This is a genomic window from Xenorhabdus griffiniae (assembly GCF_001028135.1).
Lineage (GTDB): Bacteria > Pseudomonadota > Gammaproteobacteria > Enterobacterales > Enterobacteriaceae > Xenorhabdus > Xenorhabdus bakwenae.
The window spans coordinates 1-57,671 of record NZ_LDNM01000038.1; the positions used below are offsets into that span (position 1 = coordinate 1).

General features: G+C 41.3%; 51 protein-coding genes, 3 tRNA genes and 1 pseudogene (1 of these 55 running past the window's edge). 28 read left to right on the forward strand and 27 right to left on the reverse strand.

Features of this window, described 5'->3' with window-relative positions; translation table 11 throughout:
- Positions 1-145 precede the first annotated feature (145 nt).
- From AAY47_RS09640 to AAY47_RS09670, 8 genes are all read left to right on the forward strand, one after another.
- Positions 146-574, forward strand: coding sequence for a zinc-finger-containing protein (locus tag AAY47_RS09640; protein WP_047769289.1), 429 nt, complete (start codon positions 146-148; stop codon positions 572-574).
- Positions 571-1,356, forward strand: a complete 786-nt coding sequence (locus tag AAY47_RS09645; RefSeq protein ID WP_047769291.1) for a DNA cytosine methyltransferase — start codon at positions 571-573, stop codon at positions 1,354-1,356. Before AAY47_RS09640 ends, AAY47_RS09645 begins: the two co-directional genes overlap by 4 nt.
- Positions 1,357-1,365: 9 nt before the next feature.
- The gene (locus AAY47_RS21965; RefSeq protein WP_160300184.1) at positions 1,366-1,533 is read left to right on the forward strand and encodes a hypothetical protein; all 168 of its coding nucleotides are present in this window, start codon (positions 1,366-1,368) and stop codon (positions 1,531-1,533) included.
- The gene (locus AAY47_RS09650) at positions 1,523-1,846 is read left to right on the forward strand and encodes a hypothetical protein (protein ID WP_047769292.1); all 324 of its coding nucleotides are present in this window, start codon (positions 1,523-1,525) and stop codon (positions 1,844-1,846) included. Before AAY47_RS21965 ends, AAY47_RS09650 begins: the two co-directional genes overlap by 11 nt.
- 9 nt (positions 1,847-1,855) lie before the next feature.
- A complete protein-coding gene (locus tag AAY47_RS09655; RefSeq protein WP_047769293.1) occupies positions 1,856-2,053 on the forward strand; it encodes a hypothetical protein in 198 nt (65 codons plus the stop codon).
- A complete protein-coding gene (locus AAY47_RS09660; RefSeq protein ID WP_047769294.1) occupies positions 2,046-2,582 on the forward strand; it encodes a phage N-6-adenine-methyltransferase in 537 nt (178 codons plus the stop codon). The genes AAY47_RS09655 and AAY47_RS09660 overlap by 8 nt, the downstream gene beginning before the upstream one ends.
- Positions 2,579-2,755 (forward strand): hypothetical protein, encoded by a 177-nt coding sequence (locus AAY47_RS21970; RefSeq protein WP_160300196.1) that lies wholly within the window; start codon positions 2,579-2,581, stop codon positions 2,753-2,755. Before AAY47_RS09660 ends, AAY47_RS21970 begins: the two co-directional genes overlap by 4 nt.
- Before the next feature lie 209 nt (positions 2,756-2,964).
- Positions 2,965-3,153 carry a helix-turn-helix transcriptional regulator gene (locus AAY47_RS09670; protein WP_047769296.1) on the forward strand — a complete coding sequence of 63 codons (189 nt, stop codon included), beginning with the start codon at positions 2,965-2,967 and terminating at the stop codon, positions 3,151-3,153.
- On the opposite strand, the gene AAY47_RS09675 is transcribed toward AAY47_RS09670, so the two are convergent.
- Entirely contained in the window at positions 3,134-4,312 is a 1,179-nt protein-coding gene (locus AAY47_RS09675; RefSeq protein WP_047769297.1) for a tyrosine-type recombinase/integrase, read from the reverse strand. The genes AAY47_RS09670 and AAY47_RS09675 overlap by 20 nt on opposite strands.
- Before the next feature lie 175 nt (positions 4,313-4,487).
- Between AAY47_RS09675 and sbcB the strand changes: the two genes are divergently transcribed.
- The gene (sbcB, locus tag AAY47_RS09680) at positions 4,488-5,918 is read left to right on the forward strand and encodes an exodeoxyribonuclease I (RefSeq protein ID WP_047769299.1); all 1,431 of its coding nucleotides are present in this window, start codon (positions 4,488-4,490) and stop codon (positions 5,916-5,918) included.
- 196 nt (positions 5,919-6,114) lie between these two features.
- Here the strand turns inward: sbcB and dld are convergent, their stop codons facing one another.
- From dld to yieE, 8 genes are all read right to left on the reverse strand, one after another.
- Positions 6,115-7,860: a D-lactate dehydrogenase gene (dld, locus tag AAY47_RS09685; RefSeq protein WP_047769301.1), complete on the reverse strand. Its 1,746-nt coding sequence runs from the start codon at positions 7,858-7,860 to the stop codon at positions 6,115-6,117.
- 186 nt (positions 7,861-8,046) lie between these two features.
- Positions 8,047-9,432 (reverse strand): APC family permease, encoded by a 1,386-nt coding sequence (locus tag AAY47_RS09690; RefSeq protein WP_047769303.1) that lies wholly within the window; start codon positions 9,430-9,432, stop codon positions 8,047-8,049.
- A 664-nt stretch (positions 9,433-10,096) separates the two neighbouring features.
- Positions 10,097-12,091, reverse strand: coding sequence for a ligand-gated channel protein (locus tag AAY47_RS09695; RefSeq protein WP_047769305.1), 1,995 nt, complete (start codon positions 12,089-12,091; stop codon positions 10,097-10,099).
- 155 nt (positions 12,092-12,246) lie between these two features.
- Positions 12,247-13,035 (reverse strand): ABC transporter ATP-binding protein, encoded by a 789-nt coding sequence (locus tag AAY47_RS09700; RefSeq protein WP_047769307.1) that lies wholly within the window; start codon positions 13,033-13,035, stop codon positions 12,247-12,249.
- Entirely contained in the window at positions 13,032-14,117 is a 1,086-nt protein-coding gene (locus AAY47_RS09705) for a FecCD family ABC transporter permease (RefSeq protein WP_047769309.1), read from the reverse strand. Before AAY47_RS09705 ends, AAY47_RS09700 begins: the two co-directional genes overlap by 4 nt.
- 19 nt (positions 14,118-14,136) lie before the next feature.
- Entirely contained in the window at positions 14,137-15,237 is a 1,101-nt protein-coding gene (locus tag AAY47_RS09710; RefSeq protein WP_369813289.1) for an ABC transporter substrate-binding protein, read from the reverse strand.
- A 260-nt stretch (positions 15,238-15,497) separates the two neighbouring features.
- Complete coding sequence (locus tag AAY47_RS09715; RefSeq protein WP_047769313.1) at positions 15,498-16,985, reverse strand: amino acid permease; 1,488 nt, start codon at positions 16,983-16,985, stop codon at positions 15,498-15,500.
- Between the two features lie 138 nt (positions 16,986-17,123).
- Complete coding sequence (gene yieE / locus AAY47_RS09720; protein WP_047769315.1) at positions 17,124-17,987, reverse strand: DNA-binding transcriptional regulator YeiE; 864 nt, start codon at positions 17,985-17,987, stop codon at positions 17,124-17,126.
- Positions 17,988-18,175: 188 nt separating this feature from the next.
- On the opposite strand from yieE, the pseudogene AAY47_RS09725 reads away from it, so the two are divergent.
- From AAY47_RS09725 to nfo, 3 genes and pseudogenes are all read left to right on the forward strand, one after another.
- Positions 18,176-18,524, forward strand: a pseudogene (locus tag AAY47_RS09725) (putative sulfate exporter family transporter); the annotation flags it as partial.
- Between the two features lie 8 nt (positions 18,525-18,532).
- On the forward strand, positions 18,533-18,676 hold the full coding sequence (locus AAY47_RS23285) for a hypothetical protein (RefSeq protein ID WP_419177439.1): 144 nt from the start codon (positions 18,533-18,535) through the stop codon (positions 18,674-18,676).
- 95 nt (positions 18,677-18,771) lie between these two features.
- On the forward strand, positions 18,772-19,614 hold the full coding sequence (nfo, locus tag AAY47_RS09730; RefSeq protein ID WP_047769319.1) for a deoxyribonuclease IV: 843 nt from the start codon (positions 18,772-18,774) through the stop codon (positions 19,612-19,614).
- Positions 19,615-19,627: 13 nt separating this feature from the next.
- On the opposite strand, the gene fruK is transcribed toward nfo, so the two are convergent.
- Entirely contained in the window at positions 19,628-20,566 is a 939-nt protein-coding gene (fruK, locus tag AAY47_RS09735; RefSeq protein ID WP_047769320.1) for a 1-phosphofructokinase, read from the reverse strand.
- A 327-nt stretch (positions 20,567-20,893) separates the two neighbouring features.
- Between fruK and mtr the strand changes: the two genes are divergently transcribed.
- Together mtr and yeiP are read left to right on the forward strand one after the other, a co-directional pair.
- Positions 20,894-22,138: a tryptophan permease gene (gene mtr, locus AAY47_RS09740; RefSeq protein ID WP_047769322.1), complete on the forward strand. Its 1,245-nt coding sequence runs from the start codon at positions 20,894-20,896 to the stop codon at positions 22,136-22,138.
- 130 nt (positions 22,139-22,268) lie between these two features.
- Complete coding sequence (gene yeiP / locus AAY47_RS09745; protein WP_047769324.1) at positions 22,269-22,841, forward strand: elongation factor P-like protein YeiP; 573 nt, start codon at positions 22,269-22,271, stop codon at positions 22,839-22,841.
- A gap of 77 nt (positions 22,842-22,918) precedes the next feature.
- Here the strand turns inward: yeiP and AAY47_RS09750 are convergent, their stop codons facing one another.
- Both AAY47_RS09750 and AAY47_RS09755 read right to left on the reverse strand, forming a co-directional pair.
- The gene (locus AAY47_RS09750) at positions 22,919-23,230 is read right to left on the reverse strand and encodes a type 1 fimbrial protein (protein ID WP_047769326.1); all 312 of its coding nucleotides are present in this window, start codon (positions 23,228-23,230) and stop codon (positions 22,919-22,921) included.
- A 280-nt stretch (positions 23,231-23,510) separates the two neighbouring features.
- Positions 23,511-23,846, reverse strand: a complete 336-nt coding sequence (locus AAY47_RS09755) for a type 1 fimbrial protein (RefSeq protein WP_235428332.1) — start codon at positions 23,844-23,846, stop codon at positions 23,511-23,513.
- A gap of 464 nt (positions 23,847-24,310) precedes the next feature.
- Here AAY47_RS09755 and AAY47_RS09760 point away from each other — a divergent pair, with 464 nt between their 5' ends.
- Both AAY47_RS09760 and mepS read left to right on the forward strand, forming a co-directional pair.
- Positions 24,311-25,015: a phosphatase PAP2 family protein gene (locus AAY47_RS09760; RefSeq protein ID WP_047769328.1), complete on the forward strand. Its 705-nt coding sequence runs from the start codon at positions 24,311-24,313 to the stop codon at positions 25,013-25,015.
- A gap of 344 nt (positions 25,016-25,359) precedes the next feature.
- Complete coding sequence (mepS, locus tag AAY47_RS09765; RefSeq protein WP_047769330.1) at positions 25,360-25,947, forward strand: bifunctional murein DD-endopeptidase/murein LD-carboxypeptidase; 588 nt, start codon at positions 25,360-25,362, stop codon at positions 25,945-25,947.
- 91 nt (positions 25,948-26,038) lie between these two features.
- On the opposite strand, the gene AAY47_RS09770 is transcribed toward mepS, so the two are convergent.
- The 3 genes from AAY47_RS09770 to rsuA all read right to left on the reverse strand — a co-directional run bounded on the left by AAY47_RS09770 (position 26,039) and on the right by rsuA (position 28,919).
- Complete coding sequence (locus AAY47_RS09770) at positions 26,039-26,383, reverse strand: YejG family protein (protein ID WP_047769331.1); 345 nt, start codon at positions 26,381-26,383, stop codon at positions 26,039-26,041.
- A gap of 604 nt (positions 26,384-26,987) precedes the next feature.
- Positions 26,988-28,178 carry a Bcr/CflA family multidrug efflux MFS transporter gene (locus AAY47_RS09775; protein WP_047769333.1) on the reverse strand — a complete coding sequence of 397 codons (1,191 nt, stop codon included), beginning with the start codon at positions 28,176-28,178 and terminating at the stop codon, positions 26,988-26,990.
- A 33-nt stretch (positions 28,179-28,211) separates the two neighbouring features.
- Positions 28,212-28,919, reverse strand: a complete 708-nt coding sequence (rsuA, locus tag AAY47_RS09780; protein ID WP_047769335.1) for a 16S rRNA pseudouridine(516) synthase RsuA — start codon at positions 28,917-28,919, stop codon at positions 28,212-28,214.
- Between the two features lie 270 nt (positions 28,920-29,189).
- On the opposite strand from rsuA, the gene AAY47_RS09785 reads away from it, so the two are divergent.
- Positions 29,190-30,947, forward strand: coding sequence for a DEAD/DEAH box helicase (locus AAY47_RS09785; protein ID WP_047769453.1), 1,758 nt, complete (start codon positions 29,190-29,192; stop codon positions 30,945-30,947).
- A gap of 178 nt (positions 30,948-31,125) precedes the next feature.
- Complete coding sequence (rplY, locus tag AAY47_RS09790) at positions 31,126-31,407, forward strand: 50S ribosomal protein L25 (RefSeq protein WP_047769337.1); 282 nt, start codon at positions 31,126-31,128, stop codon at positions 31,405-31,407.
- Positions 31,408-31,491: 84 nt separating this feature from the next.
- Here the strand turns inward: rplY and yejK are convergent, their stop codons facing one another.
- A complete protein-coding gene (gene yejK, locus AAY47_RS09795; protein WP_047769339.1) occupies positions 31,492-32,499 on the reverse strand; it encodes a nucleoid-associated protein YejK in 1,008 nt (335 codons plus the stop codon).
- A 276-nt stretch (positions 32,500-32,775) separates the two neighbouring features.
- On the opposite strand from yejK, the gene AAY47_RS09800 reads away from it, so the two are divergent.
- The 3 genes from AAY47_RS09800 (at position 32,776) to AAY47_RS09810 (ending at position 34,925) form a co-directional block, all read left to right on the forward strand.
- A complete protein-coding gene (locus AAY47_RS09800; protein ID WP_047769341.1) occupies positions 32,776-33,003 on the forward strand; it encodes a YejL family protein in 228 nt (75 codons plus the stop codon).
- 30 nt (positions 33,004-33,033) lie between these two features.
- Positions 33,034-34,773, forward strand: coding sequence for an LPS biosynthesis-modulating metalloenzyme YejM (yejM, locus tag AAY47_RS09805; protein ID WP_047769343.1), 1,740 nt, complete (start codon positions 33,034-33,036; stop codon positions 34,771-34,773).
- Between the two features lie 75 nt (positions 34,774-34,848).
- Positions 34,849-34,925 (forward strand) — tRNA-Pro (locus tag AAY47_RS09810).
- Between the two features lie 342 nt (positions 34,926-35,267).
- On the opposite strand, the gene AAY47_RS09820 is transcribed toward AAY47_RS09810, so the two are convergent.
- Positions 35,268-35,747, reverse strand: coding sequence for an AAC(3) family N-acetyltransferase (locus tag AAY47_RS09820; RefSeq protein WP_047769455.1), 480 nt, complete (start codon positions 35,745-35,747; stop codon positions 35,268-35,270).
- A gap of 402 nt (positions 35,748-36,149) precedes the next feature.
- Here AAY47_RS09820 and AAY47_RS09825 point away from each other — a divergent pair, with 402 nt between their 5' ends.
- The gene (locus tag AAY47_RS09825) at positions 36,150-36,743 is read left to right on the forward strand and encodes a lytic polysaccharide monooxygenase (protein ID WP_047769348.1); all 594 of its coding nucleotides are present in this window, start codon (positions 36,150-36,152) and stop codon (positions 36,741-36,743) included.
- A gap of 248 nt (positions 36,744-36,991) precedes the next feature.
- A complete protein-coding gene (locus AAY47_RS09830) occupies positions 36,992-37,387 on the forward strand; it encodes a VOC family protein (RefSeq protein WP_047769350.1) in 396 nt (131 codons plus the stop codon).
- Positions 37,388-37,538: 151 nt separating this feature from the next.
- Here AAY47_RS09830 and AAY47_RS09835 read toward each other — a convergent pair whose 3' ends face one another.
- From AAY47_RS09835 to ubiG, 6 genes are all read right to left on the reverse strand, one after another.
- The gene (locus AAY47_RS09835) at positions 37,539-37,973 is read right to left on the reverse strand and encodes a lysozyme (RefSeq protein ID WP_047769352.1); all 435 of its coding nucleotides are present in this window, start codon (positions 37,971-37,973) and stop codon (positions 37,539-37,541) included.
- 812 nt (positions 37,974-38,785) lie between these two features.
- Positions 38,786-39,559: an N-acetylmuramoyl-L-alanine amidase gene (locus AAY47_RS09840; RefSeq protein WP_047769353.1), complete on the reverse strand. Its 774-nt coding sequence runs from the start codon at positions 39,557-39,559 to the stop codon at positions 38,786-38,788.
- Between the two features lie 218 nt (positions 39,560-39,777).
- A complete protein-coding gene (gene yfaE, locus AAY47_RS09845; protein WP_047769355.1) occupies positions 39,778-40,044 on the reverse strand; it encodes a class I ribonucleotide reductase maintenance protein YfaE in 267 nt (88 codons plus the stop codon).
- Between the two features lies 1 nt (position 40,045).
- Positions 40,046-41,176, reverse strand: a complete 1,131-nt coding sequence (nrdB, locus tag AAY47_RS09850; RefSeq protein ID WP_047769357.1) for a class Ia ribonucleoside-diphosphate reductase subunit beta — start codon at positions 41,174-41,176, stop codon at positions 40,046-40,048.
- Between the two features lie 12 nt (positions 41,177-41,188).
- On the reverse strand, positions 41,189-43,480 hold the full coding sequence (gene nrdA / locus AAY47_RS09855) for a class 1a ribonucleoside-diphosphate reductase subunit alpha (RefSeq protein WP_047769359.1): 2,292 nt from the start codon (positions 43,478-43,480) through the stop codon (positions 41,189-41,191).
- A 429-nt stretch (positions 43,481-43,909) separates the two neighbouring features.
- Positions 43,910-44,644 carry a bifunctional 2-polyprenyl-6-hydroxyphenol methylase/3-demethylubiquinol 3-O-methyltransferase UbiG gene (gene ubiG, locus AAY47_RS09860; protein ID WP_047769362.1) on the reverse strand — a complete coding sequence of 245 codons (735 nt, stop codon included), beginning with the start codon at positions 44,642-44,644 and terminating at the stop codon, positions 43,910-43,912.
- A 209-nt stretch (positions 44,645-44,853) separates the two neighbouring features.
- Between ubiG and gyrA the strand changes: the two genes are divergently transcribed.
- Both gyrA and rcsC read left to right on the forward strand, forming a co-directional pair.
- Positions 44,854-47,478, forward strand: coding sequence for a DNA topoisomerase (ATP-hydrolyzing) subunit A (gene gyrA, locus AAY47_RS09865; RefSeq protein ID WP_047769365.1), 2,625 nt, complete (start codon positions 44,854-44,856; stop codon positions 47,476-47,478).
- Positions 47,479-47,655: 177 nt separating this feature from the next.
- A complete protein-coding gene (rcsC, locus tag AAY47_RS09870) occupies positions 47,656-50,493 on the forward strand; it encodes a two-component system sensor histidine kinase RcsC (RefSeq protein WP_072059771.1) in 2,838 nt (945 codons plus the stop codon).
- Positions 50,494-50,574: 81 nt separating this feature from the next.
- Here the strand turns inward: rcsC and rcsB are convergent, their stop codons facing one another.
- Together rcsB and rcsD are read right to left on the reverse strand one after the other, a co-directional pair.
- Positions 50,575-51,225: a response regulator transcription factor RcsB gene (gene rcsB / locus AAY47_RS09875; protein WP_047769369.1), complete on the reverse strand. Its 651-nt coding sequence runs from the start codon at positions 51,223-51,225 to the stop codon at positions 50,575-50,577.
- A 1-nt stretch (position 51,226) separates the two neighbouring features.
- Positions 51,227-53,971: a phosphotransferase RcsD gene (gene rcsD / locus AAY47_RS09880; RefSeq protein ID WP_047769371.1), complete on the reverse strand. Its 2,745-nt coding sequence runs from the start codon at positions 53,969-53,971 to the stop codon at positions 51,227-51,229.
- Positions 53,972-54,183: 212 nt separating this feature from the next.
- Between rcsD and AAY47_RS09885 the strand changes: the two genes are divergently transcribed.
- From AAY47_RS09885 to tyrP, 3 genes are all read left to right on the forward strand, one after another.
- Positions 54,184-54,271: transfer RNA gene (locus AAY47_RS09885), tRNA-Ser, on the forward strand.
- Positions 54,272-54,277: 6 nt separating this feature from the next.
- A tRNA-Thr gene (locus tag AAY47_RS09890) sits at positions 54,278-54,353 on the forward strand.
- 403 nt (positions 54,354-54,756) lie between these two features.
- Positions 54,757-55,962, forward strand: a complete 1,206-nt coding sequence (gene tyrP / locus AAY47_RS09895) for a tyrosine transporter TyrP (protein WP_047769373.1) — start codon at positions 54,757-54,759, stop codon at positions 55,960-55,962.
- A 66-nt stretch (positions 55,963-56,028) separates the two neighbouring features.
- Here tyrP and AAY47_RS09900 read toward each other — a convergent pair whose 3' ends face one another.
- Positions 56,029-56,571, reverse strand: a complete 543-nt coding sequence (locus AAY47_RS09900; RefSeq protein WP_047769375.1) for a YfaZ family outer membrane protein — start codon at positions 56,569-56,571, stop codon at positions 56,029-56,031.
- A 123-nt stretch (positions 56,572-56,694) separates the two neighbouring features.
- On the reverse strand, positions 56,695-57,671 hold the 3' portion of the coding sequence (gene menE / locus AAY47_RS09905; protein WP_047769377.1) for an o-succinylbenzoate--CoA ligase. 445 nt of this gene lie beyond the right edge of the window; the window shows 977 of its 1,422 coding nt (coding positions 446-1,422); its start codon lies beyond the right edge, outside the window — the gene reads right to left on this strand; its stop codon occupies positions 56,695-56,697.

A 57,671-nucleotide genomic window follows, 5' to 3' on the forward strand; every position in this document is an offset into this window, starting at 1 on the left:
ATGATGACATTCCGTTTTGATTATCGATTTTCAACACCGGGTCTTCGTGCTCGGCAATCCAGACAGAAGTATCTAATTAACCCCAACCCTATCACTACGCTGCTTTGCGGCGGGAGGATTATTGTAACCAAATTCGGGAGGACATATGCAGTTCACCCCATGGAACCCCAATCCCAGAGCGATTGCAAGAGTCAATGACCCCTATCCCATTCCGACACACTGCCGTTATTGTGGCAGACACGTGATGATTGAGCATCACCTGAATGTTTTTAAACGCATCCATGATAACCGCTGGCCGTGGCTATACCACTGCTGGGCATGTGGTGCGCGTGTCAGTATTCATCCGGGAACGGATATTCCGATGGGGTCACTGGCAGATAAAACGACACGCAGAGCCAGAGCATCGGCTCATCGGTATTTCGATGATGTAGTCAGGAGTTGTAATTTGGAGCGCACGGATGCGTACAGATGGTTAGCAAATCAATTAAATATCAGTTTCAACGAATGCCATTTCGGTTGGTTTGACACTGAAATGTGCGAACGGGCAGCGAATGTATGCAGGAATTTAAAATGACGGCCTATTACAACGAGATAGACCCCTATGCCGCACAGTGGCTGAGAAATTTAATTGCAGCCGGTCATATCGCACCAGGCGATGTTGATGAAAGGAGTATTGAGGATGTCAGACCTGATGATTTACGAGGATATAAGCAGTGCCACTTTTTCGCAGGGATCGGAGTCTGGAGTTACGCCCTCCGTAATGCCGGTTGGCCGGATGATAAATCCGTCTGGACAGGCTCCTGCCCGTGCCAGCCTTTCAGCGCGGCAGGCAAAAGATCTGGGTTTACTGACGAGCGGCACTTATGGCCCTACTTCCACTACCTCATCGGACAATGCAGGCCTGGCATTATCTTTGGCGAACAGGTTGCAAGCAAAGACGGCCTTGCCTGGTTCGACCTTGTACAGGCTGACCTGGCGGGAACGGGTTACACCTCAGCAGCGGTTGATTTATGCGCTGCGGGCGTCGGTGCACCGCACATCAGACAACGGCTCTATTGGGTGGGCCACACCAACGACACGATGCCACAAGGATTGCGGCGATATAAGCGGCTCCTTTGTGAGAAAGGACGGCAAGATTCGGAACGACTCTCTGTATCGCCAAATGTGGTTACACACGTTTGGAATGGCTGGAAAGCCAGCCAGGGAGCAGATGAAAAAATTAGAATCATTCCATCCGGTTATGGCGAGACTGCTAATAGGACTGCCGGAAGAGTGGGACGATTGTGCGCCTACGGAAACGCCATCGTCGCGCCGGTTGCGGAAGAATTCATAAAAGCATATATGCAGGGGGTTTAGGTGATAGTAATGAATAATCAAAATGAACAACTACCCACCGTTATAAATAGTGGAACTATTAACATCGACAATATTCAGATAACAGTTCATACATTGGATAACGGTCAGCGTGTAATAGATGAAAATAGTATGCAGATATTTTTAAATTGGCTGGGAGGTGATAATAATGAACAATAATGTAATTGAGTTGGCGCGAGAAATAAAAAAGCGTAGTGAGGCGGTATTATCCGCAGAAAAGGAATATCTATCTTCCAAAGAAAATGAAAGCCGCGATAAGTTTTACAGTAGAATTGGTTATCTCGATTTGGTGATATCACCTCAAAATATAATCAAACTCTGTGAGGCTGTAGAAAAACTCGCTGAATATGAAAATATGAAGCCTGTGGCTATATATAATTTAGCTGATGGCGAGGTTTATAAAAGCATTCATGATATAGGTGATGGAAAAAGCGTATTCGCAGTAAACCTATATCCTCACCGCAACAAATAGAGAACCATCATGGATATTATCGATGCAGCGAATGAATTAAATGAGCTGAGGTTATCTCATGCACTCCAGAACCGGCCACCAGCATTAACCAGTATCAACGGCATGTGCCGATGGTGTGAGACGGAGCCAGCAGCACACGGCGCATTCTGTAGCAAAGAGTGCGGGGAGGATTATGAGCGGGATAGGAGGAAAACGAGGGATGAGTGACTACGGAGGCAGTAATACCCCAAAAGAACTGCGCGACCTCTGGCAAACTCCACTCCCGTTATTTCTGGCACTCGATTTAGAATTCGGATTTTATTTAGATGCCGCCGCCGATGCTCAAAATACCCTGTGCACAAATTATCTCACGGAACGAGATAATGCACTGGTGTGTAATTGGGAGAGTTACGGTGCAATATTCTGTAATCCACCCTATAGCAATATTCCAAAATGGATAGAGAAAGCCGCTATCGAATGTCAGAAACAGTTACAACCTGTCGTGATGTTAGTTCCCTCTGATACATCTGTAGGCTGGTTTAAATTAGCAATGGAAACTGTCGATGAGGTCAGATTAATAACGGGTGGACGGATTTCATTTGTTAACGCAGAAACACAAAAACCAGTGAATGGAAATAACAAAGGTAGTTTATTGCTAATTTGGCGACCATTCACTAACCCACGCAGAATAATAACAACCGTCGATCGAAATTATTTGATTAATGTCGGCAATGAACAATTGAGGAAAATAGCATGAAAGCAAAAATTGATATGACTAAAACGGAAGTGCACGAATATGTTAACAGTGATTATCCCGTCCCTGATTCTGAATATTCAGAGTTAATCCGTGGTGACATCAAAACTATATTAGAGCGAGGGGGATTTCAGGGAATAAAGTTAGAAGACATTACTATCAATACCCATGACTAGCGAATTCGAGAACGCAAGGAGGATGGTGGCAAGGGAATGCCGTAGAGAATTGAAGCAACATCTGAAACGTACCAACCAGCAGACCGCAGAAATACTCAGTAAACACCTACCCGAATTTAAATGTGTCATGTCGCCACATCAAAAGAGCGTATTTCAACCTGTGATGTGGCTGCGATACTACGTAGATATGATTGATAAGGAGATGAAAGATGGATAAAAAATTAATATCAAAAGACGAAGTGATGAAAAAGCTAGGCATTACTTCCCGACAAACACTATGGGATTACGAGAAGCGCAGGAAGTTCCCAAGGCCAGTAAAACTCCGCCCTAAGGCCTACCTACGCAAGGATTTTTATAAGTGGATAGAAGATGGCGGTGTCAGTCAGTTATCTTCCTAAGATGCCACATCAATTTGTCAAAATAAATACCATACGCCTCACGCTGATCATCAATCCAATCGTGCTTGTTATAAATAGCCATTACCCCTCCAATCTCATGCCCCAGCATTTTTTCTATTACATGTGGGGCAACACCTTCCTCAGATAGGCGAGTCGCAAGCGACCTCCTGAAGTCATGTGCTCGCCATTTATCCATATCCAGACCATCCCTAATTCGTATTACATACCTGTTTGCTGCCGCTATAGAAATTGGTTCACGAATATCCTGCCCTGGGAAAAGAATATCTTTGTAAGTGATAAGACTCTTATCAAGAAGCGGGCGAATGCCATCAAATATTGGCCTTCGTATTATTTTTTTAGTCTTACTGTGCTCGGAAGGAACTGTCCATATTTCATTTTCTAAGTCGAATTCTTGAATAGTGGCTAATCTAAGTTCTGACAACCGACATCCCCATAACATCACCATTTGGTGTAATAATTTATTAGATGTTGATGCTCGGCTTCTCTCTATGGCTAGCCAAATTTTAGCAAGCTCCTGATATGATAAAACCCGGTCGCCTATACTAGATCTTTCGCCAATATCTCTTGGGTTGATTTTCATTATTTGGCATGAGTCTATTAGTTGCCGCCTAATGCACCAGTTAATAGCTGATTTTAATTGAATAAATAATTTATGCGCTTTTTTAGGATTCTCTTTCTCGAACCCTGCAAATAAGTCAATCCACTCTCTGGACGTTATTTTCTCAATGTCTGTGTTAGGAAATTTTCCAGATGTGTTTTTTATCACCATAGCATCATAGAGTGCCTGGGTTTTTGGTCTCAATTGTACATATACATATGTATCTGCCCAGTATTTAATGCAATCATCCAACGTTGTTATCTTTCTCTCTGTAGAATCATTTAGTGTTCGAGGATCTACCCCTTGTTCAACGAGAATTTTTATTTCTACAGCTTTTGCCCTAGCGTCCCGCAATGAAATAGCCGGATATCGGCCTATACCAATTCTGTGTTGTTTGCCGCTAAATCTGTAACGGCACTGAAACGTGATCATCCCTTTGGGAGACACTCGGACGCTAAGTCCGTCGATATCTGTTATTTCAGGATTCCCCTGATATGGTTTACCATGTATAAAGCGTAATTTTGTGTCACTAATAGCCATATCGTTTTGTACTCATAGCAATATTAATTTGTACTCATTCTGTACTTAATATTGCATGGACGAAACTAGACAGTAAAGGACACAATCAAACATTTAAAGCAAAATACAGTTAAATTTAGTTTATAAAATCATTAAAATCATAAAGATAAACACCAATAACTTACGGAAAAAAACTTTGTCTACCGATAACAAACAACCATCATTCTACTTTCATGATTATGAAACTTTTGGTAAACATCCGGCCTTAGATCGCCCCGCACAATTTGCAGGAGTTCGCACTGACAGTGATTTCAATATCATTGAAGAACCTTTGGTGGTGTATTGTGCTCCCGCTGATGATTATCTTCCCGATCCTGAAGCTGTCATGATCACAGGAATTACTCCCCAGCTGGCATTGAAAAAAGGCGTCAACGAGGCCGAATTCACCCGACAAATCCATGAAGCATTCAGCAAACCCAATACGTGTATTCTTGGATATAACAACATTCGTTTTGATGACGAAGTCAGCCGAAATATCTTTTATCGTAACTTTTACGATCCTTACGCCTATAGCTGGCAAAAAGGCAACTCGCGCTGGGATTTGCTCGATTTATTACGCGCCTGCTATGCCTTGCGTCCAGAGGGTATTGTCTGGCCAGACAATGAAGATGGATTACCTAGCTTCAAATTGGAACATCTGACAAAAGCCAATGGGATTGAGCATACTCACGCCCATGATGCCATGTCCGATGTTTATGCCACTATCGCTATGGCAAAGCTGGTGAAAAAAGCGCAACCTAAACTGTTTGATTATTTTTTCCAGTTAAGAAATAAACAGAAAATCAGCAATCAAATCGATATCCCGCAAATGAAACCGCTGGTTCATGTATCGGGCATGTTTGGGGTTTTGCGCAGCAATATTAGCCTTATCGCTCCTCTGGCGTGGCATCCGACTAACCGTAATGCGGTTATCATGTACGATTTGGCCGGTGATATCGCTCCGCTTCTGGAACTCAGCGCAGATGAATTACGCGAACGCTTGTATACTCGACGGGATGCGTTACAGCCAGATCAACGCCCTGTCCCCATTAAACTTGTGCACATTAATAAATGCCCAATCATAGCACCAGAAAATACCTTACGGCCAAAAGACGCAGAGCGAGTAGGATTAAACCGCAATCAATGTGAGCAAAATCTGGCTATCTTGCGCAATAATCCGCAAATCAGGGAGAAAGTCGTTGAACTGTTCTCCCATCCCGAAGTATTTCCAGAATCTGATAATGTCGATACCAAACTATATAGTGGTTTTTTCAGTGATGCCGATAAAACTGCCATGGAAATTATCAGAGAAACTGCTCCCCAGAACTTGCCCGCACTGGATTTAACGTTTCAGGATGTGCGCATTAAGCCGCTGCTATTCCGCTATCGTGCGAGAAACTATCCAGCAACATTGGACGATGACGAGCAACAACGTTGGCTGCGTCATCGTCAGAATACATTAACCCAGGAATACATCAGCCGATATCTTGCAACTATTGAAGAGCTTTTTATTGAATATCAGTCTGATGAAGAAAAATGCCGCCAGTTAAAAGCATTAGTTGATTATACAATCCAAATAGCCGAATAAGGCTTTGATGTAAATTCTATACCAAGCCAACTTCAAGATGCGTGTTATATTCCCCCGCTGCGCGGGGAAATATAAAGCTTCGCGTCGCCTTGCGGATTACAACTTGACGTTTATCGAGTATACAATCCAATAGGAAAGAAAAAGACAAACACCGATGTTTTGTCTTTTTCTATTTTCATTCCGTCATAACCGTAAACTAATCATGTTGATGTCGGACAACTGAGCAACCACACTCTCCGCCCCAATTTTTCAGCTTGGAGGTTTTCCCAATTCCCGGATTTAGGGTATTCGTTGGATCAATCGCTTGATAAAAATGCTTAAGCTGTGGTTTAGCTTTATACAAGTGACCAACGTTATGTTCGGCCGGGTATTCAGCGCCGCGCTGATGCAAAATTTCCAGCATTTTTGTTTTCAATGCATGGATATCTGCGCCCTTTCTAACAATATAGTCCTGGTGGAATACATAGCACATAAAGTGCCCGTAATATAGCCGATGGACTAATGCCTTACTGATTTCGGCTGGCAAAATTTCAAACCATTCACGATCATTGCGCCGTAAGGCTATATCCAATGCTAAAATATCTTCCACTTCATCGCTGTGAACAGCCTGGTAACGAATAGCGGCTCCTGCGGCTGCAAAACGGTGTAAGAATGCCTTCGCCCCTTCTTCTGGAGTACAAGCAAAATACGCCCCATCAGCCTGCTTAAAGTAATTTTCCAGCCATTCATTCGCCTCTTTTATACCTTCACCTGACATTTTCAGCATTAAGTGGTGTTCAAAACGATTTCGGTATTCTTTCAGACGAGTGGGTAAATGGGCAGGTAATAAACGACTCAATCCCTGCATAACACGATCAGTTAAATGTGCGGGTAAAAATGGCACTTTACCTGAAAGTGCGTCCATTCGTCCTTTCAAATCAAAAAACATTGGCATTTTATCTGTGCCTAGTTTATCAATCATAACAAAGGTGTCTTTCCCATATATTTCTGCGATATCAAATACATCCCGATGCATGTACTCACCAGCAACGGGTAAATGCTGAAAATTAGATAGAATATGACGCCGCAATTCTGTCAGTACTTCGGGTTGATTAGTGCCGATATAAAAAACCTGTGAAGATGGCTCTGCCGGAAAAGTATCAAGTCGAACAGCAAAAACAACCAATTTACCCGCACAACCAGAGGCTTCAAACAGCCTGCGCTCATCAGCATTAAACCGTGATGGTGTATCTGCATCAACATCCCGAACACGCTGTGAGTATTCATGATCAGAAGCGACCCTGTCGCTATGCTGAATATCTTCGGTTCGATAACGTTGCTCTTCCAGGCAAGTCAAGATATCTTCAGGTTGATCACCCAACGATATTCCCAAATGGTTAATCAGTTCAGCTTCTCCCTTCTCATTAACGCGGCCATATAGAGCCATTTCAGTATAAGCCGGCCCACGCCGAACCAGAGATCCCCCTGAGTTATTGCAAATTCCCCCAATAACGGATGCACCAATACAGGACGAACCAATAACTGAGTGTGGCTCGCGTCCCAATGGTTTCAATACTTTTTCTAAATGCCACAATGTACTACCAGGGAATGCAATAACTTGATTTGTTGATTGAAGAATCTGAATTTTATCCATTCGTAAGGTACTAATAATGACGATATCGCGGTCATAATCATTACCGCTTGGTGTCGAGCCTTCCGTTAATCCGGTATTGGCTGCCTGCATCAAAATAATTTTGTCAGCTTCAATACAGGCTTTGAATACTCTCCATTGCTCCAATAATGACCCCGGAAATACAACTGCAAGGGCATCCCCTTGTCCAGAACGAAAGCCTCTACGATAACGTTCCGTTTTTCGAGGTTCAGTGAGAATATGAGAAGATCCAACAATATTCGTGAGAGTGGCCATTAATTGCTGATTTGGGGGATTTTTGGCATCATTCATAATAGTTCTCTTACCTTACTTGAGCCAGACAGACAGGCTTTTAATGAAAACAGGCATGGAAATTTTCTTATTATATGATGCTTTTTGGTAATATTTGTCTGTTTTACGCTCTCTTTTGTCATTTCAATAAAAAAACAGCACCTGACGATGCTGTTTTTTAGAACAAAATACTGCAATGTTTTCTGATTATGATTCAGTAAACTGCGGCATTGGCTGACGGAAGCGACGAGTCAGGAAAAACATATAAATAAGACCAATGCCTCCCCATATCAAGCCTAACTCCATCGAATTTGATTCTAAATTCATCCATAAAACACCCACAGTCGCAGCACCAAGAAGTGGCAATATCAAGAAATTCAAGGTTTCTTTCAAGGTATTATTACGACGTTCACGAATATAGAATTGAGAAATTACCGATAAATTAACAAACGTAAAGGCAACCAGCGCACCAAAATTGATCAGTGCCGTCGCCGTCACCAAATCCAACCAACATGCTGATAAGGCGATAATACCAACCAATATCACGTTAATAGCTGGAGTACGCCATTTAGGGTGAACATAAGCAAAGACTTTTTCAGGCAATACGCCGTCACGTCCCATAACATAGAGCAAACGAGATACACCCGCATGTGCAGCCATACCCGAAGCCATTACCGTGACAGTGGAGAATATAAGAATCACATACTGGAATAACGCACCAGCAACATAAAGCATAATTTCTGGTTGGGAGGCGTTCGGGTTTTTAAACCGAGAAATATCCGGGAAATAGAGCTGTAAGAAATACGAGACCGTGATAAAGATCATGCCACCAATTAACGCAGTCAGGAAAATCGCTTTGGGGACAACCTTACCTGCATTTGGTGTTTCTTCAGACAAAGAGCTAATACCATCAAACCCAAGAAATGAGAAGCAAAGTATCGTTGCACCAGTGATCATCGGAATTAATTGCGCTTCTTCTGATGTAAATGGCTGAATACTCAGTAACGTTCCTGCACCTTCTCCATTATAAACACCACGAACCATTAGCCCAACAAGTATTACCATAACAACAATCTGGACAATCACGACGATGCTATTAATATTAGCAACGACATTGATGCCACTCAGATTGATAATTGTCATAATTGCAGTCAACACGACCACAAAGATCCACGGTTCAATACCGGGGAACAGCGTTTGCAGATAAATCTTTGCCAATAACACGTTGATCATCGGCATCAACATATAATCCAGCAAAGAAGACCAACCGACCATAAATCCGAGGTGAGGGTTCATTGATTTTTGTACGTAAGTATAAGCAGAACCCGCCGATGGAAAACGCTTGATTAATTTTCCATAACTTAACGCTGTAAATAAAATCGCGATCAATGCAATAGCATAAGATGTTGCAACATGCCCGCTGGTCAGGCCAGAAACAATACCAAATGTATCAAAAATAGTCATTGGCTGCATATAAGCAAGCCCCATCATGACTACTTGAAACAGAGTCAATGTTCTTCTCAGTTGAACACGGTTATCAGCACTGGCTTGGTTAATACCAAGTGCAGTTGGAGTGGTGGTATTATGCGACATGAGCGAAATCCCCCATAACTTCGATCTGAGTACTGATACAACTACTTAATCGATAGTTACTGGGTTGACTTCGCATCTGTCTATAAACAGAAAAGAAAGAAGAATTGGAGGACGGTGAATTGACAGAGGAACATGCCCCGTAGTCATCGTTGCAGCAACGAGCGCCAATTGGCACAAGTGCAAAAGAGAATAGTTGCTCCATATTTGCATTCCTCAGTACAGCAACCTCTGTTTAATTTTGGTTGCTTATGGTCAATATCGATCCGGAACTGTATCCGGCCGCTTGGTGTTGTAAAAAATAACTCAAAGCAAAAAAAATAACTGGTGCATATTTACACACCAGTTATTTTTAGTGCACGCATTTTGCACTTCAAGTCCAGAAATAGCAAGGGCGATAACACTAAAAATTTATTATTTTTTACGACACTACGGAGCCTTATGGCGCTGGCTCCTACTGAGTTCGTGCTGAAACCTGATACCATCATATCCGTTGATTTGACTTTGGTTAGTTTTTAGCACAGAGAGAAGCGGTTTACCATTTAATGGTGATTTTTTGCCAGTAAAAAAATCATCCCACCATGATAAAATTGATGGCAGGATGATTCTATAGGATGTGCAGATGTTAAGTATAATGATTAATATTAATAAGGAAGCGAAATATTAATTAAAAATCATAATTAATGCCGATGTTGTAGCGGCGGCCATCCAGGACGGCATCATGGGTTTCAGAAGTCACGCGCTTATCAAAGATATTATAGATACCGCCTAATACACGTAGGTCTTTCGTTATATTATAAGTCATACCTAGATCTACGAAAGTGTAAGATGGGTTCCCATTATCCATTTTCAGATGGATATCCTCACCCTTTATCTGAGTCCGACGAGACAAGTAATCCGATGATTTACTGCGGAAATTAACACGAGCCCAAGTTTGCATCTCAGGTGATGCCTGCCAATTCAAGGTTGCATTTACCATATGTTTAGGCATTTTATTCAATGGCTTACCCTTATGCTCTCCACTTTTTTGTTCTGTATCGGTATAAGTGTAATTCATTGCTAGTGACCAGTCCTTTACAATATCCCAGTTTATTGTCGCCTCTACACCAAACATTGCTGCTTTAGAAACATTAGTACGACCCCGAACCATCTCGAAATTGCCAGTACCAAGAGGACATTTTGGAGAGTCTTTTAGACAGATGATATTTTCTGATATTTTATCTTTAAAGTCAGTGTGGTATAGAGTAATTCCCGTATTAAAGTTATCTTGATTATTCCAGATAATACCTATTTCTTTAGTGATACTCTTTTCGGGTTTCAGGTCTGGATTGCTCATAATAATCTGGTTCCCTCCAGACCCACCTGTTGCTTGCCACCAATTAGGTGCTATCTGCCGCAGGTTAGGTGAACGATATCCTGTAGAAACACCGCTTTTAATTGTCCACTGCTCATCAACATGCCATACTCCATACAGACGAGGTGTCCAATGAGTACCAAAAATCTCATCCTTATCTAAACGAACTCCGCCTGTTAAGGCTAAGTCATTTGTCATTTGCCACTCATCTTCGGCAAATAATGCCCAACCCCAGCGAGTAAGTTTATTCACGCCTTTTTGAGACATCATTTTATTTTCATTGTCATTGTCGCGCAGGTTTTCATAACGATATTGTCCACCAACGCTCAATGTATGATCGCCTAACGTGAATGTTGTCTGATTATTAAAAAGCGTATCCGCAAATTTCATCTCACGTTCTGGATTATTCGATTCATCCCGTTGAATATAAGAAGTCATGGAACCAAAATCATAAACACCTGTGTGAGTGATTGAATAGTTATTACGCTTATAACGGCTTATATCATTTTTTTTACTACTTTTACCAGCCGTTGTATCACGATCTTGTTCATAACGTCCAATATCAAAATCAAAGCTATTTTGTTCATCAGGTGTCAGAGAGAAAGTGGCTGAACCATTACGTATTTCCTGCTCTCTAAATCCGCCAACAAATTTATCTTCATTACGATGGGATAACAAGCCACTGACCTTCAGTCCCAATAATCCCTCAATTAGTGGCCCTGCAGCATAAGCGCTGGTCTGATAGCTATTACCTGAGTTTTTATTTTCTGTTAACGTAGTATCACCACGCAGGCTAACATGCCATTCTTTTTGTACCTTACGGGTAATGATATTGATTACACCCCCCATAGCGTCTGAACCATAAAGGGAGGACATTGGCCCACGAACAATTTCCACACGTTCAATTGATGCCAATGGAGGTAACCAGCCCTGCTCAATACCAGAGCCATCACTATTTGGCCGAGTGTTGCGTGTATCCACGCGCTTACCGTCAACTAAGATCACCGTATATTGTGACGACATACCACGGATACTAATATCACTGCTACTACCACCGCCAGTAACAACCACTCCCGGCACATCTTTCAATGCATCTGTCACATCACGGTAGGCTTTTGTTTCCAATTGTTCGCGACTAACAACCGAAATAGACGCAGGTGCATCTTCAATTTTTTGTTGGAAACCTGACGCAGTAGTTACGACAATTTTATCTTCTCCATTATTAGTAGCATTAGCAGCAAAAACAGCGCTGGATGAGATAGCAGCAATAATACCTAATACAACTTTTTTCTTTGCAAAGACTGTCATTCCCAATTCTCCAAAAGGTAGAATAGAACTATTTGAATCGATACAGGTAACCGACACATGCCCGCAATACAGGAATAATTTAATTATTCCTGTCAGTGTTATATTTATTAAATTACGCTTTAGCTTTACTAAAGCGACTTATGGTTTTTATTATTCTAACTGGCTAACTCTGTCACTAAACCATCAATTAATACTTGCGGTATTCCCTGAGAACAACGTTCAATCCGGCCTTTAATACCGTAAACCTCCGCCAGACTACTTGGTGTAATAACCTGCTCAGGCATACCTTCGGAAACTAATTTACCTTTTTTTAGCATTAATACATGATGACCATGACGCAATGCAATATTAATATCGTGAACAACAACAATCGTAATAATATTACGACGGTGTGTTTCACGTGCGACTAAATCCATTACATGGTATTGGTAATTTAAATCCAGCGCACTTAATGGTTCATCTAATAATAATAATGTCGGACGGCGGATCAATGATTGCGCCAATCCAACTAACTGTTTTTGACCACCAGATAGTTGATCCAAATAGTTGAGCGCCAAATGCTCAATACCAAGCTGGCGCAACAGTTCCATGACTTCCTGCTCACATTGGTGACTACTCACGCCACCTGATGCTCGTTGGGCAACAATTACCGATTCCAATACATGAAGATGCACACCTGCCGGTAATGACTGGGGCAAATAAACGACATTTTTGGCACGTTGGGCAAAATTCATCTTCATCAGATCCTGCCCATCCAACAGCAGTTCACCACTGGCTTTATTCAATCCCGCCAACGAACGCAAGAGGGTGGATTTACCACAACCATTCGGTCCCAACAATACCGTGATTTGACCACGCGGTAATGCATTGATATCCAGATTTTCAATCACGGAATGCTTCGGATATCCTGCCGTCAGATAATTGATTTTTAACCCCTGACTCATACATTCCCCTTGTGGCGTAAAACTATGCTCAGGAAGAAAGGCACACCAACCAACGATGTCACGATCCCAACCGGAATGATCACGCCCGGAATCAGGTTTTTAGAAGCAATGGACGCCATGGATAAAACTAATGCACCAATCAACGCACTCGCAGGCAAGAAGAAACGGTGATCTTCACCAAATACTATTCTGGCGATATGAGGAGCCACCAATCCAATAAAGGCGATAGGGCCGACAAAGGCAACCGCTAATGCGGTCAGGATACTGATACGCAACAATGTTCCCAAACGCAGGCGGCCAATATTGATGCCAAAACTGATCGCGCGGTCTTCTCCCAGACGCAATGCGGTCAATTTCCAGGAATTACTCAATGAGATAGAGGTAATGACAGAGAAAACTAACATCATAATGCCCAATTTTTCCCATGTCGCCCTGCCAAGGCTGCCCATTGTCCAGAAAACCAGCCCCTGTAAGGTATCTTCCGTAGCGATAAATTGCATCATCGAAACTAACGCCTCGAAGGTAAATACCATCGCAATCCCGAACAATACAACACCTGTGGTTGCAACTCTCGTCCAACGGGTAATGCCATCAAGCATTAAAGCAGCCAATAATGCAAAGAGAAAAGCATTTGCAGAAATAAACCATTGCTCCGGTATTCCCGGAATACCAATGTCAAGCACAATGGCTAATGCCGCACCAAAAGAAGCCGCTTCGGAAACCCCTAACGTAGAGGGGCTGGCGAGTGGGTTATTCAAGACTGTCTGCATTTCAGCACCGGCCAACCCAAGTGATAGGCCGATCACTACCGCCATCAAGGCATAGGGCAATCGAATATCCCAAACAATCACCCGTGTTGCTACGTTAACACTGTCCGGTGAAAACAGGGTTTGCCAGAGGGTTTGCAGCGATAACCCTGATGGTCCTATTGTAAAATCCAGTACAACAGAAATGCCAATCGCCAAGATGATGAATAATATCCATGCAATACGTCGGCGCAGGATATGACGATAATGTGCTTTTATATCGCACTCACTCAATTGTTTTTTCACCATTGGCATAGGCTCGGTAGTGATGCTCATTTTTATTACCTGTTACTGCTTATTTCTCGCTGACCCAATATGTGCCTACCGGCTCAATAGCCAAGAATTTATTGTGAAGTTCTTTCAATGTTTGTTGCGGATCTAAATCAGCGAATTTCTCAGGATAGAACCATTTAGCAAAAACTTGGGCAACAACAACATTATAAGGAGAGTTATAGTAGTGATGCCAAATAGCATAGCTACGCCCTTCCTTAACGGCAGTTAAGTTATTGATACCTTTACGTTCGGTGATTTCTTTTAAGCCAGCACGGGCAGTATCGGCAGAAGTTTGAGCGCCCATTTTGATCCCGCTACCTTTGTCACCCGGATCTTGTGCGCCGCTTGCGATGTAAATAGAAGGATCTTCGGCAATGACTTTTTCCAGATTCACGGTGCCCAATGGAGCAGGCAGTATTTCTTTGGCGATGTTTTTGCCACCTGCCAAATCAATGAAGTTCCCCATATTGCCGTTACCTGCCGTACCACAGCAATCTTCGCTAGAACCTGCTCTTAGTTCAATAAATACGGAAGGCTTCTCAGCATCGGGTATACGATCTGTAATATCAGTAACCAATTTTAGATTTTTTTCATAAAAATCAGCGTAAGCATTAGCCTGATCTTCACGATGCAAGACTTTGCCCAGCATACGGATGCTAGGTAATGTATTTTTCAGGGGATCATTGCGGAAATCGACAAAAACAACAGGGACGCCTGCTTTCTCCAACTGCTTCACTAATTCACTGTTTTTTCCCGGCCCATGTCCAGACAGACCAAAAATGGCAACGTCGGGGTTAAGCGTCAGCACTTTCTCGGCGCTAACACTGTCAGCACTCGTGTTACCAATCAGGGGGATATTATCGATTTCAGGAAATTTAGCTTTATAAATAGCGTAAGTTTGTGGGTCCAGTTTACGGAAATCACCTTGCCAACCAGCGATACGAGCCAGAGGTTTATCCCCTTCCAAGATGGCAATAGAATGGAATAGACGGCCTTCACCCAACAAGATACGATTGACTTTCCCGGGCACCTCAACAGTACGTCCAGCAACATCAGTGACTGTTTCAGCCCAAGATGCAAAACTTGCCATCATGGCAGAACCCGCCATTAGACTGATACTCATACTTTTCACGACTGCTCGAAATACAAACTTCACTTTAGTTAGCCTCTTCATGCAACAATTGTGCTGCTAACAATAAAGCAAATAAGAATACTTATCAATGCGATCGGGATGGTATATCCGAAATTTATCGTTGATATTTATTCCCTAACTCTATGAAAAATAAAAACTGCCAATTCCATCACAGAACCGGCAGTTTTTCGTAAAAAAATCAATAACACTTTAACCAATAAGAATCAGCTTATTAATAACCTATTAACAAATCACTCTTTGTCGGTATACTTGAAGGCGGGAAATGCCATCTCACTGTATTTCACAAAACGCGTTTTCTTTTTCAGCTTGTAACCCAACCAAATAAGCAGGAATAACGGGATGCCAATGTAAGTCGCCGTCACGCCATACCAGTCAACCTTATCTTGCAAAAACGCCTGATAATTTTGGCCCAAAGTGATAACCAAACATAAAATAAAGGCAAAAATCGGCCCAATAGGGAAAAAACCTGAGCGATATGGCAGAGCATTGAGATCCAAACCTTGGGCGACATAACCTTTACGAAAGCGGTAATGGCTGATTGCAATTCCAAGCCATGCGATAAATCCAGTCATACCTGATGTATTCAATAACCACAAATAGACGGTTTGGTTACCAAACATGGAGCTAAAAAAACACAGCCCTGCAACCACGGTTGTCGCATAAAGCGCATTACGCGGAACACCACCTTTAGACAGATGACTAAAAATTTTCGGTGCCTTACCCTCTTTTGCTAGAGTGAATAGCATACGGGTAGATGCATACATCCCTGAGTTTCCCGCTGACAGAACAGCAGTTAATATCACCGTATTCATTATTGCAGCCGCTGATAATAAGCCAGCATTTTCAAATACCAGCGTAAATGGACTAACACTGATATCTTTCACGCCATTGCGTAACAAATTCGGATCAGTATAAGGAATGATCAGGCTGATGATTAAAATCGCAAACACATAGAACAATAAGATACGCCAGAATACTTTGCGCACCGCACGAGGGATATTTTTCGCTGGATCTTTCGACTCCCCCGCAGTAATGCCTATCAGCTCTGTCCCCTGAAAGGAAAAACCAACAATCATTGCCACCCCTATCATGGCTGCAAAACCACCTGCAAAAGGAGCGTCACCCACGGCCCAATTATGCCAACCTGCACTTTCAGCGCCTTGCATGATGCCGGCAATCATTAAAATGCCAACGGCAATGAACACAATAACTGTGGAAACTTTGATCAAGGAGAACCAATATTCTGCCTCACCAAATCCTTTGACGGAAATGACGTTCAACAGGAAAATCAAGCTAAGGAACAACGCACTCCATACCCAACCAGGAACATCATTAAACCAATATCCCATTACCAGTTGCGCAGCGACAAGGTCAACGGCAATCGTCACCGCCCAGTTGTACCAGTAGTTCCATCCCAATGCGAAGCCAAAGCCCTCATCAACATATTTGGAACCATAAGTTGAAAACGATCCTGAAACTGGCATATACGCTGCCAATTCGCCTAAGCTGGCCATCAAGAAATAGACCATCAGGCCAATTAATGCATAGGAAAGTAAAGCTCCACCAGGGCCAGCCTGAGAAATTGTTGTGCCAGAAGCAACAAATAACCCCGTGCCAATTGATCCACCGATGGCAATCATTGCCATATGGCGTGCTTTTAATTCACGGCGCAGGGTTGTCGGAGCCTGATCCCGTGGCATACTTTCTTCGCGAGACATTCTATTCCTATATCATTTAAAATAAATTTAATGCGGAATTGTAACAAATCCTCGTCGCCAGAATAGCAACGATTCGTGGTTATAAGATACCTTCATAATCCACCGCCAATTATTAGCTATACGATTATATTCTCAATATTAGTGACAATAACTCAGTAACTTCCGTAACGCATTGGAGATATGCTTTTGACGATGGTAAATCAGGTACAAGGTGCGATTGAGGCTAAGTCCAGGAATAACAAGTTCAGATAATGTGCCATTTTTTAATTGTTCGTGGACAACTCGTCGTGAAAGGCAACTGATCCCCATTCCATATTGAACAGCATGTTTGATGGCTTCCGAATTACCCAACTCCATCGCAATATTGAATCTCGGCATTTGTGAGAACAAAAGATGATCCAAGATTTCTCTTGTTCCTGAGCCTTTTTCTCTCAATATCCAGGGCGCTTTGATCAAATCTTCCACGTTCAGCTCACATTGCAACAGCGGGCTTTCCGGAGAGGAAAAAACGATCAACTCATCTTTCATCCAGGGTTGTGTGATCAACTCAGGATCGTGACACAATCCTTCAATCAATCCCAAATCAACACGAAATCCAGCAACTGCCTTGATGACATCTCCAGTATTACTGATATTCAATTCCAGTGGTGTCTCAGGGTAATCCTGACGGTATCTGGCCAGCATTTCAGGCAACATATAATTGCCAATCGTGCTGCTGGCCGCTAACCGCAATGCGCCCAGTTCAAGTTTGAAAAGCTGTTCCACTTCACCAGCCTGTTCAAGTAATGCCAATGCCTTAGGATAGAGCAAACGCCCATGTTCATTGGTGACCAGACGTTTTCCGACTCTATCAAACAGTTGTACTCCCAACTGTCCTTCAAGATCTGTCAGTGAAGCACTTACCGCAGATTGTGATAACGCTAATTGCTGAGAAGCCTGTGTCGTTGAACCACTTTTCAGAACTTCTGCAAAAATTTCCAGTTGTCTCAGAGTGATACGCATATGGCCTCGCGGGGAGCAAATAAAAGGGAAAGATAATCTTGATTCTAGACAGTATTACGCAACTTAACAAAAGCCACCCATAATTAACCTATTTTAATGATAATATTTACAAATATTATCAATTTTATTGATTTTAAAATCTTCTATATGCTTATTCCTGCAATACATAAGCTAATAGAGTCTCCATTATGTCTGAAAATCAACCAGGAAAACTGACCAAAGCCTACCCCAATACCACATTAAAATTAATTCCCGGTCTTATATTGGTCGCAGTCCTGACAGCACTCGCTATCTATATCGGAACTATTCCCTGGTTTATAAATATGGGATTAGGTGTTCTGACGCTTGCCATCTTATTGGGGATGGTTATCGGCAATACACTGTACCCTCCCTTAAAATCCACCTGTGATAGCGGTATCCATTTCTCCAAACACTATCTACTACGCGCTGGCATCATCCTTTATGGATTCCGTCTGACTTTCCAGCAAATCACAGATGTTGGTGCAACCGGGATATTAATTGATACCATCATGCTGGCAATGGCGATGATTGCGTTAGGGTTAACCACCCATATCAGTGCTATTCGCCAGGCTGGGGTTAAACCCATTCTGCTGGCACTTATTTTGTTTGTCTGGCTAGTCGCGGGAGGATTAATCGTCAATCAAGGCATCCATCATTTATTGCGCTAATTCAGCATGAAGGAATATTAAATTGACTTTTGCTGCCAAAATTTTATCAATCAAGTGAACAATGCCATAATGACGAAAACACAGGAGAAAATAAGATGAAATTTATTGGAGCCCATGTGAGTGCTGCGGGCGGTGTTGATCAGGCCGTGATCCGTGCCCATGAATTAAATGCAACGGCATTTGCCTTGTTCACGAAAAACCAGCGCCAATGGTATGCCCCGCCGTTATCGACAGAAGTTATTGATCAATTCAAAGCGAACTGTGAACGTTACGGTTATGATAGCCGACAAATTCTCCCTCATGACAGCTACCTAATTAATCTTGGACATCCTGAAACAGACGGTCTGGAAAAATCCCGGGCAGCGTTCCTTGATGAAATGCAGCGCTGTGAACAGTTAGGCATCGACCTGCTGAATTTCCATCCGGGCAGCCATCTCAATAAAATTGACACCGATAAGTGCCTCGCCCGTATTGCGGAATCCATTAATATGACTTTGGATAAAACACAAGGTGTCACTGCCGTTATCGAAAATACCGCCGGACAGGGCACCAACCTTGGTTTTAAATTCGAACAGCTGGCGGCAATTATCGATGGTGTCGAAGACAAAACCCGAGTTGGAGTCTGTATTGACACCTGCCACGCTTTTGCAGCTGGTTACGATTTGCGCACTGAAAAAGATTGCGAGGCGACTTTCAAAGCATTCGATGAAATCGTTGGATTCAAATATCTTAAGGCCATGCATCTAAACGATGCCAAAAGTGAATTTTCCAGCCGTGTTGACCGACATCACAGCCTTGGTGAAGGCAATATCGGTAAAACACCTTTTAGCTATATCATGAAAGATGACCGTTTCAATGGTATTCCTCTGGTTCTTGAAACGATCAATCCGGGCATCTGGGTTGAAGAAATTGCCTGGCTAAAATCCCAGCAAAGTTAATTACCTGACTTAATTACCTGACTGAAATTAACTCGATCTTCGCCATCATTGATGCAAGTTCAGTACGGCTTTTAATCCCGACATTCGGCTGGCTAACCGTAAGCGCAGAAACTGCGGTCGCCAGGCGCAATGTGTGTTCGCTGGATTCTCTCATCAGCAAACCATAGACCAATCCTCCAACCATAGAATCCCCGGCCCCAACTGTGCTGACTACTGCACAATGTGGTGGTTTTGCCAACCATGAACCAGAGGCATTGACCCATAATGCTCCCTGCTCTCCCAGTGAAATAACAACGTGGGCGATCCCCCTATTGCGTAATTCATGAGCTGCATCAATAACGCTATCCAATTCCGGCAATGGCCTACCCGCCCAAATCTCCAATTCATGGTGATTGGGTTTTATCAGCCAAGGTAATGCCTTAAGGCCAGCAACAAACGCTTCACGGCTACTGTCGAAAATAACGCAGGGACAAGACTGTCGTAATTGCATCATCCAATCCGCAAATGATTCTGCTGTAATTCCTTCGGGCAAACTACCGCTGACAACAACCATATCGAACTGCCCCAGCCATGTCAGAGAATCACTGACAAACCGACTCCATTCTTCTTCTGTCACATGAAAACCAGAAAAATTGAAATCTGTCACTTCACCCTGTTTTTCAGTCAACTTGACATTAATCCGCGTTCGCCCAGAAACGAGATGAAAACGATTTACCATCCTGTTTTCGCTAAAAAACTGCTGAAACCCTCCCTGATTCTCTCGTCCCAGAAAACCACTGACAGTCACATCAATACCTAAATCACGCAGTACCTTTGCAACATTGTTTCCTTTACCAGCCGCGTGAAGCCCTGCCGTCTGTACACGGTTAACATGTCCCTTAACAATATCTGGGCATAAGCCAACTAAATCATAAGCTGGATTTAAGGTAATTGTGGCAACTCGACGGCTCATCTTGCCCGGTATCTCCTGAATAAACAGTCATAAGTAATATTAAGTTTTATCTGTTATTTATAACATCAAAATTGAATCGTTTCAGTTAAAATTACTGCCCAATTGATCATTGTGTTAATGCCATCTAAAAGTAAGATATGCAACGGCATAATTTCTTGCGATTCGTGAAATCTATTGCGCAAATTAATACCGGACTCCCTTCTGGCAGGTTTTCTCAGATACCTGTCCTACCTTTGTATATATTTTCTTAATTATTTGTTTACACATATAATTTATTTATGTATCGTTGCGCTAGTACAAGGTAACATCATTCATCAGGGAGTCTATATGTCCATTGAGGTAACGCAAAATTTGAAACGCCCCTCTATATTTGGTGGCGCTATGATCATTGCCGGTACTGCTGTCGGCGCAGGTATGTTTTCCATTCCGATTGTCACATCAGGTGTCTGGTTTACAGGATCAATCATTTTGCTGTTATATACCTGTGCATGTATGTATTTCTCTGGTCTGATGATTCTGGAAGCCAATATGAATTACCCTGCTGGCTCCAGTTTCCATACGGTCACTAAGGATTTGTTAGGCAGAGGCTGGAGTACCCTTAATGATTTATCCATCACCTTCGTTCTGTATATCTTAACTTATGCTTATATTTCAGCAGGTGGTTCAATATTCTCTCACAATATCGAGAACATTATTCCGCTACCTCAATCAATATCTGGATTATGCTTTGCCTTTATCGTTGCCTTTATTGTTTGGGTATCGACTAAAGCAGTCGATCGCTTAAGCACTATCTTGATAGGCGGCATGGTCATTACCTTTATTATGTCTGTCGGTGGTATGTTTACCGAAGTTAAGCCAACCATCTTATTTGATCAAGCTAATACCCATTCAGACTATTTACCCTATGCTTTAATCTCGTTACCTTATTTATTAGCCTCATTTGGTTTTCACGGCAACGTTCCAGGGCTGGTTAAGTATTATAATAAAGACAGTAAAGCCGTCACACACAGCTTGCTATATGGGGCATTGATAACATTAGCGATTTACATTTTATGGCAGTATGTTATTCAGGGGAATATTCCGCGTGAAGCCTTCAAACAAATCATTGCTGATGGCGGTAATATCGGTAACTTATTGCAACAGATAGATAAAACCTCTGATAATACAACAATGGGCCAACTCTTAAATGCCTTTTCATATATGGCTTTGGCGAGTTCTTTCTTAGGTGTATCATTAGGATTATTTGACTATCTGGCAGACTATTTTAAATTTGATGACACTGGCAAAGGTCGTTTTAAAACAGCACTGATTACATTCGTTCCCCCGACTGCATTGTCACTGATTTTTCCAAACGGTTTCCTCTATGCCATCGGTTTTGCTGGCCTGGCAGCAACCATCTGGGCAGTTATTGTTCCGGCTTTAATGGCCCGAGCAAGCCGTAAATGCTTTCCGACATCCAGCTATCAGGCTCCGGGCGGTAATTTTTTGATTGTCTTTGTTATCCTATTCGGTTTGATAAATGCGCTAGCACACATTCTCTCTTTGTTTGATTTGTTGCCAGTTTATCGTTAATGTTTTCCTGCCACCCCAGTATTTTTACTGGGGCATTCATTCACCTCTTGCCTAATAGACCAACTGCGAGTAATTTTGTCGCCACTTCAATATTCATTCCACTATTTCCTTGTTTCTACGGAAGGTATCTATGGCTAAAGCCAATGAAATTAAGCGCGGCGCTGCAATCAGCTACAATGGAAAGCTATTATTAGTTAAAGACATCGATATTCAATCGCCCAGCGCACGTGGTGCCAGCACGCTATATAAGATGCGGTTTACTGATATTCGTACTGGTCAGAAAGTGGAAGAACGTTTCAAAGGTGATGACATTCTTGAAACCATCACATTGACCCGCCGTAGCGTAAGTTTTTCCTATATTGATGGTGATGAATATATCTTTATGGATGACGAAGATTTCACCCCTTATCACTTCAAAAAAGATCAAATCGAAGAAGAACTGCTATTTATTCCCGAAGAAGGTTTACCAGGCATGCAGGTCCTGACAATGGATGAGCAATTGTTAGCGCTTGAATTGCCGCAGACTGTTGATATGGTCATTGAAGAAACATCACCAGGTATTAGGGGGGCATCAGCGAGTGCTCGCACTAAACCGGCGAAAATGAGTACAGGATTGACTATTCAAGTTCCCGAATACTTGAGTTCGGGTGAAAAAATCCGCATTCATATTGCAGAGCGTCGCTATATGGGACGTTGTGACTAATTCTTTATCCTTAAATATGAGTTGCTCTTTTGACGAGAATAACACTTGATGCAAAGAGCAACTCATCGTCTTTGAAGTTAGAAGTAATCCACATTAACAATTGCCACACGTTTCTGATTATCAGTCCACTTCACGCTGGAAACCCCTATGTTGCCAGGAAGCATGACACCGCCTTTCGTTTTGTGAGTTGAAATGATTTGTTTAACAGTGAGATTTTTACCTAATCGATAGCAAGAGATATTGGCTTGAGTGTTTGATATCACAACTTGACATCCTGGATCAACAATCGCACCTGAAAACCGAATGACTCCTCCTTTAGATTCGGCATATCCATAAGAAAGCCATGAAACCAATAAACAACTCATTAACAGCTTAAGATAATTTTTCATGGTTACCTCACTTTCGTTTTTCCATTAACTAAAACTCAGCTACCTTTTATTCCTTCATCCCCATAATAACTATTTCACGTAAGAAAAATACGACATTGAGAACTTTTATTGATAAATATCAAAAGTCATTTTTTAATTAAAAATAAGCACACTGTTTTGTTGATTAATGAATAAAACTGTTATTAACAATAAGTATTTGAACTAAATCACAAATAAATTTATTGGTTTTATTTTATAATATTTAGCTAAAATAAATAACTATTATACTTTTATGTAACATCTAATGATAAGTTATAGTCACAATACCCAATTCCTTATTTTTTCCAACCCATTTTATTTCTTCTGTTCCAATATGTTTTACCATAGATACTGGTGACTTACTATCCTTTTGATATTCTATGTTTTTTTCTTTAATTAACTGTTTGCCATTATACCAGCAGACCATTTCAGTATGCTCTTTATCCCAACTAAATTGGCATGGAGACTCAACGATAGTTCCATGAAAGTAAATAGTTCCAGAACTGGAGGAGGATGAAGAATTCACCATTACAGGATAATAAGATAAAGACATGAACAAAAAAGTTGTCATTTTTCGTAACATTCGCAACATAAGCATTCAACCTCCACAACAAGTATTATTATCTTTTTTCAACTTTAGCCCGCGCCAATTTGAAAACCAGATAATGGTGTAACGCTTTGCTATATAACGATATAACGTCAAATGAAACTTTTTCTTTATACCTTTTATTAATTTTAACCACAATTCGATATAATATTCTAATAAATTAGAATATTATAAAATCAATTGATAGTTATTTAATAATAGTCAGGTGCTGACATTGCATCAAATATATATTATCGGTACTGCCGTGGGGATTTAGCTATTTTTTCGATATCATAAAACTATTTACACATTTGACAACAATAAAGTTTAGCGATGAACTATACAAATATACTGATATAACCACACCTTAACCACAGTATCTGATGGTGATTACGCTTTCTCATAAATTTTGTTATAGTCCTTTCCTCGGTTAATTTGTCTACCAAACTCCACTTTACGTGTTAAATAGGTATCTCATGACTCGCAGTCACCCGTTCGCTATATTTATTCTCAATATCCTTGGTATTGCCCTGTTCCTCTCATGGTACTTGCCTGAGAATCACGGCTTTTGGTTCCATATTGATTCCGCTATCTTTTATTTTTTTAATGAAAAATTATTACCCGATTCGAAATTTTCCCTATTTGTCGCTATCGTGAATATTAGGGCATTCGATGTCATATCACTTTTATGCATGGGCTTACTTTATTACAGTGCATTTCACAAACAGGATCACGCTGGCAAGCGCAGACTTTTCATGATTGGTTTAGTGATGCTTATCTCTGCCGTTATCATTAATCAAATAGGTCATCAAATCCCCGTCAGCCGCCCAAGTCCAACGCTGACATTTGAAAATGTTAATCGCATAAACGAAGTAACCCGTTGGCATACAAAAGATTCCTCCAAAGACAGTTTCCCTGGTGATCACGGTTTAATGCTCTTAATTTTCAGCAGCTTCATTCTGCGTTATATCTCCCGCAGTGCATTCTGCATTGCTCTACTGATTATGGTCGCTTTTGCTCTTCCCCGTATTATGGCAGGTGCTCACTGGTTTACAGATATCGCAGTAGGCTCTTTATCTTTAACATTGATAGGCATGAGCTGGATATTGCTAACCCCATTGAGTGATATTATAGCAACATGGTTAGACAAGAAATTACCGCATATTAGACGCGATAATTAAAATCATAATATTGAGGAGATAGCTGTTATCTCCTCAATATCATCTCATATTTATTAAAACAGTATAAAATAGCAACAAATCATTCTAACCTATTAGTTCCTAATCTGATTTTTTGTAAAGAACTCTTTTTGTCTCTCGCTTTTTACTCATGATTTCAGTAATCTTTCCTGCGTCCTGTTTATTAAAATAACATGTTTTGTAAAGATAATAATAAAATGTGTTGCTTCGCACACTTTATGGACAGAAAATTTGTTAATTCACCCTATTCTGACTAGGCTTTAGAACATTTAGTGTTTTCATGGTGGTGATAAGTCACGTTAAGGACTGCAAGGAAAAATCAATAAATGGTTAAATCTAAACCAACACTGAGATACATCTTGCGGCTGATACCCGCAATTATAGCGGCAGTAACACTGACCGCATGTAGTTCACCAGATTCTAACCTACGCAATAAACACACTGAGACGCATGCAGTAAACACTGGAAAACATTATTTACTGCAAGCATCTCAGGATGAATTTGAAACGCTAGTCAACAAATTAGATATCAAGTCTAAGATACTCAATCAATACGCTGACTGGAAAGGTGTAGCCTATCGGCTTGGTGGAAATACCAAACGGGGTATCGATTGTTCTGCTTTTGTGCAACGTACTTTTCATGATCAATTTGGTATGGAGTTACCACGTTCCACCTCAGAACAACAAAATATAGGACAAACCGTCAGTCGCTCTAAATTGCGGGCGGGTGATCTGGTATTGTTTAAGACAGGGGTTCGCAGGCGTCATGTCGGTATCTACATTGGCAATAATCAATTTGTTCATGCTTCAACCAGTAATGGGGTTATCGTTTCCAAATTGACCGATACTTACTGGAGTAAACGCTACTATGGTGCAAGGCGAGTGTTATCAGATAACATAAAAACCTCGGTTTGACCGACACCTAACGTGTTTTATTACTGAATTTTCCCTTGCAGACATTAAAAAACGCTTCCGTTTAAGAAGCGTTTTTTGTCAATGGGTAAAATCATAGTGGATACAGCGCAGTTATATTTTCTGCAATTGCAGCGCCTAACGTCTTTAAACGACATATCACTGCACTCTCATCTTCCTTAGCAAAAAACAAACAGGGTTCTCCTTCCCATCTAATCACAGCACTCGGTATCTGCATATCAGCAATAGACTGATTTATAACATGCAAAATTTCCCGTGCTGCTTCGCCTTCGTGGCTTAATAATTTCAGCCCCATCAGGCTATTTCCTGAATCTGTTTCTTCTGCTGGTAAAATCTCAACTTTTGTACCAACGAAGCCAGTTGACCACCGATAACTTTGCGGCAGTCTGTGTACTACCGAAAGTTGGATATTATTCACGTATCATTCCTATCAGAAACAACATTAATACATCTAACCACCAGCTGTAGATTATCGATTCGTCAAAACCGAATAACCATTCAACAAAAAAGTAAATAAAAGGTTAAAATAAAAATTGGGTTATCGCACTTACTTCACTTCCTACTTCACGAAAAGTGCGACTCAGCTCGCATTTTATATATATTTATACTGTTTAGGTAAAAAATTCAACTTATTTTTATGCAAAACAGCAACCTTTAATTCAATATTTATTTACATATTTGTTTCTTTCAAACGTTATCGAGTGCCAATAAAACCACAATCGTTTTATTTACAATAGGTTAAATAATGACAATCCTATAACCTTTCATAGTCATAAAGTTATCATGGAAAATTAACAAAAAATCAACACCCCGGCACTAACTGGCTATGATAATATTAAAAATTTCCTATATTTTTTGATGATTACTCGATAATTCCTGTTTATCAGGTTAATCAATAACCCTCTAAAGGTTCAGCGTTCTCTAGGCAAAACAAAAGGCCATCCCATATCGGCAGATGGCCCCTAAAAGTATTTTATGTCTGAGCGTGATTGCTTTCAAAATATGACTATTTATAATGCTGATTATTTATATGACTTACTGCGTGCATAGATAATAAGCATCATTGCTAATGTCACACATAATGCCATTGAGCCTACCAGCGGCCAGGCATTTTTCTCAGGCAATAAAGACAAAATAGCGCCCACCAATGCAGCAATACTAAAACGGATGGTTCCTGCCAGTGAAGAAACGGTTCCAGCCATGTGGGGGTAATCGTCCAACACAACCGCCATAGTATTAGACGTAATCATAGAAATTCCGCTGATATAAATGGCAACCCCCATAACCAGAGAAATAAACCCCAGATCAAACAAGGTACTAAACAGTAACCATAATCCCACGACAAATTGAACACACAGTCCAATATGCAACATTTTTAATGGGCCATATTTGCGTACACACTGGCTATTGATAGTTGCCGTGATGAACAGAAAAATAACATTCAGCCCAAAATAGTAACCAAAATGCTGTGCAGGTACACCGTTCAGTTTGATATACACAAATGCACCAACACTGAGAAAAGAGAACATTCCAGCAAAGGAGAAACCACTCGCTATGATGTAGCATAGTACCTGGCGTTGACGAAACAGCATGATGAACTGTCTTACAGTCGTTTTTAAGTTAAATTTCTGCCTTTTCTCTTTAGGTAATGTCTCTTCTATGAAGAGAGTCACCAGGCCGACAGCTATGACTGCAACCAGAGCAATCGACCAAAAAATAGCATGCCAGTTAAACCATACCATCAACATCCCACCCAACATGGGAGCCAATAAAGGGGCGATGATCATCACCAATGTCACAAAAGACATACTGCGGGAAAATTCCTCTTTTGTGAACCTATCACGCATCAGAGCATTGATAACCACACCAGCAGCCGCCGCAGAAAATCCATGTAAGAAGCGCATGGAAATAAAGGTATCAATATCTTGTGCTAAAGCACAGGCAACAGAAGAGATAGCAAAAACAATGACACCGCCCAAAATGACTGGCTTACGTCCTAAGCTATCTGACATTGGCCCATAAATCATTTGCCCAATAGCAAAGCCCAAAATATAGCTACTCAGCGTCATTTGTACCAGGCCATCACTGACACCAAAACTCTCAGCGATCGTTGGCATACTCGGCAAATACATATCAATGGCCAATGGCATTAACATAGAAAGCAAACCAAGGATCAACACTAATCCCAAATAAGACGAACGCTGTTGTTGCACGCAGTTACTCCTGAATCAATTGAAGGATAAAAATTAGGGGGTTAGAATTTGTATGCTGTTGATCTCATTATCCGCCAGCGCCCGATATTCTCCTGGCTCCAATGCAGGATCGAGATAAATTTCGCCGATTCGCGCCCGATGAAGCGCAACAACATGATTTCCTACTGCGGCAAACATCCGTTTTACTTGGTGATAACGTCCTTCGCTAATAGTCAAACGAACAAGTTCAGGCTCAATAATTTCCAGTTGTGCGGGTTTTGTCAGTGTTTTTTCCCCATTTAACTGCACCCCTGCCAGAAATTTTTGTTCGGTATCCTCAGCGACAGGGTGTTCCAATCTCACAAGATACGTTTTTTCGCAGTGATGTTTGGGAGATGTAATACGGTGTGACCATTGACCATCATCCGTCAATAAAACCAACCCTGTCGTGTCGATATCCAAACGCCCTGCTGAATGTAATTGATGAGAAACAGGCTCATCGATGAAATACAAAATTGTCGGGTTTGACGGATCATCCGTCGAACATACATATCCCTGGGGTTTATTCAACATGAAATAACGTGGACCATTGAGTTGTTGCAATATCGTGCCATCATAGGCAACTTGTTGATCAGACTTTAATTTATAGGCTCTTGTTTTGATGATCTCATCATCGACAGTGACTCGCCCTGCCCGCAACTCGCGCCCCACATCGTTGCGGCTAATACCTAATTGTTGTGATAAAAATTTATCCAATCGCATGAATAGATGTACCTGACAAAAATAAACAAATATGAACATGTCCTTGATATTACGAACAACTTCAAGGCCACTATTGGGATACAAGATTAAACAGATAATTCATAAAAAAATTATCACGGCAGTAACTATAGCAACAATAAGCTACACGTTATAGCCCACCTGATCCTAGAAAAATAATAACGAATTATTTCTCGACGGCAGGCTTCAATGAAAAATGTTATTCTCTACAGCAATTATCTTCTACCTGATATTTGTGACAGTAACATAAAAATGGCTTTTACTTTACGTCCTTATCAACAAGAAGCGGTAGACGCCACTATTCGCTATTTTCGCCAGCACAGAGATCCCGCCGTTATTGTTTTGCCAACAGGGGCGGGCAAAAGCCTTGTCATCGCTGAATTGGCAAAGCTGGCTCATGGCCGTGTTTTGGTACTAGCACATGTCAAAGAACTTGTTGCGCAGAACCACAGCAAATATTGTGCTTATGGATTGGATGCAGACATTTTTTCCGCAGGGCTAAATCAAAAACAAAGTGCAGGAAAAGTCGTTTTTGGCAGCATTCAGTCCATTGCCCGCAACCTGGATTGCTTTGACCACCATTTTTCACTGCTAATCATCGATGAATGCCACCGCATCAGCGATGACGAAAACAGCCAATACCAACAGATCATCCAGCAACTTCGAAAAAACAATCCCCAAATCCGCATATTGGGTTTAACTGCAACACCTTATCGCCTCAACGCTGGCTGGATATATCAATATCATTATCATGGCATGATCCGGGGTGACGAACGCTGTTTTTTTCACGAGTGTATTTATGAACTGCCATTGCGTTATATGATTAAGCATCATTTTCTGGTTTTTCCAGAAAGATTGGACATGCCTGTCATGCAATATGATTTCAGCCAGGTACGAACCAGCCAACAAGGGATATTCAATGAAGCGGAATTAAATCGGGAGCTTAAACGCCAAAAGCGTATCACTCCTCATATCATTAGACAGATCGTTGAATATGCACAAAATCGAAAAGGTGTGATGATTTTTGCCGCAACAGTCGAACATGCCAAAGAGATCTTCCAATTGCTGCCTACAGGACAAGCCGCGCTAGTCAGCGCAGATACTCCACCATCTGAACGGGATCACTTAATTACGGCATTCAAGGAACAGCAACTCCGCTATATGGTCAATGTTGCTGTACTCACAACAGGATTCGATGCTCCTCATGTTGATTTAATCGCCATATTGCGTCCCACAGAATCTGTCAGCCTTTATCAGCAAATCGTCGGGCGCGGTTTACGTTTATTTCCTGACAAAAAAGATTGCCTGATTTTGGACTATGCCGGCAATCCCCACGATCTTTACACGCCTGAAATCGGTAACAGTAAACCCAACTCACAAAGCCAGCCCGTTCAGGTATTTTGCCCTATCTGCCAATTTGCCAATACTTTCTGGGGGATATGCACGACAGATGGAGAGATCGTTGAGCATTTTGGGCGACGCTGCCAAGGTTGGGCAGAAGACGAAAATGGGAAACGTCAACAATGTGATTTTCGTTTCCGTTTTAAATCATGCCCCCATTGTGGGGCAGAAAACGATATCGCGGCACGACGCTGCCATCGTTGTGAAGAAGTCCTCGTCGACCCCGATGATATGCTGAAAGCAGCCTTAAAACTAAAAGACGCACTGGTGCTACGTTGTGGTGGTATGCAACTAACACCAGGTCACGACAATAAAGGAGAATGGCTCAAAATCACCTATTACGACGAAGATGGTGCGGATGTCTCTGAGTTGTTCCGTTTATCGACCCCAGCCCAAAAGAGAGTATTTGAACTGCAATTTCTTCGCCAGCATCAGCGTGCACCAGGAACCGTTTTTCGCTGGAAAACAGCAACAGACGTTGCTAATCAATTGCCTTTATTGCGTCATCCTGATTTTGTTGTCGCGCGTAAAAAAGGGCACTTTTGGCAAATTAGAGAAAAGGTTTTCGACTATCAAGGGCGATTTAGACGGGCTGATGATTTGTCCTAAATATACCAAACAGGCTATCCACTAACCAACCGGAAAGCATATTTATATTTGCTGTCATATCGGTTTTTCGCTAGAATGCCGCCCGCTTAACGTGATAACTCATGTTAAGCCAAGTATCGAACCTGCTGCTGGGTCGCCTGTAGCAGGATTTATTTTCTTCTTTTACAGAGAAAAAATAATGTTAACTATTAATGCAGAAGTACGTAAAGAGCAGGGCAAAGGTGCGAGCCGCCGCCTGCGTAGAGCTAACAAGTTTCCAGCAATCATCTATGGTGGTAACCAAGAACCAGTTTCTATCGAACTGGATCACGATGCAGTTATCAACCAAGAAAGTAAGCCAGAATTTTACGACGTTCTGACCCTGGTTGTTGATGGTAAAGAAACTAAAGTTAAAGTGCAGGCAGTACAGCGTCATCCGTTTAAACCTAAACTGACGCACATCGATTTCCTGCGTGCTTAATTAGAGCCACAGTCGAGCTTTTATCGGGACGCCGAGTAAATAACGCCGCAATTGCGGCGTTATTTATTTTTACAACCTGGTGTATTAGCGATTACCACCACCATGACGTTGCAATTGATCGCGCAAATTCGGTGGCGTTCCCTTAATCGTCAACGTATCTGTTACGGGATCCCAAAAAATTCTTTCTCCCATCAACATGGCATCAAAGTTAATGGTTAATCCTCCACCACTACCTGCAAATTTTGTTAATTGGCGTAACGTTCCGCGATCGGCTGGGAAGCTCTCTTCCAGTTCATAGCCTTTTTCCTGCGAAAATTGCTGAAAATTTTGCTCACCCAACGAAGGTAACTCCCGGGATAGCGCTTGTAACTTAATTTCCTCGCCCGCCTGTAACTGTTCATTACAATAACCATAAACTTGCTGGCGATAAGCCTGGCGTTCATTTTTGTCCAACTGTGCCGACTCACAATAATCATCCAAAGCCTGCAAAAAACCTTTATTTTGGACTTTGGCATTCATGCCTTCACTGGCAGCCAGGAAATCCATAAAAAAGTCTGAAACCTTGCGCCCTACCCGCCCTTTTAAGAACGTCAGGTAACGACTGGATTCAGGATTGGTTTCCCACTCAGTCAGATCGATTCTTGCGATAATATCAGCATGGGGAATATCAAGATATTGCGTCGTATTGACATCGAGTTCATCGTTGACGGACGTGCTGTTACAACTATTAAGAACTGCAATCAGTAAATATTCCACAGCAAGATAACGATATTGACAAAACAGCACCGTTCCCCCTTCTGCGAACGGGTACTTTGACAACTCATCTTTCAAGCGAACAGTTGCAGCCCGGCTAAATCCGAGAAAATCGTCATCTCCTTTACGTAGATGACGAAGTGATCCCGCCAGCTCACTTTCTTCACTGAACAAACCATAAGCTTTACTTTTCGCGCTATATACACGATGCAGCTCTGCCATCATCTCTTCAACCACTTGGTTGGTATCCAGCAAAGCATCACGCAAAATTACTTCCAGCGTCTGTTCATCACGTTTAATCAACCGGTGTAGCGCAATCTGGGTAATTTCCAGACTCATTATTTATACTCCTTTTGCAACTTTGGCCCATCTAGGGCCGTGCGGTTAGCGGCGTATTCAAACATCGTTATCTTTCTGCTGCAACCAAAAACCCAATGGACAAAAATACTCACCATTTAATGGTCAACAGCCTACATATCAAAGAGTAAAATGAGGCAGTATATTCAATATTGCAACCACTCCGGCAGCAGAGAGTTAATTTGTCATAAAAAAAGCAGAAAATCCCCCCTCTATACGGTAAGATATGGGGCTTTGTACATCCAGGATATTTGATTTATGCCACAGTCATCTCGCTATAGCGATGAAAAAGTTGAACATTTATTAACTGAATTAGTAAATGTTTTCGAGAAAGATCATACTCCAACTGACCTGACCTTGATGGTTTTGGGTAATATGGTAACAAATTTGATTAATACGAGTATTGCTCCTGCACAACGCAGACAGATCGCAGACTCGTTTGCACACGCGTTGCAATCTTCAATCAACGAAGATAAAGCGCATTAATCTTTATTAACACGTTGACGTAAAGAAAATATGGTGACTCGCTGTCAGCATTACCGCGAAAAAGTTTCTCAAATGATCAGTTGGGGACACTGGTTCGCACTGTTCAACATAATGTTCAGTCTTGTGCTGGGCAGTCGCTATCTATTTGCATCTGACTGGCCGGGTTCACTGTTTGGTCGCATCTACGCGCTGGTCAGTTGGCTTGGTCATTTCAGTTTCATTGTCTTTGCCATCTATTTACTCATTTTATTTCCGCTAACATTCATTGTTATGTCTCAGCGGCTAATGAGGTTTCTTTCAGCCACGTTGGCAACGGCAGGTTTAACACTACTGATATTCGATTCCTCCATCTATGTTCGCTTTCACCTGCATTTAACGCCATTGGTTTGGGATTTAGTCACCAACCCAGAACAAGGTGAATTAGCAAGAGAATGGCAACTGATGTTCATCTGTATTCCTTTGATTTTTCTAATACAGATGCTTTTTGGCACATGGAGTTGGCAAAAGTTACGTAGCCTGAGCCGTCAACGATTTGGTAAGCCACTGGCAGCAGTATTCATTACTGCTTTTGTCGCTTCACATCTCATGTATATCTGGGCAGATGCCAATTTCTACCGTCCGATTACCATGCAGCGCTCAAACTTACCCATTTCTTATCCAATGACCGCCCGCAAGTTCCTTGAAAAACACGGCCTATTAGATCAGCAAGAATTTCAACGCCGCATTAACCAACAAGGCAATCCCACAGCCTTAGGTGTCAATTATCCGCTGAATAATTTATCTTATCAGGATACTGGACGCGGTTATAACTTACTTCTGCTAGTCGTGGACGGGCTGGATCAACAAGACATCACCCATGATATGCCAACTCTGGAACATTTCGCGAAGAACAATATCCAGTTCACTCAACATTTCAGTACAGGCATTCAAGATGACACTGCATTGTTTGGTTTATTCTATGGCATATCATCAGGCTATCTGGACGGTATTCTTAACGCCAGAAAATCCTCAGCACTTATTGATGCCCTGACACATCAAGGGTATCAATTTGGCCTCTTTTCTTCAGATGGATTCCAGACACCACTTTATCGCCAGGCCATACTGACCGACTATTCATTGCCAGAAGCTAAAAGACAAAACGATAACTTAACCGTGACGCAATGGAGCCAATGGTTAGATCTACGAAATGGTTCCACGCCATGGTTCTCACTTCTGGATATTAATGGTTTTGTACCTTCCTCCGGTAAATTTGATAAGAAAGCGCTGGATACTGAAATCAGCCATGTTTTAGAAGCCCTGAAGACTAAAGGTGCCTTAGATAAAACAATCATTGTGATTACAGCTAAACAGAGTAAAGAAACAGCAGATAACAGAGCAAAATGGTTTACGGGTGACAAATTCAATCGTGAACAGCTCCATGTTCCTCTGATAATTCAGTGGCCTGGCACCCCAGCACAAACTATCGATAAGTTGACCAGCCATCAAGATATCATGACAACCTTGATGCGCCGTTTATTGCACGTGACTAATTCTCCTGATGATTATTCCCAGGGTGAGGATCTCTTTCATGCCCAAAGGGAAAACCCATGGCTTATTACGGGTGATAATGGTTCATTAATTGTTACGATGGCCCAAAATACTGTCTATCTTTCCAAGGATGGACAGTATCATCAGTATGATTTAGAGGGTAATGAAATTCAGGATGCCAAACCAAACCTTGCCCAATTATTACAGATATTAACGGAAGTGAAACGATTTTTAGCAAATTAATCGTTTAAAAATCAAACGGTCACTAAATTAGGGGCTTGCTTTACAAATAAAAAACGGTAATATAGGAGAAGTCATCGGCATGTAGCGCAGCTTGGTAGCGCACCGTCATGGGGTGTCGGGGGTCGTAGGTTCAAATCCTATCATGCCGACCAAATTTCCCTAGAAAAACCAACCACTTGTGGTTGGTTTTTTTATGGGTGAAATTTGTTCTTGGTAAAATGAGGGTAAAATGGGGCCGCCGGAAATTTAAAATTTATTAAAATAATTGTTTATTTATTCCCTCCTTTATTTCTCCATCCAATGTACTGCATAATCCAATATCTCTTTAGCAGGTACAAGCAATGTATTAGCAATGTATTAGCAGATCCGATGGTGCCTTCAATAATAACCTCTGAATGCTCATGACAAAAATGTTCAACAATATCTTTAAAATAACCTTGATGAAACCTTTCACAAACAAGATCTACAGTATCAAATTCCTTTAATATCACCCATTATACTTGGTTATTTTTCAATAGTGGGACCTCCATTTTTCTAATACGCTTATTGGGAATATTTGCCAAATGTTCAGCATTATTTCCAATAGCGACGACAGAAGCACCAGGGTTTTGGCTTCTAATAGCTCCTTTAGTTGTCCTGACACACTCAGCGAATACACCATGATCTTTGCTTGCTCGGGAAAATGATCGATCATATGGCATGATTTCAGATTTTAATTCTGATGGGACATAACCGTTTACATCCAAACTATCTTCATAATTTTGTTCCCAGTTCGTATAACACAATAATACGCCTTCAATTCCCAAAACCGTTAAAATAGCGTGGATAAGAGCATCTGCACCATTCAAACAATTGCCTACAGATCGCATAGCAACATGAGCCATCACAACATCACCTTGTTTTATGCCTATCCTTTGTAGCTGCTGAACAAGCATCGATTGTGTCCAATAATTATCTTCACCCACTTTGACCATATATCTACCCTCACTCTTTGTTTAAGTTTGGTTTATTGCATATTCTTCCATTTGGGGCTACCTTATCTATGTGTACTCAAAATCCTACTTAATTTAGTACACCCTCATTTGCTTCTTATTTCGCTCTTCCCCTCCTTGGATTCAGGGAGGGATTTTTGTCGTGGAAAATTTTATAAAATGAATGTTTCTTACTGTCCGTAATCGCGTCAGAGTAAACGACAATTATATCTTTCTGGCATACCTCTATCATAAATTAAGTATTTATAATTATATAATTTTGTTATAAATATTTCTGTACATTTCCATTATAAGAAATTTAAATTTCATTAATGACTAATATAATAATAAGAAAATAAATTCACTTATTTTACAGTTAAGTAAGGAAAAAATAGGAACTTCATCATGAATATTAAAAAGTCTCTACTTTTAGTAGGATTAACGGCCTTTGGTGCTATCCCATTCTCTAGTATTGCTGAACCAGATTCAAATCATGGATATGTCGATACACCGCCAAGCAGGGCACTTTTATGCCAAAAAGGTATCAATAAAAACTGCGGACCTGTCATGTATGAACCACAATCGGTTGAAGGTCCCAAAGGCTTCCCACAAGGGGGACCACCAGATGGACAAATCGCCAGTGGTGGTGTTGCTCAATTCAAACAACTCAATGAACAAAGTACAGACCGCTGGCATCATGTCACTATCAATAAAGGAATCAACCAATTTAAATGGACAATAACAGCCCGGCATAGCACCACTTCATGGCAATTCTATATTGCCAAACCTGGCTGGGATCCAAATAAACCTTTAACACGTGCACAATTTGATCTAAAACCCTTCTGTGAGTACCTTGATAATGGAAAAAGGCCAGGCCAAACTGTCTCACTGGACTGTGATATTCCCGATCGCTCAGGCTATCATGTTATTCTCGGCGTGTGGACAATTGCTGATACCCCCAATGCTTTCTATCAAGTTATTGATGTTGATATTAAATAATATTTTTAATTACACTGACATTTTATTTATAAATATACCAACCCAACTTCAAGATGCGTGTTATATTTCCCCGCTCAGCAGGGAAATATAAGGCCTCACGGCGTCTTGCGGGTTGCAACTTGACGTTTATCGAGTATATTATATGAGCACAAAAAGTGCTGGTAAATGACCAGCACTTTTTCTAAAAAAATAAAAATGCTTTTCAGATATGATCTATTCACCCAAAACAACTCTACACATAGAAAAATATGAAAAAATCAACAATTCTTAGGATTGCCCGACCAACAGATAATCTTACTAAAATTGCAGAAATGTATTGTCACGGCTTAGATTTTATCATACTAGGAGAATTCAAAGATCACGATGGTTTTGATGGTATTATGCTAGGGCATCCCAACCATTCCTGGCATCTTGAATTTACTCATCACCACAATACACATGTTGGTAAAGCCCCAACTAAAGATAATTTATTAGTATTTTATATAGAAGATGAACTTGAATGGCAAGAGCATGTAAAATCAATGCAAAATGCCGGGTTTATTCTCATTCATTCTTATAATCCTTATTGGGATAAAAGCGGAAAAACTTTCGAAGATAGCGATGGTTATCGTGTTGTATTACAACATGGTACATCAGAGATTTAGTTATTTATTTTACGATTAATTGTTTATTCACAGGATTACGTCCTTACCATATTGGTCATTCATTTATTAGGCTATTAGCAATAATCTGATTAGACTTCTATTTTTTATTTCTGATAGCCTAAAAAACCACCATGATACTTATTTGATCATGTTATGATAAGAATGTTTTTTGCTCAGATTCCCTTCGCATACGCAAAGCTGCTAACGCTCTCCCATCGGCACGATCCCATTTCACAAACTCTTTTGCTGCACCTTGGTAATCACCGGTATTCAATTTTTTCAATAATGTTGAATGAGCAAAATTACCGATCCCTAAATTGAAAATAAATGAGCATAAAGCATCAAATTGCCCTTGTGTTAGAGATACCTTAACTAACTGCTGAATGGCGGCATAAACAGGGATAAGATCTTGATGTAAATATCCCTCAGCCTGTTGCGTAGTTATCACTTGTCCAGGCTCTACTCCTTTTGTATGACCATATCCAATTGTCCACGGTGCTGCTCCAGTGGCAGGATCTGGGTATGCTTTCAATTTCAAGCCTTCATAGCTTTTAAGTTTATTAATACCATTTTCACTGATCTTCATTCATTTTCCCCGCTACCAGATTGAGCACCAAGATTATTTTGGTCTAAAAAACAACCCAGAAATCAAGTTTAGATGAAAAAACAACCAGCAATGCTACAATTATACTCGGTGATAAAATCTCCACCAAAAAACAAATAAAAAAATTAGTTAAATATCAATAAATTATTATTTTATACAAAAATTTTTTAATTTTTAAAAATTACTTTAATGAATATCTTGACTCTTTTGCTTTTGAGCATAAAATCTTTCTCAGAATTTAGATTTTCGTGAAGTAAATCACAATTTATAACCGTCAAAGGAAATCATCATGAAATCTGTAAAATCTTTCCTCTCAAATGTACACTGCGTTGTTATCCGGTTATCAGCAACTCGTTTTATGTAAGAGCTGCTACAATATAAAAATAAGCCAGTCAAAAACTGACTTATTTGTCGTCGTTACAGCCTTAAGGCAAGTGCTTTCTTGTCTATTTCATTATTGACACGCTATTCATTGAAGAACTTCTGTTCCGAAAGATTAGTCTTATAAGACTCATAAATTTCAAGGTGTAATACTGCGGCAAGGCAACATCCCCCAGTAACTTTGATAATAGCTAAGTCACTGAGGATGTTATCAGGTGAGAGAACAGCCAACAAAGCAGCAACCTGTAAAATCAAAATGAAGGTATAGAGTTCATGGAATTTCTATGCTGACTGGCTTGCAATGTTCAACTTCAAGATGCGTGTTATATTTCCCCGCGCCGCAGGGAAATATAAGGCCTCGCGTCGCCTTGCGGATTGCAACCTGAAGTTTATTGAGTATATTTCATCAGAAATCAGAATTTATTATCACAGTATTTTTCAACCAAGGCATATAAAATGGCGATGGTTTCTATATCTGGTACACCATCATAATGTGACGAACGGAAGTGCATTTGAAATGCTTTCAATAAAGATTGAAAATTTTCTTTTTTTTCTGCCCCTGTGATGTCATAACCATAACGCTTAAACTTTTCTAAAATCTTGGTGACATCAGGCAGGCAATGCCCGAATTGTTCAATATATTTTTGCTTAGTTTCTTCGTCATACCATGCTCCAACTCCCGCATCATAGAGTTCTTTCCACGGAAAAGAGGGGCCTGGATCGGTTTTTCTTTGCCATGCAATATCTGAATGCCCTACAACATGAGTCGGTTTAATATCCGGGTAACGTTGTAATATATTGATGGCTAACTCTTTGATTGCTGCAATTTGCTCAGGGTGATAAGGAGGGAAAGTGAAAACGCCACCATCATCACTGGCCTCATTCACAATCTCAATACCTATGGATGTATCATTCAACCCTTCTCGCCCATCCCAATAACTTATTCCTGCATGCCAGGCCCTTTCAAGTTCATCAACCAAATTGAATATGTGAATTTTATCAAATCCAGCCGCTTGGTAAGTTGGATCATCTGGGTTTGGAACCAGGTAGTGAGCACTGACAAGTTCCCCGGTCAGCGCCTGAATAGATTTCTCAAAGTTCAAAGCAGTGTAGTGCATAACTAAGAAGCGGGAACGTCTGTTAAAACTTTTGGTTGAACGATATGAATTATAATCAATTTTATACATTATTGTGCCCCTTTATTTGGTTTTGCTATGTAACACTGTAAGTATTAAATCACCTCCAATCCGTTGTTGCCAACAGCATAAAAGGAACAAACATAGCAATAAAGGTATTTGTTTAGTTATTTTTGGAACATCGTGAAGAGGCAGATGGAAAAATGGTGAGGATATGGACATACCGTCGTGATAATCGATATGCCCACGATCAGGAATATTAAAGGAAATTATGGCTCAATTTCAATATCTGTCAGTGGATAACAGCTACAGGGTAAAATTTCCCCTTCATTAACAAATGCCAGTGGCTTACAAGGATATCCAACCTTGCCCTTCACCAGGCGAACACGACAAGAACCGCAATACCCTTGCCGACATTGGTATTCAAGCTGAACTTTGCCATGTTCCAGTGCTTCCAACAAATTGTCGTGCAAACCTGAAGAGTAATGGATATATAACCCCTGCCGTGACGGCAGGGTGACTTTGTAATCAGCCATATCAGAGTTCGAAACCGCTGAGATCCTCAGTATTGACTTCCGAATCAATCTGACCAACCAGGTAAGAGCTGACTTCGACTTCCTGTGGAGCCACTTGGACATTATCAGAAACCAGCCATGAATTGATCCAGGGGATCGGATTAGAGCGGGTTTCAAACGGTAATTTCAAGCCCACTGCCTGCATACGAATATTGGTGATATATTCAACATACTGGCACAGAATATCTTTGTTCAGGCCGATCATAGATCCATCTTTAAACAAATAATCAGCCCACTCTTTTTCCTGCTCTGCTGCCAGCACAAACAGATCGTAGCACTGTTGTTCACACTCTTTGGCAATTTCCGCCATTTCAGGATCATCCTGACCGGAGCGTAACAGGTTCAACATGTGCTGTGTTCCCGTTAAATGCAATGCTTCATCACGAGCAATCAGTTTGATAATTTTGGCGTTACCTTCCATTAATTCACGTTCAGCAAAAGCAAATGAGCACGCAAAACTGACATAGAAGCGGATGGCCTCCAGAGCATTAACACTCATCAAGCATAAGTAAAGTTGCTTTTTCAATTCACGTAGATTAATGGTAATAGTTTTGCCCGCAACATCATGCGTTCCTTCACCGAACAGATGATAATAGTGAGTCATCTCGATCAGATCATCGTAATACGCGGAAATGTCTTTGGCGCGTTTTAAAATCTCTTCGTTCTCCACAATATCATCAAATACGATGGAAGGATCGTTCACGATATTACGGATAATATGTGTGTAAGAACGCGAGTGGATCGTTTCTGAAAACGACCACGTTTCAACCCAGGTTTCCAATTCAGGAATGGAAATCAATGGCAGAAAAGCCACATTCGGGCTACGGCCCTGAATGGAATCCAATAACGTCTGATATTTTAGGTTGCTAATGAAAATATGTTTTTCATGATCCGGCAATGCGTTATAGTCAATGCGATCACGGGCAACATCCACTTCTTCTGGACGCCAGAAGAAGGAGAGTTGTTTTTCAATCAACTTCTCAAAAATAGGATATTTTTGCTGATCAAAACGCGCCACATTAACAGACTGACCGAAAAACATCGGTTCTTGTAGCTGATCATTTTTTACTTGTGAAAAAGTGGTATAGGACATAGTTTCCTCAAATTAAATCTTACACGCGCCGCCTTCACAATCGGAATCTGCTGACTCAACGACTTCTTCCAGATCACCTTGAACGTCTTCTGCCCCATCACGGGTGTTGTGGTAATACAATGTTTTCACACCATATTTGTAAGCGAGCAGCAAATCTTTCAGCAATTGGTTCATCGGAACCTTGCCATTAGGGAAACGCGCCGGATCATAGTTCGTATTGGCAGAAATCGACTGATCGATAAATTTCTGCATGATCCCTACTAACTGTAGGTAACCATCGTTGCTCGGCATTTGCCACAGCAGCTCGTAAGCACCTTTCAGAAGCTCGTAATCTGGTACAACCTGACGCAAGATACCGTCTTTGGATGCTTTTACACTGATATAACCACGCGGTGGTTCAATGCCATTGGTCGCATTAGAAATCTGCGAAGAAGTCTCTGATGGCATCAATGCAGACAAAGTTGAGTTACGCAAGCCATATTGTTGAATGTCACGGCGCAGAGCTTCCCAATCCATGTGCAAAGGTTCGCTGGTCAGGGTATCCAGTGTCTTTTTATAAGTATCAATCGGCAAAATACCTTGTGCATAAGTGGTTTCACCAAACCACGGACAAGTACCTTTCTCTTTCGCCAATTCGTTTGACGCTTTTAACAGATAATACTGCATCGCTTCAAATGTTTTGTGAGTCAGGTTGTTAGCGCTGCTATCAGAATAACGTACACCGTGTTTCGCCAGATAATAAGCGAAGTTAATTACGCCAATCCCCAGCGTTCGACGCCCCATTGAGCCTTGTTTTGCAGCGACAATCGGATAATCCTGATAATCCAGCAAGGAATCCAGCGCACGAACGGCCAACTCCGATAACGCTTCCAATTCACTCAGATTTTCGATGGCTCCCAAGTTGAAAGCAGACAACGTGCACAGCGCAATTTCACCATTTTCATCGTTAATATTGTCCAGCGGTTTAGTTGGCAGTGCAATTTCCAGGCACAGGTTCGATTGACGCACAGGTGCAATAGCCGGATTAAACGGGCTGTGAGTATTGCAGTGGTCTACGTTTTGGATGTAAATACGGCCTGTTGAGGCGCGCTCCTGCATCATCAAAGAGAACAATTCAACTGCTTTAATGCTCTCTTTACGGATACTGCTGTCATTTTCATACTGCGTGTACAGGCGCTCAAATTCTTCCTGATCTTCAAAGAATGCATCGTACAATCCCGGAACATCAGACGGGCTGAACAGAGAAATGTCTCCGCCTTTAATCAGGCGCTCATACATCAGTTTGTTAACTTGTACACCGTAGTCCATGTGACGAACACGGTTACCCTCAACACCACGGTTGTTCTTCAGTACCAGCAAGCTTTCAACTTCCAGATGCCAAAGCGGATAGAACAGGGTTGCTGCACCGCCACGCACACCACCCTGAGAACACGATTTCACCGCCGTCTGGAAATGTTTGTAGAATGGGATGCAACCTGTGTGGAACGCTTCACCATCACGGATTGGGCTACCCAATGCACGGATGCGCCCCGCATTTATGCCTATGCCGGCACGCTGGGAAACATATTTAACAATCGCGCTGGATGTCGCATTGATAGAATCCAGGCTGTCACCACACTCAATCAGGACACAAGAGCTAAATTGGCGAGTGGGAGTGCGAACTCCCGCCATGATTGGCGTTGGCAGCGAAATTTTAAAGGTAGACACCGCATCATAGAAACGACGGATATAGTCCAACCGCGTTTCTTTTGGATAAGAGGAAAACAGGCATGCAGCAACCAGCATGTAGAGGAACTGGGCACTTTCGTAAATCTCACCAGTTACACGATTTTGTACTAAATACTTCCCTTCCAGCTGCTTGACCGCTGCATAAGAGAAATTCATATCACGCAAATGATCAATAAAACTATCCATTTGCTCAAATTCTTCTTTGGAATAGTCTTCCAGCAAATGTTTGTCGTATTTACCCAGGTTAACCATTTTTACGATATGGTCATACAGCGCAGGTGGCTCAAACTGACCATAAGCTTTTTTACGCAGGTGGAAAATAGCCAAGCGTGCCGCCAGATACTGATAATCAGGAGCATCACCGGAGATCAGGTCAGCCGCAGCTTTAATCATGGTTTCATGGATATCCGATGTCTTGATGCCATCGTAAAATTGAATCTGGGAACGCAGTTCTACTTGTGACACTGAGACATTTTTCAGACCTTCAGCAGCCCAGGCAACAACCCGGTGAATTTTATCAAGATCAATTTGTTCTTTATGTCCATCACGTTTGGTAACTAGCAGACTCTGGTTCATGGGGAAATACACCTTCTCTCTTTTCGTATCCCGCCTATATTGTTCCTTGACCTCTTGACAGCACGATGCCCCCAAGATGGCTGATCGCCAGTTGGGGCTTAACTGCAATTCACTATTGTTTTGCGACTGCTTATTGCGACTTACTACTACATACTGACTACATCACAAGTTGCTACTACAAGATGACAAGAAACACAATATATAGGGGGTAATTAAAACGGTAATAACAAGATAATGTTATTTTCGAGTTTTATCAAGTGTACAAGATCGAGAAGTTTTGTGGATAACTTGAGGATTAATTTTGGCAAAAAGCCGATAACCTGCGTAGTTACTTGATGTTACTTTCATAAGGCTATCGGCGAAACAGGGAAAATAAAATCTTAAAAATAATATTTAGTTGCTGTTTTATTAATCCCTTAACAGTCTTTGTCAGACAGATCGAGTGTGCAGCATATAATTCACGTCTACATTATATCCAAGTCGAAATTTGTCTGTTAACGGATTGTAATGTAATCCAATAATATGTTGCTCTTTCAGAACAGTCTTATCTATCCAACTGATCAGTTCAGAAGGGCGAATAAACTTTTTCGCATCATGTGTTCCTTTTGGCACCATGTTCAATATATATTCAGCGCCAACAACGGCCATCAACCAGGCTTTTCGATTGCGGTTAATCGTTGAAAAGAAAACATGACCACCAGGTTTGACTAATTTAGCACAGGCATGCACTACAGACTCTGGATCGGGTACATGTTCAAGCATTTCCAGGCAAGTCACAACATCATAAGCATGTTGGTGTTGTTCTGCGTGACTTTCTACCGTTTCCTGAACATAAGAAACGGAAACGCCGGATTCCAATGCATGTAAACGGGCAACTTGTAGGGGTTCAAAACCCATATCCAACCCTGTCACTTCCGCACCTTCACGCGCCATGCTTTCCGACAAGATACCGCCGCCACATCCAACATCCAGCACTTTTTTGCCAAACAGGCCATCAGCATGCTGCAAAATGTAGTTCAGACGCAGTGGATTGATACGGTGCAATGGCTTGAATTCACCTTCAAGATCCCACCAACGAGAAGCAACGGCTTCAAATTTTTCGATTTCCTGCTGATCCACATTGGCATGGGATTGAATGTGTGAATCGGGAGTTTTGACGTTCATCAGCAATATCGCTCCTAGAAACTGCTTCACAGCAAACTGGTTCACAGCAAACTGGTTCACAGAAAATGTAACAGTATTATGGGGATGTGTGATAGGAAACTATTATACATGCCTTAATCTTGAAATACCCGTGTCAGATTTTTATAAAACTGTCATTTTGTGGTATAATTCTAAGCCTTTGAATTCGGAGTATGAGGGACAGTGGCTCCATGAGCGACATTGCCAGAGAAATCACACCGGTCAATATCGAAGAAGAGCTGAAAAGCTCGTATCTGGATTATGCGATGTCCGTTATTGTTGGACGCGCACTGCCAGATGTTCGTGACGGACTGAAGCCAGTACACCGCCGCGTACTTTTCGCTATGAATGTATTGGGAAATGATTGGAATAAACCTTATAAAAAATCTGCCCGCGTAGTTGGGGATGTTATCGGTAAATACCACCCACATGGTGACAGCGCTGTTTATGACACGATTGTTCGTCTGGCACAACCATTCTCCATGCGCTATATGCTGGTTGACGGTCAGGGGAACTTTGGATCAGTAGATGGCGATTCTGCGGCAGCGATGCGTTATACCGAAGTGCGCATGGCAAAAATTGCCCATGAATTGCTGGCAGACCTGGAAAAAGAAACTGTCGACTTTGTGCCCAACTATGATGGCACAGAACAAATTCCCGAGGTAATGCCAACTCGTATCCCCAATTTACTGGTGAACGGTTCATCAGGGATTGCTGTCGGTATGGCAACCAACATTCCACCTCATAACTTATCTGAGGTGATCGATGGCTGCCTGGCCTACATTGATGATGAAAACATCAGCATCGAAGGCTTGATGGAGTATATCCCGGGTCCTGACTTTCCGACGGCTGCTATTATCAACGGACGCCGTGGCATTCAAGAAGCCTACCGTACAGGCCGTGGTAAAATTTATATCCGCGCCCGTGCAGAAATTGAAACTAATGAGAAAAATGGCCGCGAAACCATTATCGTCAATGAAATCCCTTATCAGGTCAACAAAGCCCGCCTGATCGAAAAGATAGCCGAACTGGTCAAAGATAAGCGCATTGAGGGGATCAGTGCACTGCGTGATGAATCCGATAAAGATGGAATGCGCATCGTTATCGAAGTAAAACGGGATGCTGTTGGTGAAGTTGTCCTGAATAACCTGTATTCACTGACTCAATTACAGGTTTCATTTGGTATCAATATGGTTGCCCTGCATCAGGGACAGCCTAAGTTACTTAACCTGAAAGATATTCTTTCTGCTTTTGTTTGCCACCGCCGTGAAGTCGTGACACGCCGGACGATTTTTGAACTGCGCAAAGCTCGCGAACGCGCCCATATCCTTGAGGCATTGGCTGTTGCCCTGGTGAATATCGATCCTGTTATCGAATTGATCCGCAGAGCCTCCACGCCTGCTGAAGCGAAAGCCAGCCTGATTTCCCAGGCGTGGGAATTGGGTAATGTTGCCTCTATGCTGGAACAAGCAGGTGACGATGTTGCCCGCCCTGAATGGCTGGAACCCGAATACGGTATCCGTGGCGGTAAATATTACCTGACCGAACAGCAAGCACAGGCCATTTTGGATCTGCGTCTGCAAAAACTGACAGGTCTTGAGCATGAAAAACTGCTTGATGAGTATCGTGATCTACTGAAAGCTATCGCAGAACTGCTGTTTATTTTGGAAAACCCAGAACGCTTGATGGAAGTCATTCGTGAAGAATTGCTGGTTATCAAAGGGCAATATAACGATGCCCGCCGGACTGAGCTGACTGAGAATTCAGCCGATATTAACATCGAAGACCTGATTACTCAGGAAGATGTTGTCGTGACACTGTCTCATCAAGGATATGTCAAATATCAGCCACTGTCCGATTACGAAGCCCAGCGTCGCGGTGGCAAAGGCAAATCAGCCGCACGTACCAAAGAAGAAGATTTCATTGAGCGTTTGCTGGTAGCCAATACCCACGATACCATCCTTTGCTTCTCAAATAAGGGCAAGCTGTATTGGATGAAAGTCTATCAATTGCCGGAAGCGAGCCGTGGAGCACGCGGTCGTCCAATTGTCAACCTGCTGCCATTGGATCAGAATGAGCGTATTACCGCTATTTTACCCGTTCGTGAATATGAAGATGGGCTGAATATCTTCATGGCAACAGCCAGTGGTATTGTTAAAAAAACCAGACTCAGCGAATTCAGCCGTCCACGCAGTGCCGGCATCATTGCCGTAAATCTGAATGAAGGGGATGAGCTAATCGGCGTTGACCTGACAGACGGCAGCAATGAGGTTATGCTGTTCTCTGCACAGGGCAAAGTTGTCCGTTTCCTTGAAGAAGAGGAAGAAACGCTGGAAGACGGTACGGTTCGCGTAAAAGGTGTACGTGCAATGGGGCGCACCGCAACTGGGGTTCGTGGTATCAAACTCAGTAAAGGTGATAAAGTTGTTTCCCTGATCATTCCTCGTGGGCAAGGAGAAATCCTGACCGTCACTGAAAATGGTTATGGCAAGCGTACTGCCGAAAGCGAATACCCGACGAAATCGAGGGCGACCCAAGGGGTCATTTCCATCAAAGTCAGCGAACGTAATGGCAATGTGATCGGCGCAATTCAGGTAGAACCGACTGATCAGATCATGATGATTACTAATGGAGGAACATTAGTACGAACCCGTGTTTCTGAGGTCAGTGTTGTTGGCCGCAATACGCAAGGGGTCACTCTGATCCGCACAGCCGAAAACGAACAAGTCGTTGGCTTGCAACGCGTAGCTGAACCAGATGACGATGATGAAAATGACAATGTCGCGGAGCCTTCTGATGAAGGGAATAGCGAATAAAAAGACCGAGAGTTAGGCTCTGAGTTAAAAGAGAAGCAGGCATTTAAGTGCCTGCTTTTTTTTGTTCAATTTTTTGACGAAGAATCAGCAAGATTCAAATGCTGCTTTGTATTCCCTGCTACACTAGTATATGCTGTGAACAGTTATTATTAATCATATATTTCATCAGGCGATCTCTTGAGATATCTATCTTCTTTTCGGACGTCATTAAAGATATCACGTTATCTTTTTCGGGTGCTTGGATTTATGCTATGGGCGCTCGGAGCCTTATTAACCAGCTTTTATTTGACAAATCTTTTTAATGCACTCAAATCAGATATTCGTCAAGAATATAATGCCAACTATGATATAGCCTTTTCCCACATACGACATATCGCCAATATTTTGCGAGATATTCAATTTATGGCGGAAAATCGCTTATCACAGAATAATGATAAAAATCAAACAATCGTATCGCATAATAACGATATTCTCTCGTACATTCCTTTGAATGAGAATTCCGATTGTGAACTATTACGTAAAACCACACATAATAATTTATATTCATTAGATCAGTTGATTGCATTTTGGCGAGATAATGTTGCCGCTATACGCAGTGTAAATCAGACTTTTTTCATTGGAGTAAAAAGCAAATGCATGGTGAACTTTTTTCCTCATAACAATATCACAGAGCCTGATGCACTAAAAAAAATGATCGCCGAGAATACCCGCAGGTTGATCAACATGAGAGAACAAAACAACGAAAGAACTCTCTTTTGGATCCAACCTAATCCCAAAGGGGATGGCGGTAATCTTTATGTTTTTACGCCTATTTATATTAATGGCCACATGACAGGGATCATAGGTATCGAAAAATCTATCAGATTAGAAACTTTTTTGCAAAAAAGGGAGCGGCCTGTTACAGTCATGATGCTAAATGAATCAAATCAGCCCGAATTGCAATTTTCGATAAAGACAAATAATAAACCCCTCGTTATAAATTCCAACTCACAGCCGATGTATTTTGGTTACGATGAAAATTTTACCAGCTTAGTATTAATGCGGAATCTATCGCCCTCTTCATTACGCATTATTTACTCATTGCCGCTAAAACATATTTACGATGAACTGAAAGACAGTGCAATTAATGGTATCATCCTGAATATTATTTCCGCAATTGCGATTATCTTTTTCATTTGGCTGTTTGAACGTAAAATGTTTTCTCCAGCTGAGGAAAATGCTATTCGCCTTGAAGAACATGAGCAGTTTAACCATAAAATTGTCGCCTCTGCCCCTGTGGGGATAAGTATTTTAAGGATCAGTGATGGCGTTAACATCTTGAGTAATGAGTTAGCACATAATTACACTCGAATGTTGACGTATGAAGATCAAAAACGCATTGTTGATATCATTTGCGATAGAACCAGTAGCTATATTGATGTCGTCACCAGTAACAATAATCACTTGCAAATTAGTTTTGTACACTCACGTTATCGTAATGAAGAAGTCGCAATCTGTGTACTGATAGATGTCAGCACCCGTGTAAAAATGGAAAAATCTTTGCAGGAAATGGCCTCAGCAGCAGAACAAGCTAACCAGGCAAAATCGATGTTCCTTGCCACAGTCAGCCATGAATTAAGAACACCACTATATGGCATTATTGGTAACCTGGAGTTGATGCAATCTCATACATTACCACCAGAATCTACCCGATTGCTGGCAACAATGAATAATTCATCATCATTATTGTTGAAAATCATCAGTGATATTCTCGACTTCTCGAAGATAGAATCCAAGCAATTGAAAATTGCCCCCAAGGATTTCAGTTGCAAAGAGATCCTGTCACATGTGATTTCAAACTACCTTCCCTTGGTTGTCAAAAAAGGCTTAGGCTTGTACTGCTATATTGAACCAGATATCCCTGATATCATCCATAATGACCCGGTAAGATTACAACAAATTATCTCCAATTTGCTGAACAATGCGATCAAATTCACGGCATCTGGCTACGTTGTTATTGAAATCAGCTCAAGGCATGGCTACCTATATATCAGCATTAAAGATACCGGGCTTGGGATCGAGGATAAATTACAATTCCAGTTATTTGAGCCATTCTTCCAAATCAGTGCCAATAAAGAAAGTTATTCACAAGGTACAGGATTGGGGCTGGCTATTTGCGAAAAACTCATTAATTTGATGGATGGGGATATTGAATTCGTCTCACAAAAATATGTTGGCAGTATCTTTTCTATCCGTCTCCCTTTATATGGTGTGAAATACCATGCCAAACAATTATCCAACCAGCGGACTCAAAAACGGATTTTGTTAAATATTCGCAATGATTTTCTAGAAAAATATTTGCAAAATTTTCTTACACAAAATCATTTCCAGGTTTCCCTCTATGACGAAAGCCAAGTAGATGGCACCGAAATACTAATTAGCGATCGAGCTAATAAACCAAAAATTTCTGTATGTTACTTTATAGAAATATCAGAGAAACATATTGGTTCGCCAGAACAAATTAGAGAAAATCATTGGTTATATAACACTTATGAACTGAATGAACTGCCTAATATGTTGGATAATCTCCTGGCAGACCAGGCTTTCTTGCCAGGTATTTCTGTATCAACAATCCCTGTTACAGATAAAACCGTCCAAACTGATATTTGTTTAAATACAGTTAAGGTATTGGTCGTTGATGACCATCCTATTAATCAGAACTTACTGGCCGACCAATTAAACTCAATAGGATTTAGTGCATCAATGGTTAACGATGGCATTGAAGCCATTGAATATCTTAAAAACAACTCACCAGATATTATTCTAACGGATGTTAACATGCCAAATATGGATGGATATGAACTTGCCCAATACTTAAGGGACAAAGGTTATACCAAACCCATTATCGGCATCACTGCCAATGCACTGGCAGAAGAAAAACAGCGTTGTGCTAATGTGGGCATGAATGACTGCCTGTCAAAACCTGTAACACTGGCTATATTAAAAGAAACATTAATTAAATACAGTGATATTTAAACTCATACATATTGAGCTATGAATGATGGAAAATCGGTAACTATTGCTACCGATTTTCCATTAGAAAAGATAACACATTGGTTAGTTACCAATATCTTTATCGATAGTGACGGAAGATAAATAGTTAAGCAATGCGATATCGTTATCTACCCCCAGCTTTATCATGGCGGATTTCTTCTGGCTACTAATTGTCTTAATACTACGATTAAGTTTTTTTGCAATATCAGTAACAAGAAAACCGTCAGCAAATAAACGCAGGACTTCGCTCTCTTTAGGAGATAAACGCTTATCCCCATATCCATTAGCATTAACCTTTTCAAGTAACTTAGAAACACTTTCAGGCGTAAACTGCTTCCCCGTTTGCAAAGCAGAAAGTGCTTTAGGTAAATCTGTTGGTGCTCCTTGCTTTAACACGATTCCCTCAATATCAAGCTCAAGTATAGCACTTAAAATAGCCGGATTATTGTTCATGGTAAGAACAATAATTGCCAATGTTGGGTAATGACGTTTAATATATTTTATCAGGGTGATACCATCACCATATTTATCCCCAGGCATTGACAAGTCTGTTATGAGAACATTTGCTTCTATATGTGGCAAGCTATTAATGAGCGTCGTTGAATTTTCAAATTCACCGACTACATTAATCCACTCAATTTGTTCAAGTGACTTGCGGATGCCAAACAAAACGATGGGATGGTCATCGGCAATAATGACATTAAGGTTATTCATATTATTGGTTACCTTGCTGCAACAGCTTTGTGACAAAGGAATCAATGAGGCTGATGCTACTTTTGATTTCTACTTCATTATTGTCTGCTATGTGTTTTTCCAACGCCTCACATGATGACCTAAGAAATTTTAAATCCAACACAGCAAACGCACCCTTAAGGCGGTGTACCGTTCGCGAAAGTGATATCAAATCATGTCGTTCCATATCAGTATACAGTCTGGTGATATCCATAGGTACTGTCTCTATAAACAATTTCCTGTAGTCACTATCTGCCAACTGCGTTTGATAAATTTTGAGGATATTGCAAATACTGCTATCAACATTTTCAAATAAATCAACACTTTTAGCTAAATCACCTGCTGATTTAGAAATTTCAGAAATTTCCCTGATTTCATCTAAACTGAAATTTTCTTCGAAAAGAAACGATATTGCATTGATAATATCATCAGCAAGATTGTAATTGCACTGAACCATTCCCGGCTTCAACTGCTTAAATCCTGCTAAACTTCCCACTAATAATATAGTTGGTTTTTCATATTTGTACCGCTTTTCTTCTTTGTACAGTCTATCCGTAAGGATAATATCGTATTCTTCCGTAGTGCCTTCTTTTCTTTTATCAAAGTACGCAGCACCATAATTATTGAGATAAGTATGGACGATTTTGCTGATCTCAGGGTTATTGATATCAATTAAAATCGTGACCCCTTCCAAAAGTGGAGGCGTTTCGCTATTTTCATCTTCATGCTGCGATAGGGGCAGATTGATAACATAATGTGTTCCCAACCCCAACTTACTTTTAATATCAAAGCTTCCTCCCATTCTTTTGCTCAACTGATTACATAAATAAAAAGTCATGCCAGAATTTGTAGAGTACTTATCTTCCACGGATTGGTTCAAAAAAGGATAAGTTAAGCTGGTTAGATCTCTTTCACTTAAACCAACGCCACTATCTATCAACTCAATCTGAATATGGTTGTCATATTTACCTGAACCATTGACAACCAATGATATTTTACCATAGCTGGTCATCGTTATTGCATAATTAAATAACAATGTAACAATTTTACTTAATGCTACCCTATCCCCTATGAATAAAGACTCACGAGAAATATTAAAATGATAATAAACCCTCAAACCTTTAGCATTTAATATCGGTAAAGAGATTTTCAAAATACCTTCCAATTGTGAAGATAGGGAAAATGTTTCATTTTCCGGCTGCCAATCTCCCAGCTCCAACTCATTGAGTAATGAAATATTTTCAACCCATTCGGTGATATACTTTGATTTATCTAATAACCTATCCAATAACTTTTGTCCATTTTCATCTTGTGATAGCTGCTTCAATTGCTTGGTAATAGCATTAATACTGCTAACAGGGTATTTTATTTCATTATTAATATTTGACAGCATAGAACGCCTGATCTGAATGCTTTTATCATATTCACGATGAGCAAATTGCAATCGTTTATTTGCCATGACTTCCTGATCTTTGTCTTGCAGTAAAAACAGATAAGTTTCTGGTAAGAAGCTATTGTTATACATTTTTACTTCATAAACTGCTTCATCAATGGATGTCTGAATTATACCATGATGTTGCTGTGCCATCGCTCTAACTTTATTCAAATTCAGGTGGGGTATTAACTGCTCCGCAATTTTATTAATTATCATTATCTGATTTGATTCAAAATCATAAACCACGACGCCAACAGGAATATTGGAGATAATATCACTATTTAGGGCATTTTTAATTTTCAGTTCATGATCCATAGAAGCATTTGGTGCAATATATCGCCGGCGGATATAAAATAACCCGCTTAAAGAAAACAAAAAGAAAAACAATATTGAAAGTAACAGCCAGACATTTCTGAACAACAAATCTACAATCAGTGCCTTCAGTGGGACTTGATAAATCAATTTATACGGCATGATGTCAAGAGGCTGAGAAAATTCTAGCCAAAAACCGTTTAATGAAACCTCAGCTGTCTCGGAAGCTTCAGGTTCATGTAAGTTGATCGCATTCAAACGGAAGTTTGCTGGTGACATATCAACCGGCAAAAGGTTATTAATGGGTAAATCAAAAGCAATAATGGTGGTTAATTGCCCTGTTGCATTAAATGCAGCTTTATAGGTGTAGAAATAAATATTTTCACCACGTAATACATTAATGGAGGAAATGCTCTCTTTCTCCTCCAAAGCAGAAGACTGCTCCAACATCTCGGTGCGTTTGGTTTCAGAATTCAGAGTCAGATAGCTCTCTTTGAACCTGATTTCTGGTTTTAGAATCGGATAGGTTGTTATCAATAACAAATTATTATCCTGCCCATTAAGGTAGTACATGGACAAGTATTCATTATTAGCTCCCCAGAGAATATCCAAATAGCCAGACAGATATTCAGCCAGCTGGACACTCGAGTCGTTATGTTGCCCAAAAATAATGGCATCAACAGATTGATAACGATTTTCTAGCCAATAGACATCGGGACGCAATTTAAACAATGGCACATTCTCCTGAGAGGAGATTAGCAGAGTATTAGACTGCTCAAAAATATGACTTGCATGGTAACGATAATCTTTAATCTGCAATCTCATCTTAGCGGTTACACTACTGATAGCATATTTTTTATCCATCAGCCAAATATCAAAATAGTTATACCCGAATAAAAATAGAGACGTAAAAAGCAAAGTAACAAATAACGCGTAAAAACGAGGAATAGAAGATGGCTTGATAGGTGGTTGTTTATACATTCTTTGAATGGTTGCCTTTAATATGAATATATTTTGGTCAATGCGACATCAACCCGTCGATAAATAAGCCAGTGTACTAAGCTTAATATTAGCAGCTTCACAAATGAAAAGGCTATTACAGATCGAAGATTGAGCAAACAGTAAAAAAAACACAATTTTTTTCCTTTGAGGGCTAGACACATCAAAACGATATAGGCATAATCTCGCGCCATGGAAGGATGGCCGAGCGGTCGAAGGCAGCGGTCTTGAAAACCGCCGATGGGAAACCATCCTAGAGTTCGAATCTCTATCCTTCCGCCAAATTTCGCCGGCTTAGCTCAGTTGGTAGAGCAACTGACTTGTAATCAGTAGGTCACCAGTTCGACTCCGGTAGCCGGCACCATACAAGAACCCGCTATTTCCCGTAATCAATCGGTGAAATAGCGGGTTTTTACTTTATATTCTCAACAAAATTTCCTGCATATGCTCCCTTCTCATTTGGCTTTTTGCCACCTTATCGGCCTGGTTAGCCAAATTTCCCCCTGGCAAAGCGATAAAGTTACTTAACATACCAATAAATTATGTTACTCAACCAAGAAGTTTCTGGTTATTTTTTAACTTAATATGCTTCTGCTTTCTTAGTGATTTTTTCCGAATCACATAGCTTGATAACGAATTATCCAATGCCACCACAAGTGTAATTATTTATTTACACCTTGTGTGCTATAGATTTGACAGCCATAAATCAATCATTTAACCTGCGGATCTTATAATTATTTCTCAACATATTCAGAAATGAGGATCGCGTGAAAAATCGCACTATTGGCAGTATTTTTATCGTTGCTGGAACGACGATTGGCGCAGGGATGTTAGCAATGCCATTAGCAACGGCGGGTGTGGGATTTGGAACTACATTTGCTATGTTAGTCGCCCTGTGGGCGTTAATGAGCTATACAGCACTCTTGCTCGTGGAGGTGTATCAACATAATGAGTTTAATACTGGATTAGGAACTATCGCAAAACGCTACCTTGGGTTAGGTGGGCAGGTGTTGACTGGCTTCAGTATGCTTTTCCTTATGTATGCCCTGACAACAGCTTATATTAGTGGTGCGGGTGAGTTACTGGCGATCTCCCTCTCTTCTTGGTTGGATAAACCGGTTTCTGTCTCTGCCGGGATCAGCATTTTTACTATTATTGGTGGTGGGGTAGTCTGTATTGGCACTCAATCTGTCGATTTTATTAACCGCCTGCTGTTTACTGCTAAAATTGTTTTTCTGGTGATCGTACTCGGCGTAATGATGCCTCATGTTGATAAAATCAACCTGATCTCCATGCCCATTGAGCAAGGATTAGCACTCTCTGCCATCCCGGTCATTTTTACTTCATTCGGATTTCACGGTAGTGTGCCAAGTGTCGTTGCCTATATGGGAGGAGAGACCAACAAGCTACGGAAAATCTTTGTTATCGGTAGTGCCATTCCCCTGTTAGCCTATATTCTGTGGCAATTAGTAACGCTCGGGGCTATTTCTTCAAATACATTTGTTGGCATTCTTGCGCAAGAATCTGGCCTGAATGGGTTATTGAAAGCCGTCAGAGAAATTGTCGCTGTACCTAAGGTGGAGTTTGCCGTTCATCTGTTTGCCGATCTTGCACTCGCCACCTCATTCCTCGGTGTTGCCCTGGGGTTATTTGATTACCTGGCTGACCTGTTTAAACGCCGCAATAATGTCAAAGGACGTTTACAAACAGGGTTAATGACTTTTGTTCCGCCACTATTATGTGCTCTGTATTACCCTAATTTTGTTATGGCACTGACATTTGCGGCGGTTGCGCTCTCCATTCTCGCGCTATTATTGCCGTCCCTGTTGGTTTGGCGTAGTCGTGAAGAAAATCAGGCAGGTTATCGTGTCAAAGGTGGTAAACCTGCATTAGTCTTTGTTTTCCTGTGTGGACTCGCCGTTATTGCCATTCAACTTGGCATTGTCACAGGTCTACTGCCAAACGTGGGGTAACGTTATCCTGTCTGAGGTTATTCGCATCAATATTAATGCGGATAACCTTGCAGCATTTTCGTTTAATTAAAAACTTAAACCGGTGCCAACATAAAAACCATCGGAAACCTTGTTATTACGATTACCATGACTACCCCGTATGTCAATGACACGGTAGCCCACCTCAACACTCAGAGGCCTGAAAAACGTATAACGCGCTCCCGCTGTCGCCTCAGTGTAAGAATCCATCCCTGACGTTAAGCCCGATGGCGAACCGTAAGCCTCACCATACAGGGATAAAGAAGAAGTCACAGCCCAACTAAGGCCCGCACCGACAGCCAATGCTGCGCCATCTTTCCCATCTTTGGGGGACAAATAAAGCCCTTTCGCGCCGACGTTTGCAGCGAATGGACCCAATGGCAGCCCGAAGCCTAAACCTAAACTACCCAGCTGGCCATTGTGATCACTGCGGGTCCAGTTACCCGTCAGAGACAGGCCGGCATATTTATCACCCATTCCCACGGAGGTGCTTGTGCTGTGTTTTCCCACCTGAGCATCTATAGAGAGAGCATTTGCTGAATCCGCTATAAAAAGCAAACTCGCGGCGCCGATAGCAATAAAGCCTTTCATCATCTTGTCCTTTAATTAGTCACTGCCCATATAGGCTAAGATATTGTACTTAAACCAACGTGGTGACATAGATCACAAAAGCAAGGAAATGTTTATATTTATAAAGATATGTAAATGACGTTACTATTCATTATACTTACTATTTATCTCTGTTGCCCACTGCTTCACGTGTTGGCGCGAAACCTTTATTCCTCCGTTTTTCAGTTGTGCAGGTAACACATAGCAGGCAACAGGCCGCTGAAAAGCCGCAGTTTTATCCGCAAGCCAATCAATAATTGTCTCTGTTAGCACAGGATATTGAGTTTCAATGACCGCGACTGGCCGATGACCGAATTCAATATCAGGAATGGGAATAACAAAGCTCTGTTCAATTTGAGGATGTTGATTAATGATCCGCTCAATATCTTCTGGCTGGATACCCTCTCCTCCACTGAAAAACTGGTTGTCGAGACGCCCTAAGATCCGTAATTCCCCCTGTTCAAATACGCCTCGGTCCCGTGTCGAAAACCATCCTTCATTATCTGTCAATGGCTGTAATTCCCCGTTAAACCAATAGCCATTCGCAATACTATCAGCGCGGATCTGAATTTCTTCATCGACTAAGCGAATGGATTTTCCCGGAAGTGGATTGCCTACCCCAGGCAACCCATCGGCGCGTTTTGCACAAACAGTTGATGCCATTTCTGTCAGCCCATAGCCACACCAACAACGAATACCCAGTTCTTCAGCTCGTTGAGTCAGCGACGTTGGTATCATAGCGCCTCCCAATAACACGTCTTTTAATGTCAATGGATAGTTATGGGGTTGTTCCAGCAAACGCCACAGTTGAGTAGGCACAAGTGATGCATGGGTACAACCAGACAGCGCACGATCCAGCGGATGTAAATCCCGCAGCACTAATGTTGCGCCTGTTTGTAACCAACGCCAAAGGATCCCCTGACCTGAAACATGAAACAGGGGCAATGACAGTAACCAACTATCATCTGGCTGAAAATCCATGCAGGAAAGAATACCTTGTGCGCTGGCAAGATGAGCACCAATGGAGTGTACCGCAGCCTTGGGTAACCCAGAAGAGCCAGAAGTCAGGATCATGCTGGCAG

What these genes read in the sequence shown, in the direction of transcription:
- AAY47_RS09640 (WP_047769289.1), top strand. Translation starts at nt 146, where the DNA reads ATGCAGTTCACCCCATGGAACCCCAATCCCAGAGCGATTGCAAGAGTC.
- AAY47_RS09645 (WP_047769291.1), top strand. Translation starts at nt 571, where the DNA reads ATGACGGCCTATTACAACGAGATAGACCCCTATGCCGCACAGTGGCTG.
- AAY47_RS21965 (WP_160300184.1), top strand. Translation starts at nt 1,366, where the DNA reads ATGAATAATCAAAATGAACAACTACCCACCGTTATAAATAGTGGAACT.
- AAY47_RS09650 (WP_047769292.1), top strand. Translation starts at nt 1,523, where the DNA reads ATGAACAATAATGTAATTGAGTTGGCGCGAGAAATAAAAAAGCGTAGT.
- AAY47_RS09655 (WP_047769293.1), top strand. Translation starts at nt 1,856, where the DNA reads ATGGATATTATCGATGCAGCGAATGAATTAAATGAGCTGAGGTTATCT.
- AAY47_RS09660 (WP_047769294.1), top strand. Translation starts at nt 2,046, where the DNA reads ATGAGTGACTACGGAGGCAGTAATACCCCAAAAGAACTGCGCGACCTC.
- AAY47_RS21970 (WP_160300196.1), top strand. Translation starts at nt 2,579, where the DNA reads ATGAAAGCAAAAATTGATATGACTAAAACGGAAGTGCACGAATATGTT.
- AAY47_RS09670 (WP_047769296.1), top strand. Translation starts at nt 2,965, where the DNA reads ATGGATAAAAAATTAATATCAAAAGACGAAGTGATGAAAAAGCTAGGC.
- AAY47_RS09675 (WP_047769297.1), bottom strand. Translation starts at nt 4,312, where the DNA reads ATGGCTATTAGTGACACAAAATTACGCTTTATACATGGTAAACCATAT.
- dld (WP_047769301.1), bottom strand. Translation starts at nt 7,860, where the DNA reads ATGAATGATGCCAAAAATCCCCCAAATCAGCAATTAATGGCCACTCTC.
- AAY47_RS09690 (WP_047769303.1), bottom strand. Translation starts at nt 9,432, where the DNA reads ATGTCGCATAATACCACCACTCCAACTGCACTTGGTATTAACCAAGCC.
- AAY47_RS09695 (WP_047769305.1), bottom strand. Translation starts at nt 12,091, where the DNA reads ATGACAGTCTTTGCAAAGAAAAAAGTTGTATTAGGTATTATTGCTGCT.
- AAY47_RS09700 (WP_047769307.1), bottom strand. Translation starts at nt 13,035, where the DNA reads ATGAGTCAGGGGTTAAAAATCAATTATCTGACGGCAGGATATCCGAAG.
- AAY47_RS09705 (WP_047769309.1), bottom strand. Translation starts at nt 14,117, where the DNA reads ATGAGCATCACTACCGAGCCTATGCCAATGGTGAAAAAACAATTGAGT.
- AAY47_RS09710 (WP_369813289.1), bottom strand. Translation starts at nt 15,237, where the DNA reads ATGAGTATCAGTCTAATGGCGGGTTCTGCCATGATGGCAAGTTTTGCA.
- AAY47_RS09715 (WP_047769313.1), bottom strand. Translation starts at nt 16,985, where the DNA reads ATGTCTCGCGAAGAAAGTATGCCACGGGATCAGGCTCCGACAACCCTG.
- yieE (WP_047769315.1), bottom strand. Translation starts at nt 17,987, where the DNA reads ATGCGTATCACTCTGAGACAACTGGAAATTTTTGCAGAAGTTCTGAAA.
- AAY47_RS23285 (WP_419177439.1), top strand. Translation starts at nt 18,533, where the DNA reads ATGATTGCGTTAGGGTTAACCACCCATATCAGTGCTATTCGCCAGGCT.
- nfo (WP_047769319.1), top strand. Translation starts at nt 18,772, where the DNA reads ATGAAATTTATTGGAGCCCATGTGAGTGCTGCGGGCGGTGTTGATCAG.
- fruK (WP_047769320.1), bottom strand. Translation starts at nt 20,566, where the DNA reads ATGAGCCGTCGAGTTGCCACAATTACCTTAAATCCAGCTTATGATTTA.
- mtr (WP_047769322.1), top strand. Translation starts at nt 20,894, where the DNA reads ATGTCCATTGAGGTAACGCAAAATTTGAAACGCCCCTCTATATTTGGT.
- yeiP (WP_047769324.1), top strand. Translation starts at nt 22,269, where the DNA reads ATGGCTAAAGCCAATGAAATTAAGCGCGGCGCTGCAATCAGCTACAAT.
- AAY47_RS09750 (WP_047769326.1), bottom strand. Translation starts at nt 23,230, where the DNA reads ATGAAAAATTATCTTAAGCTGTTAATGAGTTGTTTATTGGTTTCATGG.
- AAY47_RS09755 (WP_235428332.1), bottom strand. Translation starts at nt 23,846, where the DNA reads ATGCTTATGTTGCGAATGTTACGAAAAATGACAACTTTTTTGTTCATG.
- AAY47_RS09760 (WP_047769328.1), top strand. Translation starts at nt 24,311, where the DNA reads ATGACTCGCAGTCACCCGTTCGCTATATTTATTCTCAATATCCTTGGT.
- mepS (WP_047769330.1), top strand. Translation starts at nt 25,360, where the DNA reads ATGGTTAAATCTAAACCAACACTGAGATACATCTTGCGGCTGATACCC.
- rsuA (WP_047769335.1), bottom strand. Translation starts at nt 28,919, where the DNA reads ATGCGATTGGATAAATTTTTATCACAACAATTAGGTATTAGCCGCAAC.
- AAY47_RS09785 (WP_047769453.1), top strand. Translation starts at nt 29,190, where the DNA reads ATGGCTTTTACTTTACGTCCTTATCAACAAGAAGCGGTAGACGCCACT.
- rplY (WP_047769337.1), top strand. Translation starts at nt 31,126, where the DNA reads ATGTTAACTATTAATGCAGAAGTACGTAAAGAGCAGGGCAAAGGTGCG.
- yejK (WP_047769339.1), bottom strand. Translation starts at nt 32,499, where the DNA reads ATGAGTCTGGAAATTACCCAGATTGCGCTACACCGGTTGATTAAACGT.
- AAY47_RS09800 (WP_047769341.1), top strand. Translation starts at nt 32,776, where the DNA reads ATGCCACAGTCATCTCGCTATAGCGATGAAAAAGTTGAACATTTATTA.
- yejM (WP_047769343.1), top strand. Translation starts at nt 33,034, where the DNA reads ATGGTGACTCGCTGTCAGCATTACCGCGAAAAAGTTTCTCAAATGATC.
- AAY47_RS09820 (WP_047769455.1), bottom strand. Translation starts at nt 35,747, where the DNA reads ATGGTCAAAGTGGGTGAAGATAATTATTGGACACAATCGATGCTTGTT.
- AAY47_RS09825 (WP_047769348.1), top strand. Translation starts at nt 36,150, where the DNA reads ATGAATATTAAAAAGTCTCTACTTTTAGTAGGATTAACGGCCTTTGGT.
- AAY47_RS09830 (WP_047769350.1), top strand. Translation starts at nt 36,992, where the DNA reads ATGAAAAAATCAACAATTCTTAGGATTGCCCGACCAACAGATAATCTT.
- AAY47_RS09835 (WP_047769352.1), bottom strand. Translation starts at nt 37,973, where the DNA reads ATGAAGATCAGTGAAAATGGTATTAATAAACTTAAAAGCTATGAAGGC.
- AAY47_RS09840 (WP_047769353.1), bottom strand. Translation starts at nt 39,559, where the DNA reads ATGTATAAAATTGATTATAATTCATATCGTTCAACCAAAAGTTTTAAC.
- yfaE (WP_047769355.1), bottom strand. Translation starts at nt 40,044, where the DNA reads ATGGCTGATTACAAAGTCACCCTGCCGTCACGGCAGGGGTTATATATC.
- nrdB (WP_047769357.1), bottom strand. Translation starts at nt 41,176, where the DNA reads ATGTCCTATACCACTTTTTCACAAGTAAAAAATGATCAGCTACAAGAA.
- nrdA (WP_047769359.1), bottom strand. Translation starts at nt 43,480, where the DNA reads ATGAACCAGAGTCTGCTAGTTACCAAACGTGATGGACATAAAGAACAA.
- ubiG (WP_047769362.1), bottom strand. Translation starts at nt 44,644, where the DNA reads ATGAACGTCAAAACTCCCGATTCACACATTCAATCCCATGCCAATGTG.
- gyrA (WP_047769365.1), top strand. Translation starts at nt 44,854, where the DNA reads ATGAGCGACATTGCCAGAGAAATCACACCGGTCAATATCGAAGAAGAG.
- rcsB (WP_047769369.1), bottom strand. Translation starts at nt 51,225, where the DNA reads ATGAATAACCTTAATGTCATTATTGCCGATGACCATCCCATCGTTTTG.
- rcsD (WP_047769371.1), bottom strand. Translation starts at nt 53,971, where the DNA reads ATGTATAAACAACCACCTATCAAGCCATCTTCTATTCCTCGTTTTTAC.
- AAY47_RS09900 (WP_047769375.1), bottom strand. Translation starts at nt 56,571, where the DNA reads ATGAAAGGCTTTATTGCTATCGGCGCCGCGAGTTTGCTTTTTATAGCG.